This is a genomic window from Pueribacillus sp. YX66 (assembly GCF_041725775.1).
Classification (GTDB): Bacteria; Bacillota; Bacilli; order Bacillales; family UBA6769; genus Pueribacillus.
In genome coordinates, this window is the sequence record NZ_JBEUEL010000005.1 from 1 (window position 1) to 57,671 (window position 57,671).

The 57,671-nt window shown below is 36.9% G+C and carries 56 protein-coding genes, 1 pseudogene and 2 riboswitches (1 of these 59 running past the window's edge); of the genes and pseudogenes, 49 read left to right on the top strand and 8 right to left on the bottom strand.

Going from position 1 to position 57,671, the window contains the following annotated elements; translation table 11 throughout:
- The 25 genes and pseudogenes from ABU914_RS03350 to ABU914_RS03470 all read left to right on the top strand — a co-directional run.
- A pseudogene (locus tag ABU914_RS03350) lies at positions 1–536 on the top strand (group II intron maturase-specific domain-containing protein); the annotation flags it as partial.
- Positions 537–714: 178 nt separating this feature from the next.
- Positions 715–2,445: a class I adenylate-forming enzyme family protein gene (locus ABU914_RS03355; protein ID WP_379668345.1), complete on the top strand. Its 1,731-nt coding sequence runs from the start codon at positions 715–717 to the stop codon at positions 2,443–2,445.
- Between the two features lie 15 nt (positions 2,446–2,460).
- Positions 2,461–3,603, top strand: coding sequence for an acyl-CoA dehydrogenase family protein (locus ABU914_RS03360; protein ID WP_379668465.1), 1,143 nt, complete (start codon positions 2,461–2,463; stop codon positions 3,601–3,603).
- A gap of 521 nt (positions 3,604–4,124) precedes the next feature.
- Positions 4,125–4,355 carry a YqzK family protein gene (locus ABU914_RS03365; RefSeq protein WP_379668346.1) on the top strand — a complete coding sequence of 77 codons (231 nt, stop codon included), beginning with the start codon at positions 4,125–4,127 and terminating at the stop codon, positions 4,353–4,355.
- A 273-nt stretch (positions 4,356–4,628) separates the two neighbouring features.
- On the top strand, positions 4,629–5,519 hold the full coding sequence (xerD, locus tag ABU914_RS03370; RefSeq protein WP_379668347.1) for a site-specific tyrosine recombinase XerD: 891 nt from the start codon (positions 4,629–4,631) through the stop codon (positions 5,517–5,519).
- 24 nt (positions 5,520–5,543) lie between these two features.
- Positions 5,544–6,725 (top strand): phosphopentomutase, encoded by a 1,182-nt coding sequence (gene deoB / locus ABU914_RS03375; protein WP_379668348.1) that lies wholly within the window; start codon positions 5,544–5,546, stop codon positions 6,723–6,725.
- A 15-nt stretch (positions 6,726–6,740) separates the two neighbouring features.
- Entirely contained in the window at positions 6,741–7,565 is an 825-nt protein-coding gene (locus ABU914_RS03380) for a purine-nucleoside phosphorylase (RefSeq protein ID WP_379668349.1), read from the top strand.
- Entirely contained in the window at positions 7,558–8,385 is an 828-nt protein-coding gene (locus ABU914_RS03385) for a purine-nucleoside phosphorylase (protein WP_379668350.1), read from the top strand. The genes ABU914_RS03380 and ABU914_RS03385 overlap by 8 nt, the downstream gene beginning before the upstream one ends.
- A 25-nt stretch (positions 8,386–8,410) precedes the next feature.
- Entirely contained in the window at positions 8,411–9,706 is a 1,296-nt protein-coding gene (locus ABU914_RS03390; protein WP_379668466.1) for a pyrimidine-nucleoside phosphorylase, read from the top strand.
- Positions 9,707–9,820: 114 nt separating this feature from the next.
- On the top strand, positions 9,821–11,404 hold the full coding sequence (locus tag ABU914_RS03395) for a spore germination protein (RefSeq protein WP_379668351.1): 1,584 nt from the start codon (positions 9,821–9,823) through the stop codon (positions 11,402–11,404).
- Positions 11,401–12,579, top strand: a complete 1,179-nt coding sequence (locus ABU914_RS03400; protein ID WP_379668352.1) for a Ger(x)C family spore germination protein — start codon at positions 11,401–11,403, stop codon at positions 12,577–12,579. The genes ABU914_RS03395 and ABU914_RS03400 overlap by 4 nt, the downstream gene beginning before the upstream one ends.
- Positions 12,580–12,606: 27 nt before the next feature.
- The gene (locus tag ABU914_RS03405) at positions 12,607–13,683 is read left to right on the top strand and encodes a GerAB/ArcD/ProY family transporter (RefSeq protein WP_379668353.1); all 1,077 of its coding nucleotides are present in this window, start codon (positions 12,607–12,609) and stop codon (positions 13,681–13,683) included.
- 13 nt (positions 13,684–13,696) lie between these two features.
- A complete protein-coding gene (locus ABU914_RS03410; protein ID WP_379668354.1) occupies positions 13,697–15,073 on the top strand; it encodes an FMN-binding glutamate synthase family protein in 1,377 nt (458 codons plus the stop codon).
- 271 nt (positions 15,074–15,344) lie between these two features.
- On the top strand, positions 15,345–16,499 hold the full coding sequence (locus ABU914_RS03415; protein ID WP_379668355.1) for a D-alanyl-D-alanine carboxypeptidase family protein: 1,155 nt from the start codon (positions 15,345–15,347) through the stop codon (positions 16,497–16,499).
- A gap of 177 nt (positions 16,500–16,676) precedes the next feature.
- Positions 16,677–17,027, top strand: coding sequence for an anti-sigma F factor antagonist (gene spoIIAA, locus ABU914_RS03420; protein ID WP_379668356.1), 351 nt, complete (start codon positions 16,677–16,679; stop codon positions 17,025–17,027).
- Positions 17,028–17,030: 3 nt separating this feature from the next.
- A complete protein-coding gene (spoIIAB, locus tag ABU914_RS03425; RefSeq protein ID WP_379668357.1) occupies positions 17,031–17,471 on the top strand; it encodes an anti-sigma F factor in 441 nt (146 codons plus the stop codon).
- A gap of 12 nt (positions 17,472–17,483) precedes the next feature.
- Positions 17,484–18,245 (top strand): RNA polymerase sporulation sigma factor SigF, encoded by a 762-nt coding sequence (sigF, locus tag ABU914_RS03430; protein WP_379668358.1) that lies wholly within the window; start codon positions 17,484–17,486, stop codon positions 18,243–18,245.
- Between the two features lie 150 nt (positions 18,246–18,395).
- Complete coding sequence (locus ABU914_RS03435; protein WP_379668359.1) at positions 18,396–19,007, top strand: stage V sporulation protein AA; 612 nt, start codon at positions 18,396–18,398, stop codon at positions 19,005–19,007.
- Positions 19,007–19,438: a stage V sporulation protein AB gene (locus ABU914_RS03440; protein ID WP_379668360.1), complete on the top strand. Its 432-nt coding sequence runs from the start codon at positions 19,007–19,009 to the stop codon at positions 19,436–19,438. The genes ABU914_RS03435 and ABU914_RS03440 overlap by 1 nt, the downstream gene beginning before the upstream one ends.
- Before the next feature lie 16 nt (positions 19,439–19,454).
- A complete protein-coding gene (locus tag ABU914_RS03445; protein ID WP_379668361.1) occupies positions 19,455–20,894 on the top strand; it encodes a spore germination protein in 1,440 nt (479 codons plus the stop codon).
- Positions 20,895–21,087: 193 nt separating this feature from the next.
- Positions 21,088–21,963: a R2-like ligand-binding oxidase gene (locus ABU914_RS03450; protein WP_379668362.1), complete on the top strand. Its 876-nt coding sequence runs from the start codon at positions 21,088–21,090 to the stop codon at positions 21,961–21,963.
- A 114-nt stretch (positions 21,964–22,077) separates the two neighbouring features.
- On the top strand, positions 22,078–23,400 hold the full coding sequence (gene lysA, locus ABU914_RS03455; protein ID WP_379668363.1) for a diaminopimelate decarboxylase: 1,323 nt from the start codon (positions 22,078–22,080) through the stop codon (positions 23,398–23,400).
- Between the two features lie 25 nt (positions 23,401–23,425).
- Positions 23,426–23,863 carry a peptidylprolyl isomerase gene (locus ABU914_RS03460; protein ID WP_379668364.1) on the top strand — a complete coding sequence of 146 codons (438 nt, stop codon included), beginning with the start codon at positions 23,426–23,428 and terminating at the stop codon, positions 23,861–23,863.
- Positions 23,864–23,985: 122 nt separating this feature from the next.
- The gene (locus ABU914_RS03465) at positions 23,986–24,861 is read left to right on the top strand and encodes a YIEGIA family protein (protein ID WP_379668365.1); all 876 of its coding nucleotides are present in this window, start codon (positions 23,986–23,988) and stop codon (positions 24,859–24,861) included.
- Between the two features lie 14 nt (positions 24,862–24,875).
- The gene (locus ABU914_RS03470; RefSeq protein WP_379668366.1) at positions 24,876–25,067 is read left to right on the top strand and encodes a capping complex subunit for YIEGIA; all 192 of its coding nucleotides are present in this window, start codon (positions 24,876–24,878) and stop codon (positions 25,065–25,067) included.
- A 108-nt stretch (positions 25,068–25,175) separates the two neighbouring features.
- On the opposite strand, the gene ABU914_RS03475 is transcribed toward ABU914_RS03470, so the two are convergent.
- Both ABU914_RS03475 and ABU914_RS03480 read right to left on the bottom strand, forming a co-directional pair.
- Complete coding sequence (locus ABU914_RS03475; protein ID WP_379668367.1) at positions 25,176–26,573, bottom strand: immunoglobulin-like domain-containing protein; 1,398 nt, start codon at positions 26,571–26,573, stop codon at positions 25,176–25,178.
- 123 nt (positions 26,574–26,696) lie between these two features.
- The gene (locus ABU914_RS03480) at positions 26,697–27,317 is read right to left on the bottom strand and encodes a DUF6801 domain-containing protein (RefSeq protein WP_379668368.1); all 621 of its coding nucleotides are present in this window, start codon (positions 27,315–27,317) and stop codon (positions 26,697–26,699) included.
- A 724-nt stretch (positions 27,318–28,041) separates the two neighbouring features.
- Positions 28,042–28,179: riboswitch (FMN riboswitch) on the top strand.
- Positions 28,180–28,283: 104 nt separating this feature from the next.
- Here ABU914_RS03480 and ribD point away from each other — a divergent pair.
- The 5 genes from ribD (at position 28,284) to ABU914_RS03505 (ending at position 32,363) form a co-directional block, all read left to right on the top strand.
- Entirely contained in the window at positions 28,284–29,369 is a 1,086-nt protein-coding gene (ribD, locus tag ABU914_RS03485) for a bifunctional diaminohydroxyphosphoribosylaminopyrimidine deaminase/5-amino-6-(5-phosphoribosylamino)uracil reductase RibD (protein WP_379668369.1), read from the top strand.
- 12 nt (positions 29,370–29,381) lie between these two features.
- Positions 29,382–30,029, top strand: coding sequence for a riboflavin synthase (ribE, locus tag ABU914_RS03490; RefSeq protein WP_379668370.1), 648 nt, complete (start codon positions 29,382–29,384; stop codon positions 30,027–30,029).
- Between the two features lie 14 nt (positions 30,030–30,043).
- Positions 30,044–31,240, top strand: coding sequence for a bifunctional 3,4-dihydroxy-2-butanone-4-phosphate synthase/GTP cyclohydrolase II (locus tag ABU914_RS03495; RefSeq protein WP_379668371.1), 1,197 nt, complete (start codon positions 30,044–30,046; stop codon positions 31,238–31,240).
- A 90-nt stretch (positions 31,241–31,330) separates the two neighbouring features.
- A complete protein-coding gene (gene ribH, locus ABU914_RS03500) occupies positions 31,331–31,801 on the top strand; it encodes a 6,7-dimethyl-8-ribityllumazine synthase (protein ID WP_379668372.1) in 471 nt (156 codons plus the stop codon).
- A gap of 190 nt (positions 31,802–31,991) precedes the next feature.
- Positions 31,992–32,363, top strand: a complete 372-nt coding sequence (locus ABU914_RS03505) for a GNAT family N-acetyltransferase (RefSeq protein WP_379668373.1) — start codon at positions 31,992–31,994, stop codon at positions 32,361–32,363.
- A gap of 13 nt (positions 32,364–32,376) precedes the next feature.
- Here ABU914_RS03505 and ABU914_RS03510 read toward each other — a convergent pair whose 3' ends face one another.
- Positions 32,377–32,892 (bottom strand): DUF309 domain-containing protein, encoded by a 516-nt coding sequence (locus tag ABU914_RS03510; RefSeq protein WP_379668374.1) that lies wholly within the window; start codon positions 32,890–32,892, stop codon positions 32,377–32,379.
- A gap of 115 nt (positions 32,893–33,007) precedes the next feature.
- Here ABU914_RS03510 and ABU914_RS03515 point away from each other — a divergent pair, with 115 nt between their 5' ends.
- The 9 genes from ABU914_RS03515 to ABU914_RS03555 all read left to right on the top strand — a co-directional run bounded on the left by ABU914_RS03515 (position 33,008) and on the right by ABU914_RS03555 (position 41,292).
- Positions 33,008–34,114 (top strand): type III polyketide synthase, encoded by a 1,107-nt coding sequence (locus ABU914_RS03515; protein ID WP_379668375.1) that lies wholly within the window; start codon positions 33,008–33,010, stop codon positions 34,112–34,114.
- Positions 34,114–34,635, top strand: a complete 522-nt coding sequence (locus ABU914_RS03520) for an isoprenylcysteine carboxyl methyltransferase family protein (RefSeq protein WP_379668376.1) — start codon at positions 34,114–34,116, stop codon at positions 34,633–34,635. The genes ABU914_RS03515 and ABU914_RS03520 overlap by 1 nt, the downstream gene beginning before the upstream one ends.
- Positions 34,636–34,713: 78 nt before the next feature.
- Positions 34,714–35,874 carry a D-alanyl-D-alanine carboxypeptidase family protein gene (locus ABU914_RS03525; RefSeq protein ID WP_379668377.1) on the top strand — a complete coding sequence of 387 codons (1,161 nt, stop codon included), beginning with the start codon at positions 34,714–34,716 and terminating at the stop codon, positions 35,872–35,874.
- Complete coding sequence (locus ABU914_RS03530; protein ID WP_379668378.1) at positions 35,867–36,460, top strand: nucleoside recognition domain-containing protein; 594 nt, start codon at positions 35,867–35,869, stop codon at positions 36,458–36,460. Before ABU914_RS03525 ends, ABU914_RS03530 begins: the two co-directional genes overlap by 8 nt.
- 50 nt (positions 36,461–36,510) lie before the next feature.
- Positions 36,511–36,984: a spore maturation protein gene (locus tag ABU914_RS03535; RefSeq protein ID WP_379668467.1), complete on the top strand. Its 474-nt coding sequence runs from the start codon at positions 36,511–36,513 to the stop codon at positions 36,982–36,984.
- A 52-nt stretch (positions 36,985–37,036) separates the two neighbouring features.
- Positions 37,037–37,762: a pseudouridine synthase gene (locus ABU914_RS03540; RefSeq protein ID WP_379668379.1), complete on the top strand. Its 726-nt coding sequence runs from the start codon at positions 37,037–37,039 to the stop codon at positions 37,760–37,762.
- Between the two features lie 172 nt (positions 37,763–37,934).
- Positions 37,935–38,651 carry a response regulator transcription factor gene (locus tag ABU914_RS03545; RefSeq protein ID WP_379668380.1) on the top strand — a complete coding sequence of 239 codons (717 nt, stop codon included), beginning with the start codon at positions 37,935–37,937 and terminating at the stop codon, positions 38,649–38,651.
- Complete coding sequence (locus ABU914_RS03550; RefSeq protein ID WP_379668381.1) at positions 38,651–40,435, top strand: ATP-binding protein; 1,785 nt, start codon at positions 38,651–38,653, stop codon at positions 40,433–40,435. The genes ABU914_RS03545 and ABU914_RS03550 overlap by 1 nt, the downstream gene beginning before the upstream one ends.
- A 143-nt stretch (positions 40,436–40,578) precedes the next feature.
- Positions 40,579–41,292: a peptidoglycan DD-metalloendopeptidase family protein gene (locus ABU914_RS03555; protein ID WP_379668382.1), complete on the top strand. Its 714-nt coding sequence runs from the start codon at positions 40,579–40,581 to the stop codon at positions 41,290–41,292.
- A 39-nt stretch (positions 41,293–41,331) separates the two neighbouring features.
- Here ABU914_RS03555 and serA read toward each other — a convergent pair whose 3' ends face one another.
- From serA to ABU914_RS03570, 3 genes are all read right to left on the bottom strand, one after another.
- Positions 41,332–42,900, bottom strand: coding sequence for a phosphoglycerate dehydrogenase (serA, locus tag ABU914_RS03560; RefSeq protein ID WP_379668383.1), 1,569 nt, complete (start codon positions 42,898–42,900; stop codon positions 41,332–41,334).
- Positions 42,901–42,921: 21 nt separating this feature from the next.
- Positions 42,922–43,419, bottom strand: a complete 498-nt coding sequence (locus ABU914_RS03565) for an inorganic diphosphatase (RefSeq protein WP_379668384.1) — start codon at positions 43,417–43,419, stop codon at positions 42,922–42,924.
- 174 nt (positions 43,420–43,593) lie between these two features.
- Positions 43,594–43,842, bottom strand: a complete 249-nt coding sequence (locus ABU914_RS03570; RefSeq protein WP_379668385.1) for a ferredoxin — start codon at positions 43,840–43,842, stop codon at positions 43,594–43,596.
- Positions 43,843–44,042: 200 nt separating this feature from the next.
- Between ABU914_RS03570 and ABU914_RS03575 the strand changes: the two genes are divergently transcribed.
- Positions 44,043–44,216, top strand: coding sequence for a hypothetical protein (locus ABU914_RS03575; protein ID WP_379668386.1), 174 nt, complete (start codon positions 44,043–44,045; stop codon positions 44,214–44,216).
- A 209-nt stretch (positions 44,217–44,425) separates the two neighbouring features.
- Here the strand turns inward: ABU914_RS03575 and ABU914_RS03580 are convergent, their stop codons facing one another.
- On the bottom strand, positions 44,426–44,656 hold the full coding sequence (locus tag ABU914_RS03580) for a hypothetical protein (protein ID WP_379668387.1): 231 nt from the start codon (positions 44,654–44,656) through the stop codon (positions 44,426–44,428).
- A gap of 221 nt (positions 44,657–44,877) precedes the next feature.
- Here ABU914_RS03580 and ABU914_RS03585 point away from each other — a divergent pair, with 221 nt between their 5' ends.
- Entirely contained in the window at positions 44,878–45,465 is a 588-nt protein-coding gene (locus ABU914_RS03585; RefSeq protein WP_379668388.1) for a genetic competence negative regulator, read from the top strand.
- 36 nt (positions 45,466–45,501) lie between these two features.
- On the opposite strand, the gene ABU914_RS03590 is transcribed toward ABU914_RS03585, so the two are convergent.
- Positions 45,502–46,470, bottom strand: a complete 969-nt coding sequence (locus ABU914_RS03590) for an asparaginase (RefSeq protein WP_379668389.1) — start codon at positions 46,468–46,470, stop codon at positions 45,502–45,504.
- Positions 46,471–46,557: 87 nt separating this feature from the next.
- A riboswitch (SAM riboswitch) is annotated at positions 46,558–46,664 on the top strand.
- 77 nt (positions 46,665–46,741) lie between these two features.
- On the opposite strand from ABU914_RS03590, the gene ABU914_RS03595 reads away from it, so the two are divergent.
- From ABU914_RS03595 to ABU914_RS03630, 8 genes are all read left to right on the top strand, one after another.
- On the top strand, positions 46,742–47,842 hold the full coding sequence (locus tag ABU914_RS03595) for a methionine biosynthesis PLP-dependent protein (protein ID WP_379668390.1): 1,101 nt from the start codon (positions 46,742–46,744) through the stop codon (positions 47,840–47,842).
- 15 nt (positions 47,843–47,857) lie between these two features.
- Positions 47,858–49,702, top strand: a complete 1,845-nt coding sequence (locus ABU914_RS03600; protein WP_379668391.1) for a bifunctional homocysteine S-methyltransferase/methylenetetrahydrofolate reductase — start codon at positions 47,858–47,860, stop codon at positions 49,700–49,702.
- Positions 49,703–49,720: 18 nt separating this feature from the next.
- Entirely contained in the window at positions 49,721–53,143 is a 3,423-nt protein-coding gene (gene metH / locus ABU914_RS03605) for a methionine synthase (protein ID WP_379668392.1), read from the top strand.
- A gap of 172 nt (positions 53,144–53,315) precedes the next feature.
- Complete coding sequence (gene sleB, locus ABU914_RS03610) at positions 53,316–54,227, top strand: spore cortex-lytic enzyme (protein ID WP_379668393.1); 912 nt, start codon at positions 53,316–53,318, stop codon at positions 54,225–54,227.
- Between the two features lie 16 nt (positions 54,228–54,243).
- On the top strand, positions 54,244–55,584 hold the full coding sequence (gene ypeB, locus ABU914_RS03615; RefSeq protein WP_379668394.1) for a germination protein YpeB: 1,341 nt from the start codon (positions 54,244–54,246) through the stop codon (positions 55,582–55,584).
- A gap of 90 nt (positions 55,585–55,674) precedes the next feature.
- Positions 55,675–56,328 (top strand): flagellar brake protein, encoded by a 654-nt coding sequence (locus tag ABU914_RS03620; protein ID WP_379668395.1) that lies wholly within the window; start codon positions 55,675–55,677, stop codon positions 56,326–56,328.
- A gap of 206 nt (positions 56,329–56,534) precedes the next feature.
- Entirely contained in the window at positions 56,535–57,194 is a 660-nt protein-coding gene (gene cmk / locus ABU914_RS03625) for a (d)CMP kinase (RefSeq protein WP_379668396.1), read from the top strand.
- 2 nt (positions 57,195–57,196) lie between these two features.
- Positions 57,197–57,671: the 5' portion of a lysophospholipid acyltransferase family protein gene (locus tag ABU914_RS03630; protein WP_379668397.1), read on the top strand. Its footprint extends 116 nt past the window's final position; only the first 475 of its 591 coding nucleotides appear in the window; it begins with the start codon at positions 57,197–57,199; the stop codon falls past the right edge of the window.

The following is a 57,671-nucleotide window of genomic DNA, read 5'->3' on the forward strand; positions in this document are numbered from 1 at the left end:
AATTTATTGAAAACAAATTAAAACTAAAAGTAAACGAACTGAAGAGTGCGGTAGACCGCCCGTGGAAACGCAAATTCCTGGGCTTTTCTTTCACATCCCATAGAGAGAATCCAAGGATACGAATCCACAAAGAAAGCATCAAACGTTTCAAACAGCGAGTCCGTGAGCTAACATCAAGGAAACAATCCATAAGCATGGGATATAGAATTGAACGACTGAATCGATATTTAGTAGGGTGGCTAGGATATTATCAACTAGCAGAAACACCGACAATTTTCCGAGATATGGATAGCTGGATAAGGCGCAGATTGCGAATGATAAGATGGAAAGAATGGAAGAAGATAAAAACGAAACAGACAAATCTCGTCAAATTAGGTGTAGACAGAGAAAAAGCGTGGGAATGAACAAATAGCCGCAAGGCTTACTGGCGAATTGCTAACAGTCCTATCCTGCACAGAGCTCTTGATAACAAAAACTGGCGAGGACTAGGTCTGAAAAGTCTTTTGAACAGATATCAAACAATGCGTTGGACTTAATGAAACCTCCGTATACGAGAACCGTACGTACGGTGGTGTGAGAGGGGAAGGTTAATCACCTTCCTCTACTCAATTTCCTTAACTATTATCTGATTATTCATAATCTTATTGACTATCAGAAATGAATACGCTACCATGAATTACATAAGCAATCAAATTCGTGAGAGGAGGAAGTAATATGAAAGAAAAATGGCATAAATTTTGGCCGAAAGGAATGCCGACAAGTATTGATTACCCTGTATTACCAGTAGGAGAGATCATAAGAGGAAGTGCCAATCGATTTGGTGAACATACTGCCATTATTTACAAAGACAAGCAGTATTCTTACAGAGAACTTTACGAAGATGCATTAAGGTTTGCAAATTCTCTTCGTAATAGCGGGTTCGGAAAAGGCGATGTCATCGCGATTCATATGCCGAATTGTCCGCAGTATGTTATCGCTTATTATGGAATCTTATTAAGCGGTGCAACTTTTTCTCCCACAAACCCACTTCTTCCACCTAAAGACCTCGCTTATCAATTAAACGATTGTGGTGCAAAAGCTGTTGTGACATGGGATTTAGCTGCACCCGTTATTCAAGCAGTCTATACGAACACGAATATTCAGCTTGCAATTGTTACCGGAGATAAAGAAGTTCTCGAAGACCAGTTTATAGATACATCCAAATTTAATAACAACTGGGTCAGTTTCCGCGAATTCGTAATGAAAGGTGAAGCGAAAGAGTTAGATGTTTCGATTGATCCGAAAAAAGATTTAGCTCATCTCGCTTATACTGGTGGCACAACAGGTCCATCCAAAGGGGTTATGTTGCCACATTACAATGTGGTAACGAATACGATTCAGTTTAATTGCTGGGGAAACGCTCATTTACCCAAAGTTACAAACGATGGACTTATCATTGAACCCGTTGATGAAAAATTGACTGGTGGAATTGAAGAATATCTTTCAAAAACTGGTGAAGACAAACTTGTCAACTTAACTCCATGGTTCCATGCGATGGGAACGGTTGGCTATTTAAATAATCCATTTCTCGGCGGAGCAACCCTAATTCTTCATCAACGATTTGACCCAGAGTTGTATTTACAAGATGCTGAAAAATATAAAGTGACAAACATCGGTGGAGCACCACCCATTTTCGTTGCATTAGTTCGCCATCCAGATTTTATGAAACGTGATTTATCTTCTGTGAAAAAGATAAATTCAGGAGCAGCACCATTACCCGTCGAACTTATTAATGCCCTTCAAAAAAGATTCCCAAATGCAATTATTAACGAAGCCTATGGTTTAACAGAAATAACGATGGGGGCTCTCGCAAATCCAAGCTTTAAATCAGGAACTCGTAAAGTAGGAACTGTTGGGATCCCAGTCTTTGATACAGAAGTAAAAATTAGTCCAATTGACGGGGGTGATGAAGCATTACCAGCAGGTGTTGAAGGTGAAATTTGCTTAAAGGGACCACAAGTGATGTTAGGCTATTATAACAAACCGGAAGAAACAAAAGCTGTTTTACAAGATGGCTGGCTTAGAACAGGGGATATTGGCGTAATGGATGAAGACGGATTCGTTTCAATTGTCGATCGAAAAAAAGATATGCTCATCTATAAAGGATATAACGTTTATCCTCGTGAACTTGAAGAGATATTATTTACCCATCCATCAGTAGCTAACGCAGCGGTCATCGGGAAGCCAGACCCTGAGGTAGGTGAAATACCGAAAGCTTACGTCACGCTAAAAGAAAATGAATCAGTTTTGGAAGAAGAACTGATGAAATTTGTTAATGAACAAGTTGTTCCTTATAAAAAGATCCGTGAATTAGAGTATATTGATGAAATACCTGTAAGTGCTGCAGGAAAAGTGTTAAAACGTGTTCTTCGCGATCGGGAAGTTACACAAAAACAACAACAATAGACATTTAGGAGGAGTATCGTGGCTATTAAATATACAGAACAGCATCAAATGTTTCGACAATCGTTAAGGAAATTTTATGAAAAAGAAGTCGTACCTTACTATAAAAAATGGGAAGAAGAAATGAACGTGCCACGTTCCGTTTGGAAAAAATTCGGTTCACAAGGGTTTCTTTGTCCATGGATTCCTGAAAAATACGGAGGTTCTGGATTAGGCTTTGAATATTCAGTTATCGCCATCGAAGAAATGGCTCGAGCAGATGTCGGTATCCCATTTGGGCTCCATTCAGACGTTGTCGTACCCTATATACACTTAATTGGTAATGAAGAGCAAAAACAAAAATGGTTGCCTGGCTGTGCATCTGGAGATATTTTAACTGCTGTTGCTATGACCGAACCTAGTACAGGCTCTGACTTAGCAGCTATTCAAACGACAGCTGTGAAAGACGGAAGCGATTACATCATTAATGGACAAAAAGTATTTATTACAAATGGTTTGAATGCTGATATCGTCATCGTTGCTTGTAAAACAGGTAATGATGAAAAGCGACATCGGAACTTAAGCTTAATCGTCGTTGATGCCGATACACCAGGTTTTGAAAAATCAGCTCCACTGAAAAAAATGGGACGTCACCTTGATGGCACAGTTGAATTATTTTTTGAAGACTGTCGCGTTCCACAAGAAAACTTATTAGGTGAGGAAGGAAAAGGGTTCTATTACCTAATGCAAAACTTACAGCAAGAGCGTATTGTTGCAGCATTAGGCTCTTTGCTTGCTGCAGAAAAAATGTATAACGAAGCCCTTACGTACGCAAAAGAAAGAAAAGCATTTGGTAGACGAATTAGCTCTTTTCAAGCAAATAGCTTTAAGCTCGTTGAAATGGCAACAGAAATAGAAATCGCACGTACGTTCATCGAAAGTTTAATTAACGATCATCTTGACGGAAAACAAATTTCAGTCTCAAAAGTGTCAATGGCAAAATGGTGGACATCTGAAATGGCAAACCGAGTCGCCTATCACTCTCTTCAACTGTTCGGCGGCTATGGTTATATGGAAGAATATCCAATTTCTAAACATTACCGCAATGTTAGAGTGGATACGATTTTCGCGGGTTCTACTGAAATTATGAAAACAATTATTGCTAAGGAGCTAGGATTATAAGGAAACATGACCGGTTTTAATGTACCGGTCATGTTTTTATTTGATGGAAAGAAATCTATAAGGTAATGTTAAAATGTAGAGGTATATTTTTCCGCATTTTTGCCATATCTTTTTACTATAAGGCTGCTTTCTAAAAGATTGTTATTTTTAACACAATATCGATAAACTGCACAGTAGTGCAATGTTTTTGAAGCGTAGGGCGATTGACGAATGTATATACAAGTAATCACACAAGAGAAGGTAAGTTTAAACTAGTGAAATCGACCGAGCGCAGGCAGAATGCAGACTCCAGCAGGAACAGCATGAGTCCGAAGATCCCGCAGCGAGGTACGAGTGAGGTCCGTGACAACCGTCACGTCCTGTGACGTCACCGACACTTGTACTGCCTGTACGGCGGACGCTGAGATCGTGCCTGCGGAAAGCGAAGCATTCTGCCAGCGGTATGGAACAGTTTCGTTCAACTGAAACAAATCTTACGAAAAAAGCCGACAATCAAGTCAGATTGACTGGAGTGAAAAGGTATGGGTATATTTCGTATATTTTTACATACAATTAAAATTTTTATCATTTTTATGATTTGCACATTATTTTTTTATTTCGGATTAATGTGGATTAACGAAGAATATGAAAACTATAATCGATATGATCAACCGAAAGGAAATGCAATTAAAGTAAACACGCCGAATGAATCGAATGACACCTCATCGACGTTAGTAGATAGAATTAAACTATTTCTAAAGTTTTCACAGTAAATGGTAATGTCAAAAGATTTATGAAAACTCTCCGAAAATTGAAGGCTTGACATTGAGCCTCCACGAGCATGACTCTTTACGCAAAGACGCAGCAATCCTTGTTGCGCAAGGCTTTATAGCCTATCATTCTTGTCACTCAATGTAAAGCCTCAGTATCTCCTCTCATAAAGGGGGGGAGAACACTTTTTACCCTTAAGTTCATTAATACCAAGGGTTTTACATTTTTTCATTAAAAACTTTTTACAGTACGCAGTAAATAAAAAGGGGAAAAATATGAAAGATGAGATTCAAGATTTTCTACATTACTTAATTGTAGAGAAAAAACTTGCAAAAAATACAATTTCTGCTTATAAACAAGATTTATCGGCCTATATCCGCTTTTTAAACTCAAAACATTCGCTTCAATCTTTACAAAGTGTACAACGTTCCCATATTGTTGATTATTTAAACGATCTCCAAACACAAAAAAGGGCGGTTACATCGATTGCAAGAACCGTTTCCGCGATTAGATCTTTTCATCAATTTTTATATCGCGACGAAAGGATTACACATGATGTAACGGTACATATTGATTCCCCGAAGCTCACCAGACAGTTACCAAGAGTGCTTTCGCAGTCAGAAGTTGAACGCTTATTAGCTCAACCTGATGAAAGCACACCGTATGGGCTTCGAAATAAGGCAATGTTAGAACTGTTATATGCAACAGGAATTCGGGTATCAGAGCTTACACAATTAAGCTTAAATGATCTTCATTTATCAATCGGGTTTTTAAAAACGATAGGTAAAGGAAATAAAGAAAGACTGATTCCGATCGGTTCGCTCGCAAAACAAGCGTTAATAAATTATCTTAATCGAGGGCGTCCCGAAATGGTAAAATGTACTGAAGAGCAAGCATTGTTTTTAAATCGACTAGGCGGAAGATTAACGAGACAAGGCTTTTGGAAAATCGTTAAACAGTTAGCAGTTGATGCAAAAATTAACAAAGAATTAACTCCGCATACATTAAGGCACTCTTTCGCCACCCATTTATTGGAAAATGGGGCTAATTTACGTTCCGTTCAAGAAATGTTAGGCCATACTGACATTTCAACAACACAAATTTACACACATGTAACGAATAAACGATTAAAGGATGTTTATAAACTTTATCACCCTCGTGCTTAAATTTTTCTTTTTGGTGGTGTCGATATGAGAGAAAGAGATTTTAAAAGAATCTTTTTGATCGTGCTTGATTCAGTTGGAATCGGAGAGGCACCTGATGCTCATCTTTTTGGCGATACAGGCTCTGATACGTTAGGTCACATTGGTCAATATGTGAATGGACTCTATATGCCAAACTTAGCTAAATTTGGCTTAAGTAACATAAAACCGATTAAAGGAGTTTCAAAGGTAGACCATCCACTCGCTTATTACGGGAAAATGGCAGAAGCTTCTCAGAGTAAAGATACGCTAACAGGACATTGGGAATTAATGGGGATTGTCTTAAAAGAAAAGTTTCGGACATTCCCGAATGGATTTGATGAATCGTTAATTAAAAAACTCGAATTGCGAACAGGTAGGAAAATCATTGGAAACAAAGTGGCATCAGGCACAGAGATAATTCAGGAACTTGGCGAAAAGCATATAAGAACAGGCAGTCTTATCGTCTACACTTCAGCTGACTCCGTTCTACAAATTGCAGCTCATGAAGATGTCGTACCACTCGAAGAGCTTTATCACATTTGTAAAATCGCTAGGGAATTGACGAAAGAACGCAATTATTTAATCGGTCGAGTCATTGCTCGTCCGTTTACCGGTACGAAAGGAAACTTTATACGTACAGCAAACAGGCATGATTATGCGTTAAAACCGTTCGAACGGACAGTGATGGATGATCTAAAAGATGCGAATTTCGATGTCATTGCAATCGGGAAAATTTATGACATTTTTGATGGAGAAGGAATTACGCATCATATGCGTACGACATCGAATGAAGACGGAGTGAATACATTATTATATAACTTGGACACGAACTTTACCGGTCTTTCGTTTGTAAATTTAGTTGACTTTGATTCTTTGTACGGGCATCGACGCGATCCAGTTGGTTATGCGGAAGCACTAGAATCATTTGATAAACGGCTTCCTGAGATCGTAAATAAGCTAAACGATAATGATTTACTCATCATTACCGCTGACCATGGAAATGATCCGACCTTTCACGGCACAGATCATACGCGAGAATATGTCCCATTATTCGTTTACCACAACAATATCATAGAAGGAAGGTCATTAGGGATTAGAAAAACATTTGCTGATGTCGGTGCAACAATTGCTCATAACTTTGACATCGCTCTCCCAATACATGGCGATAGCTTTCTTCATGAGATTTAATAAGGAGTAGTAGTAATGGACAATCATGCGGTCGAAGCTTGTAACTATATTGAATCGTTAGTAAACGTTTCACCATCGATTGGGCTTATTCTTGGTTCAGGGTTAGGGGAGCTCGTAAATGAACTTAAAAATCCAGTTTTTATTCGTTATGAGACAATTCCTCATTTTCCTCTGTCAACTGTATCAGGCCATGAAGGTCAACTAGCTATTGGAAAGTTGCTTGATACTCATGTCGTGATGCTTCAAGGACGATTTCATTTTTATGAAGGGTATTCTTTACAAGACGTAGTTTTTCCGATCAAGGTTTTGAAACGATTAGGAGTGAAACAACTTATATTGACTAATGCTGCCGGTGGAATAAACCGTTCGTTCTCTGCAGGTGATTTAATGCTCATTACCGATCACATTCAACTGTTCTATGATAAACAAAACGTTCCATCGAGTAAGTTACAACATTTTCAGCCACAGATGATTTATTCTAAAGCTCTTTTGAACAAAGCAGAAAACGTGGCTCGTCGCACACAAATACCACTAAAAAAAGGGATCTATGCAGCAATGTCAGGTCCTTCATATGAAACCCCTGCGGAAATTTATATGCTTCAAAAACTTGGTGCCGATGCAGTCGGTATGTCAACAGCTCCTGAAGCACGATTTGCTTTTGAAAGTAACATTGATGTACTCGGTATATCATGTATTTCAAATATGGCCGCAGGAATTTTAGACGAACCATTAAGCCATGAAGAAGTAATCGAAACGACAGAAAGAGTCAAAGCGAGCTTTAAAAAATTTATGAAAGAATTAGTAAAAGAAATTGCGAGGAAGGATGTTAATCATGGGTGAATTGCTTAAAAAAGTACAGGAAGCAACCCAGTATATCAAGAAACAGGCGTCGATTGTCCCGACAATCGGAATTGTACTCGGCTCGGGTTTAGGCGAGTTAGCTAACGAAATTGAACAACAAGTAGCGATCGATTATTCTAATATTCCGCATTTTCCGAAGTCAACCGTGGAAGGACATGCGGGCAAGCTTGTCATTGGTAAATTAAATCATCAAAACATTATCATCTTGCAAGGTCGCTTTCATTATTATGAAGGATATTCGATGGCAGAAGTTACATTTCCAATTCGTGTATTCTATCAATTAGGCGTTTCAAAACTTCTCGTTACAAATGCATGTGGTGGTTTAAACAGAGCCTTTCAGCCAGGTGATCTCATGCTAATCACCGATCATATCAATTTGACAGGAGATAATCCATTAATTGGACCAAATGAGGAAGTATTCGGTCCTCGCTTTCCAGATATGAGCCGTGCATACGATCCTGAACTGCAAAACGACGTTCTGCATCTCGCACAAAAATTGAACATCCCAATTCAAAAAGGAGTTTATGCCGGAATAAGTGGACCTTCCTATATGACAAAAGCAGAATTGAAAATGCTTCGTTACATTGGTGCCGATACAGTGGGGATGTCAACAGTCCCTGAAGTTATCGTCGCTAATCATATGCAAATGAAAGTCATAGGACTTTCCTGTATAACTGATATGGCGATTGCAGAAGAGCTTGAACCATTAACACATGAACAAGTGGTTTCAGTTGCAAATCAAGCAAAACCACTTTTTAAGAAGCTCGTGAAAGAAATCATCATAACATTGGGAGAGTAATCAGGGGGAAAGTGATTTGTTTAGAATGGTCGATTTAATCGAAAAAAAGCGGGATAATAAAGAACATTCATATGAAGAAATTCAATTTATTATCAATCAGTACATGCAAAATAAGATTCCAGATTACCAAATATCTGCATGGGCAATGGCTATTTATTTTAATAGTATGTCAGAGCTTGAATTAACATATTTAACAGAAGCTCTTGTCGCGTCAGGAGAACAGCTTGATCTATCTGATATTAATGGAATAAAAGTTGATAAGCATAGTACTGGTGGTGTCGGAGATACGACGACATTAATCGTAGCGCCTCTCGTTGCTTCTTTAGGTGTCCCCGTTGCAAAAATGTCGGGTAGAGGGCTTGGGTATACAGGTGGAACAGTGGATAAATTAAATTCTATTCCAGGATTTAACACAGACTTGTCAATGTCAAATTTTATACATCTAGTTAATCAACAAAAGCTCGCTATCATCGGTCAAACGAAAAATTTAACCCCTGCTGACAAAAAACTTTATAGTCTACGAGATGTAACAGCAACGGTTGACTCCATTCCGTTAATAGCTAGTTCAATTATGAGTAAAAAAATTGCAGCTGGAGCAGATTGCCTTATTCTCGATGTAAAATTAGGTTCAGGAGCATTTATGAAAACGCTAGATTCCGCTGAAAATCTAGCATCTACTATGGTTAAAATCGGAAAAAATCATAACAAAAAAACAATGGCGATCATTTCAAATATGGATGAACCACTCGGATACATGATAGGAAATGCGTTGGAAGTTAAAGAAGCCATTGAAACATTAAAAGGGAACGGCCCAAAAGATTTAGAGGAATTATCATTAGTTCTTGCAAGTTATATGGTTTATTTTGCAAATAAAGCAACATCAGTTAAACAAGCGCAAGTGATGCTACGTGAAACGATTTCATCTGGCAAAGCGATTGAAACGTTTAAAACATTCATTGCGTCACAAGGTGGTAATTCAACTGTAGTTGATAATGTTAGCCTATTGCCAAAAGCACGTTATCAAATTCCGGTTTACTCTAAAGAGGAAGGTTTTGTAAGTGCGATTTCTGCCCACCAAATTGGAACGATAGCGATGTTGCTCGGAGCAGGTCGTACGACAAAAACATCTGTCATCGATCCCGCGGTCGGAATCGAATTACGAAAAAAAGTTGGTGAGCATGTAAAGAAAAATGAACCACTCGCATTTCTCCACATTAATGACAATAAACCATCAAATATCATCTCGCAAGTTGAATCTTCATTTACAATATCCACAGAAAAACAAGAACCAAATCGATTAATCTACAAAACCATATTTTAGAAGCTAGCCGAATCCATAACGGCTAGCTTTTTAGTCTTTTTCCTCATTTCACACATATTTCTTTAAAATAATCAAAAACTAATTTTAAGAAACGAAGAGGGAGACTTAGAACAATTGAAACGTACGTCTAATTACAAAAATCTACTTAAGAAAATGAAAGGAATAAATCAGAAACAACAAAGTGCTGAAAACATAACTTCAAATTTAACTGAACCTTCATTTTCAACTGTTCTAACGGAAAATGAAAGAACAATCAAAAGCATACTAGGCTCAGGGCAAGATGTTATGATGAGTAAATTTAAGATAAAAATCAAGAACGGTGACATGATAGATGTCATGCTTGTAGCGATAGACGGAATCGTTGATGAGAACGCAAAACGGAATAACGTAATTAAGCCATTAATTTCACAAATCTTTGAAGAAAAACCAAATGATAAACTTGAACAGCTTCAAATGAGACTATCAACAAAAAAAACAATAGGAGTAAAAAATGTAATAAAAGCTATTGACCACGTATTAAAAGCAAATGTCCTTTTGTTAGTTAATGGATACAAGACAGGATTGTTAATTTCGATAGAAGGTTTTGAAAGACGTGCGATTGAAGAACCAGATACAGAGAGAGTTGTCCGTGGCGCCAAAGAAGGATTTGTCGAATCTACAGGAGTAAATTTATCTTTACTTCGACGTCGGATTTCTCACCCATCCTTACGATTTGAAACGATTGAGGTAGGAGAATATTCAAAAACGGGTGTGACCGTTTGCTACATAAAAGACATCGCGAAAGACGAATTAATTGAACGGATTAAAACTCGACTTAATCAAATTAAAATCGATGATATCCATGGCTCAGGAGACATAGAACAACTAATTGAAGATCATCCTTATACGATCTTTCCAACGGTCGGATATACGGAACGACCTGATAAGGCTGCAGCTTTAATGATGGAAGGAAGAATAGTCATATTGGTTGATGGCAATCCTATAAGCTTATTTGCTCCGTTTTTCTTCGCTGAAAATTTCAAAAGTACTGAAGATTACGGTGCCCGACCGTATTACAGTTCATTTATTCGATTTATTCGTTTTTTTTCTTTTATCGTTACAATTACACTGCCATCATTGTATATTTCAGCGCTTAATTTTAACAAAGCATTAATTCCTTCAGATATGATTGTACCCATTATTCAAGCACGTGAAACGGTACCCTTTCCACTGGCTATGGAAGTGATTTTGATGATTTTAATGTTCGAGATCGTTCGTGAAGCAGGTGTACGTTTACCACAACAATTCGGTACAGCTATAAGTATTGTTGGTCCTTTAATCCTTGGAGACGTTTCAGTATCAGCTGGACTCGTTGGAGCACCGACCGTTGTAATTGTCTCCCTCTCTTTTATTGCTGCTTTTGTTATTACTCCAATAGCAGAAACGGCAGCGTTGCTGCGAATAGGGTTATTTATCGCAAGCAGTTTATTTGGCACATACGGATTGTTTGTTTCGCTGCTTGGGTTAATTATCCATATGGTGTCATTAACTTCTCTCGGCATACCATATATGTCACCATTTGCACCGTTTTATTTTCGTGATTGGAAAGACTCTATTGTAAGATTTCCGACTCGGTTATTAAAATATCGACCGAAAAGCGTGCCACATAAACGTTCAAGAAGAATTATGTCATTACCGAAAACGGGTGATGAACAATGACTCGTAAATGCTTGCTTATCACTTCTGCACTTTTACTTTTAACGGGCTGTTGGAATAACCAAGAGATCGATAATGAAGCACTCGTTCATGGAGTAGGAATGAATAAATCAGGTGATGAGTTTATATTTAATGTTGAGATAATTAAACCAGGGACCCATTTTGGACAATCCCCCTCAGAAGAACAAGGGGCAGGGGAGCATATTATTCTTGACATTGAATCTGATTCATTGTTAAACGGTGCGCGTGAATTAATCCGTAAAGCGAAAAGGCGTCTCTACTTTGGACATACCCGTGTTTGGATTATTGGAGAGAAAATGGCAAAGGAAAATTCTCTTCGGACTTTGGATGTCATTCGCCGTGATCAAATGAACCGAATTAATAGTTATGTATTTATTACAAAAAACGATCCGCATGAAATTTTGAACACTCCAACTCTTTACGAGAATCTTTCCGCTATTGAAGTTGTTTCAGCTCTTGAACAAACAAAATTTATTTCTGAATATACTCCGATCAAGTTATATGAGCTTTTTCGTTTAGCCGAAGGACCATTAAAAAATGCATATGTTCCGATGATTAAAGTGACAGAAGATGCAGGACAAATGATTACAGAGTTAGACGGAACCGCTGTCATTAAAAATGAGAAAATGGTCGGTCGATTGACTCCAGATGAATCAATGGGATTAACGTGGCTTTTAAACCAAGTTGAAGGTGGAAGTATTACTGTTGGATTAGACAGAAATGAAAAAGTTGCGTTAGAAATTACAAAATCGAAAACGAAGATTGAGCCGCATTTAAATGGGGAAAACTTAAATGTTGGTGTTACTGTAAACATTGAAGGGACATTAGGGGACAACATAACTCCACACGATCCAACTGAACATTGGTTTAAAGAAATTGAAGAGAAAATATCGAATAAGGTAGAACATGATATACGGTCAACTTTAAATAAATTACAAGATGATCTCAAAACGGACATAACCGGTATAGGGATAAAAACGTATCGAAAATATCCGAAAGAATGGCAAAACATTCACTCTCAATGGAATGAAGTATTCTCAAATGCTTCGATTTCGCTAAATGTGAACGTTAATTTTGACCATCAAGGATTAATTCAGAAAAGCATCAAAAATAGGGAGAAAAAGCCGAATAACGTACCGTTTCCATTTATTAAATAAATGTACTATAGAGGAAGGAGAGATGACATGTTAACAAAATGGGAAACATTATTTATTATAATTATGACAATTCCAATTATGGGACATGTTATCATCCTTCCGTTAATGATTGATGTTACAGGCAGAGATTCGTGGATTTCAGTTCTTTTATCTCTTCCCGCTGCATTTGCATTTGCATATGCGATTTACAAATTGAGACTAAATTATCCGAAGCAATCAGCAAGTGAAATCGCTTTGAACATTTTAGGCAAATCAATTGGGAAAATTTTTGTTATGCTTTTTATCGTTTATTTTTTATTTTTAACAGTACTATCGCTTTCAGCGTTAGTTGATCTCATTTACATCGTTTTTTTGCCTGAAACACCACGTATCGCACTTATCATCTGGTTTATGCTCTTTTTTATTTATGCAGCTATAAAAGGTATTAAAAGAATTGCACTTACCGCAGGTGTTCTCACGTTTATTAGCCTGATTACTGGCCATACCGTTACACTAATGGATTCAGCAAAAAAAGATTGGGGAGAGCTCACGCCAATACTAGAGTTCGGTTGGAGCCCTGTGTTTTTGGGTACGCTAATTCTTATCAGTATATGGGTTGAATTATTCATCCTCTTATTTATTCCGCTCAAAAATATTAAAGAAAAACGAACATTTTTAATTTGGAGCATTGCTATTTTGTTAAATGCGCTTACGATGAATTCGACAACGACCGGAGTCATCACAATTTTTGGACTTGAACAAGCAGATAATTTTCTATATCCAGCAACAGAGATTGTAAGAATCATTCAATTAGGTTTTATTGACCGATTTGATACATATGCCATGATCTTAATGACATTCGGTACATATATACGATGCAGTCTTTTTTTTCGATTTACATATGATCTTGGTGTAGCACCATTTGTTTCAAAATGGGTGAAACGAATAGTGGGAGCCATTTTAATTTTAATCGTATTTTTTGGAACCCTTTACATTTCTAAAGAACACTATCGTCTCGAAGAAACGGTTAACGTTTACACTTATTTAATTCTTCTCTATCCAGTTCCATTTCTATTGCTATTCATTTCGTGGATAAAACAAAAAGCACATCGTAATCAAAACTAAAGGTGGAATAAAAGTGCTGACAATCTTACTAATCGCTTTTACACCGTTTATCGTTACATTGTTATTACTTATAGTTAGTTGGAAGTGGGTAACGAAGCAATTATTTGTTTCAATGATGAAAATTTTGTTTAGTGATGACTATGAGGAAAACTTGTTTGAAACTATCCCAAATATTATTCGGTTTGGCGTCGTAAAGTTCGTAGAAAACCAACTTCGTGCAGAACATGGTAAATTACTCTTTCGTTCAATTGGATCCTCAAAACAATGGCCAGGCTTGGACAATATTACTTTTATACCCGCACAAACAACGCCTTTCCCCATTGATAAGGATGAACAAGTTGACTTATCAACAAAAATTGGTCCGAAAGCGAAAAAACCAATGCATATTGAAATCCCAATTATGATCGGTGCGATGGCATATGGATTAGCTCTAAGTAAAAAAGCAAAACTATCAATGGCTCATTCGTCTGCCAAGCTAAAAACAGCTGTTAACTTAGGTGAGGGTGGACTTTTATTAGAAGAAAAAGAGGCGACGTATAAATATATTTTACAATTTTCAAAAACATCATGGGGAAAAGATGAATCTTTCATTCGCGATGCTGATATGATCGAAATTAAACTAGGTCAAGGCGGATTAGCGGGCTTAGGCGATCGAATTCCAGCCTCAGCGATTCCAAACGATGTAAAAAAAATAATTGGAATCCAAAATAATGAAGATGCTGTCATTCATGAACATTTTTTTGAAAATCAAACTCTTTTTGATTTGAAAGAGTTAACATCCTCTCTTCGTGAGGCTACGAATGGCGTTCCAATTGGTTATAAAATTGCTGCAGGTGGAAAAATCGAAGAAGATTTGGAGAGATTAATTGAAATAGGTTCTGATTTTATAGTCATTGACGGTGGGCAAGGTGGAACACATGGAGCTCCTCCGATCTTACAAGACGATTTTGGCATTCCAACCCTTCATGCCATTGTAAGAGCTGATGCATATTTACGAGAAAGAAAACTTAAAGAAGACATAAGTCTCATTGTATCAGGAGGTTTATACGTACCCGGAGATTTTTTAAAAGTGTTAGCACTTGGTGCCGATGCTATTTATATTGGTTCATCGATGGTATATGCAATCAATCATAATCAATTTTTAAAAGCTTTACCTTGGGAGCCACCATCGCAAACAATATGGAGTACAGGTTCAAAACAAAATGAATTTAACATTGAAGAAGGAAGTACATATGGATTTAACTATTTAAATTCATGTATTGAAGAGATGAAAGTAGGGTTACGTGCAATGGGGAAAACATCATTAAAACAACTAACAGCAAATGATTTAGTCTCGTATGATGAAACGACTGCAAAAATGGCGAAAATTGCGTATTCGTTCAAGAAGTGAATATCTATAAGTAAAGCCGACTTTTATAAAGTCGGCTATTTTTGACAGAAAATGAATAGTCTGAAAAATATTGGAAATAATGAGCGTATAAAGTAAGACTCATCAACAGAACAGCATCGAATGACATACGATGAGCATTTCTATTAACGTAGCTAATCGGTAGCAACACTTATATCTGTCTTCCGCCAACTAATTGCAATTCATCTATATCTTGAAATGGGGATTCAAGACGGTGAGCACGTGAAAAATTGTTAAATATGGAGGGGTTTTTTTGAAAAAACTACTTATTGCTTTAAGCGCAATCACGCTTACATTATTTTGGTTTTCATCATTAGCATTTGCAAAAAGCGTAGATTTAAAAATTGAATCACCTTCAGCCATTTTAATGGAGAGAGACACAGGAAAAATTTTATATAACAAAGAGAGTGATAAACAACTTCCACCCGCTAGCATGACAAAAATAATGACGATGATTTTAATCATGGAGCAAATTGATAAAGGGACATTAACATTAAATGAAAAAGTTCGTGCGAGCGAAAGAGCATCGTCAATGGGTGGTTCGCAAATTTTTCTTGAAGAAGGAGAGGAAATGACTGTTGAGGAGTTATTGAAAGCTGTTGCAATTGCCTCTGCAAATGATGCATCGGTTGCGCTAGCTGAGCATATTGCAGGAACAGAAGAAGAATTTGTAAAACGAATGAATGATAAAGTGAATGATCTCGGCTTAAAAAATACACATTTTACTAATTCGACAGGTCTTCCTGCGAAAAATCACTATTCTTCAGCTTATGATATGGCGATGATGGCAAAAGAACTTTTAAAGTACGAAGAAATTACGAACTATACAAGCATTTATGAAGATTATTTACGAGAAAATACTGACAAAAAATTTTGGCTCGTTAATACGAATCGGTTAGTGAAATTTTATGATGGGGTTGATGGATTAAAAACAGGCTTTACGAATGAAGCAAAATATTGTTTAACCGCTACAGCGAAAAAAAACAATCTCCGTATGATCTCAGTCGTTATGGGAGCGCAAAATACGAAAGAACGCAACCGTGATATTACAAAAATGTTTGATTATGCTTTTAGCCAATTCGAAATCGACAATCTATATGCACGCGGTGAAATGATAGAAGAACTGAAAATTAGTAAAGGATCAAAAAGAAAAGTGAAAGTAATTACAGATGATGTCGTTTCCATACTTCATGAAAAAGGTGAAGACATTGATAATATAACTGAATCTGTCAAGCTAAAAAAAGATTTAAAAGCACCGATTAAAAAAGGCGAACCGATCGGTACGCTAATTTTAAAGAAAAATGGGGACGTGCTATCAGAAACTACATTAGTATCAGCAGATGATATCGTCAAAGCATCATGGTGGATGTTATTTAAACGTACACTTCAACAATTAACGTTTCGGTAAACAGGACTTATTAAATTTTCAAACGCCTGTTTAAACGATAAGAAAATATGTTCTCATTGACATGTGATAAACTTGTGCCGAATTCAATCGTTTTTCCACTAGTTTTGTTATGTAGAAGGAATTTTCTATTAAAAGTAGAAAGACTCACTAGACGATTGCACAAGGAGGAATCGAAAAGTGAGTCTAAACATCAAATTGGAAAGAAAACAAACTGTATTGCTCGTTCGATTGGAAGGTGAACTCGATCACCACACATCTGAAGAATTACGTAACAAAGTTGAATATGAATTAGAAGAAAATGGTGTTCAACATATTATTTTAAATTTAGAAGCTCTTTCTTTTATGGATAGTTCAGGAATTGGAGTCATTTTAGGCAGATATAAACAAGTGAAAGAAAGACAAGGTGAAATCATCGTTTGCTCCATATCCCCGCAAGTAAAACGTTTGTTTGATATGAGTGGCTTATTTAAAGTGATTCGATTAGAGGAAAATGAAACAAATGCATTACAAACGTTGGGGGTGGCGTAAACAATGAATAAAATGAAGCTTCAGTTTTCTGCTTTAAGTCAAAATGAATCTTTTGCAAGAGTGACAGTCGCTGCATTCATTACTCAATTAGATCCTACGATGGACGAAATGACAGAAATTAAAACGGTCGTTTCTGAAGCGGTAACAAATGCGATAATCCACGGTTACGAGAACGATGAAAATGGTGAAGTTTACATTGAAGTAACGCTCGAAAAAGATGATACGGTACATATTACTATAAAAGATGAAGGCGTAGGAATTAAAAATCTTTCCGAAGCACGGCAACCACTATACACTTCTAAACCCGAATTAGAACGTTCCGGTATGGGATTTACAATTATGGAAAACTTTATGGATGTTGTCGACATTGAAACGGATGTCAATAAAGGTACGACGATCCGCCTTACGAAATATTTATCAAAAAACAAAGCGCTATTTAATTAAGGAGTACGACTTATGGATGTCGAAGTGAAAAAGGATTTTCAAGAATCGTACTTAACAGACAGTGAAATTAAAGACTTAATTAAGAGAAGTCAAGACGGTGACACATCTGCACGAGACATTATCGTCCAAAAAAATATGCGTCTCGTTTGGTCAGTTGTTCAACGGTTTTTAAATCGTGGCTATGAACCTGATGATCTTTTTCAAATCGGATCAATTGGGTTATTAAAATCTGTAGATAAATTTGATCTTTCATACGATGTAAAATTTTCTACATATGCTGTTCCGATGATTATCGGTGAAATTCAACGTTTCATTCGTGATGATGGAACAGTGAAAGTGAGTCGCTCTTTAAAAGAAACTGGAAACAAAATTCGACGTGCAAGAGATGAACTGTCGAAACAAAAAGGTCGTGTACCAACAGTTCATGAAATTGCTAATTACTTAGAAATTTCGCCTGAGGAAGTTACGTTAGCGCAAGAAGCATCACGTTCTCCAGCATCGATTCATGAAACCGTATATGAAAATGACGGTGACCCGATCACGTTACTTGATCAAATCGTCGATCATACGACAGATGCAAAATGGTTTGACAAAATTGCATTGCGCGAAGCGATTGAACATCTAGAAGAGCGAGAACAGCTTATTGTCTACTTACGTTATTATAAAGACCAAACACAATCTGAAGTAGCAGAAAGACTTGGTATTTCCCAAGTCCAAGTTTCAAGACTTGAAAAGAAAATTTTAGTTGAAATTCGCAATCAGATGGGAGACTGACTCTCATCTGATTTTTAACGTTGAGCGAGCTTCCATAGCAATGATTTATTCAGCTTCAGATAATATTTTCCAATAATTCCCATCCCCTTTTTAAGCATATCCGTGTTTCATTTTCCCCATAATAAAGATGGTGGGAAAGGATTGATATTAATGGATACGCCTACGATTTATGTGAAAATGAAACATCAGCTTGAAGTTAATTTATCCGATAAAATATCAATTCAAGATACAACTTTCTTAGCTGGGAATAAAGAAATATGTGAAAAATTAGGTCCATTAATTGTACATGAAGTGAAGGAAAAAGATCATAACGTTATCATAATTGATCTATTACATGTCATCGATACGATATACGAATATGATCCAATTATTGAAATTGAATCGGTTGGCCTAACGCAAACTGTCGTCCGGGTGAGAGAGCAAAAAAAGAACCGTTCTTTCATCCTTTTTATATTTGTCTGGCTTTTGTTGTTTTTTGGAAGTGGATTAGCGATCATGTATTTTCATGAAGATGTAAGCATGCGTGAAGTACATCAACATATTTATTTCATGGTGACAGGAAATAAAATCGAATTTCCTTTACTTTTACAAATCCCATACTCCATCGGTTTAGGGGTAGGTATGATTTTATTTTTTAATCATTTATTTAAGAAAAAGCTTAATGAGGAGCCAAGTCCGCTCGATATTGAAATGTTTAACTATGAACAAGATCTCGATCAATATTTAATTGTTCATGAAAATAAAAGCGAGAGAAATGAATAATGGGTTTTACCGTATTATTCGTTATATTTATAGGTCTGGCAAGCGGATTGGCAGTCGGTAGCGGACTCGTTGCTTTTTTAACAATTTTAGGAGTCATTCCTAGGCTCATTCATTTAACAAAAACACGCAATTTCTTGCGCTTTTATGAATGGTCAGTTATTGTTGGAGCGACTTTATTTGGCTGGATAAGTTTAACAGATTTCTCATTTCAATTTACACATCTATTCCTTGTTATCATCGGATCATTGACTGGAATCTTCATAGGCATGTTAGCGGCAGCTTTATTTGAAGTATTAAATGTTATACCGATTTTATCGAAGCGGATTGGTTTTCGCAATAAAATCATTCTGCTGCTTATGGCCATAGCTTTTGGAAAAGTGCTAGGATCGTTATTTCAATGGATTGTATATGATCCATTTCGATTTGGATAAGGGGTGTATTCGTTTCATGAGAGAGATTAGTCGTAACATACAAGAAAACAAACGATATGTTGATGAAAGAATTGGAGTAGGTACTAGCTTTGATGTCGGCTCAAGAACCTTTTCCTATTTTGGTCAAGAAGTATTGCTTTACTTCGTGAATGGTTTATGTGACACAGAAGTCATTGTACAACTATTTGCTACGGTTGATCAGACATTTGAAGAGGACATGGCGATTGAAAAATATATTCGCAACAAACTGCCCCACCAACAAATCGAAACGTCAAATAAACTTGATGAAGCGATCGATGAACTGCTAAGTGGACTCGTCATCATTTTTGTTGAGAATGAAACAGATTGCTTTATTATTGATGTTCGAAAATATCCAGGCAGACAACCCGAAGAGCCAGATACTGAAAAAGTCATCCGCGGTGCACGTGATGGGTTTACTGAAAATATTATTGAAAATACTGCGTTAATCCGAAGAAGACTTCGCGATGAAAAATTGCGAAATGAGATTATTCAAGTCGGAGAGCGCTCAAAAACAGATGTCTGTATTAGTTATTTAGATGATGTTGCCGATCCGGGTCTTATTAAATTAATTAAAAAAGAATTGAGTAACATTGTAACTGATGGAATCCCTATGGCTGATCGAGCCGTAGAAGAATATATTATGAAACAAGGTTGGAATCCGTTTCCACTCGTTCGTTACACTGAGCGACCGGATGTTGCAGCTGTCCATTTACTTGAAGGTCATGTTCTCATTATCGTAGATACATCCCCAAGTATCATTATTTTACCTACAACCTATTTTCATCATTTACAGCACGCTGAAGAATATCGAGAAACTCCAACAGTTGGAGCTTATTTACGCTGGGTTCGCGTGGGAGGAATTTTAGCCTCTATTTTGTTATTGCCTTTATGGTACTTATACATTATTGAGCCTGATTTAGTTCCGAAAACGATAGACTTTATTGGTCCTAATGAAGATTCAAATATTCCGATCATTTTGCAACTGCTGATTGCTGAACTTGGAATTGACCTTTTAAGAATGGCTTCGATTCATACACCGACACCATTAGCGACGGCAATGGGCTTAATCGCTGCTGTTTTAATCGGTGAAATTGCAATCGAAGTCGGTTTGTTTGTACATGAAGTCATTTTATACGTAGCCGTTGTCGCCATTGGGAACTATGCGACTCCAAGCTACGAATTAAGCGTTGCTAATAAATTAGTGCGTGTACTATTGTTATTGCTCGTTTTAGCATTTAAATTACCTGGTTTAATGATTGGAATTACAATTGTCATTTTATATTTAGTTCATGTGAAAAATTTAAATACTCCTTATTTATGGCCGTTTATTCCATTTCATCCGAAAGCGTTTCTTCATGTGTTAGTCCGCACAGCCCAACCGTTTTCATCGTTTCGCCCAAGTATTGTCAATCCACAAAATCAGAAAAAGAAATAAAACGCCGAATGCAATATAACTATTCGGCGTCACATAAAATAAAAAATATTTAGATTTTTTTAACAATTATATTGACTTTGTTAGGTAAAAAATGTAATCTAATTATAGAATAAACATCATAAGACCGTTCACTTCCCCAATTTAATAGTTAGTTTAAAGTGAAAAAAAGAAAATTTACATTGGAGGAATGAAAATGCGGCATTATGTTTCAACGAGTGAACAAGGAATTAATCGTAACTCTATGCCGTTTCGATTATTCGAAAAGGCAAAAAGACTAGGAACGTGGGATCCGAGAGATATTGACTTCAGCCAAGACAAAGAAGATTGGGAATCGTTAACTGAACTTCAACGTGATCAAACACTTCAACTCATTGCTTTTTTTTATAGTGCTGAAGAAGCGGTGACCCATGACATTTTACCGCTTATTTACGCCATTTCAAAAACGGGTCACCTTGAAGAAGAAATGTTTTTAACAACCTTTGTCTTTGAGGAAGCGAAACACGTCGACTTTTTTAACTTACTATTAAGTCATATCGGTGTTAAAAAAGATCTAAATTCTTATCACACTCCCATATATCGAAAGTTATTCGATGAAATTTTGCCTGAAACGATGGAGCGTTTAATCGACGATCAATCTCCAAAGGCTATTGCAGATGCATGTATCGTTTATAATATGTTTGCAGAAGGGGTATTGGCAGAAACAGGATATTGGGCATTTTATGAGAGTTTGAAGAAGATTAATAAAATGCCAGGATTGCTCGAAGGCATTTCTAACATTAAGCGTGATGAATCAAGACATATTGGGTTTGGAACATATTTATTACAACGTATAATTTCTGAAGATTCGGATATGCTTGATTATATTTTAAATAAACTTCAAAGCCTAATGCCAATCGCGATTGAAATGAACAATACGTTGCGACCTGATGATGTGAGCGCATTTGGAATTAAAAAAGAAGATGGTGCTGCATATATGATGCGTCAACTCAATGCAAGACTTGAAGTTTTAAAAAGAGCGAAAGGAAAAACAATCGAAGAAATTTACAATACAGAAGTCTTATTTGAGTAAACTAAAACTAACGTAAAAGATTACAGACCGAATTTGAATTCGGTCTTTTTTTATGTTAAATTTAACTGATGAATGTTTTGTAATGCACGATGTAGATTATTAGGAGAGTAGACAATGAAATTACATGGTACGAGTCATATAGATAGCAAGGGGCACTTAAATATTGGTGGGGTCAATACTGTTGATTTAGTTAAGCGGTTTGGAACACCGTTATTTGTATATGATGTAGCACTCATTCGTCAAAAAACGAATGAATTAAAAAAAGCCTTTAATGATCTAGATGTAAAGTATGAAATTGCATATGCAAGTAAAGCTTTTTCTTGCATAGCAATTGTACAACTGATGCATGAAGAAGGATTAAGTTTGGATGTTGTTTCCGGAGGAGAACTTTACACTGCACTTGCTGCCGGTTTCCCGGCGGAACGCATTCATTTTAACGGAAATAACAAAAGTTTAGCTGAAATTGAAATGGCTGTCGAAGCAAAAATTGGCTGTTTTGTTGTCGATAACTTTTATGAATTAAGCCTTATTGAACGAGTTGCGAAAAAATATAACACAATTGTGTCTGTATTAATTCGGACAACTCCTGGAATAGAAGCGGAAACGCATGATTATATTTTAACAGGTCAAGAAGACTCAAAGTTTGGATTTGATCTGAAAAGCGGGCAAGCTGAACGAGCAATTAAACAAATACAACATCATCCACACTTTAATTTATTAGGTTTGCATAGCCATATCGGATCGCAAATTTTTGAAACGACAGGATTTGTTTTAGCTGCAAAAACATTATATTCCTATATTGAAAAGTGGCATAAGAAGTTTGGTTTTGTACCTAAAGTTTTAAATTTAGGCGGTGGGTTTGGTATTCGGTATACGAAAGAAGATAAACCGATCCCATTAAAAAATTACGTTCATGACATCGTGCATACTGTTCGGGAAGAGTCTAAACGTTTGCAAACAGATATGCCTGAAATTTGGATTGAACCAGGCCGTTCACTAGTCGGAGATGCTGGAACAACTTTGTATACTGTAGGCTCAGAAAAAGAAATTCCATCGATTCGACATTACATTGCCGTTGACGGTGGAATGACGGACAATTTGCGTCCTGCGCTCTATGAGGCAAAATACGAAGCGATACTTGCTAATCGAGCGAGTGAGACTCAAAATGGTATATATTCCATCGCTGGAAAATGCTGTGAATCTGGTGATATGCTCATATGGGATATCCCTTTGCCTAAACCAAGCGAGGAAGATATATTAGCTGTTTTTAGTACAGGGGCATACGGATATGCAATGAGTAACAATTATAATCGCATTCCCCGACCAGCTGTCGTTTTCGTAGAAAATGGAGAAGCACAGCTTGTCATTAAAAGAGAGTCCTATGAAGATCTTCTTTCTCAAGATTTACCGTTTAAAAGTGTGTTAACAAATTCTTAATATAATATGGGTGGAGGAAACGATAATGAAAAAAGGTAAAATTACATTTGAAAACGGAGAGGAAATAATCATTGAACTTTTTCCTAATGAAGCACCAAATACAGTAGCAAACTTTGAAAAACTGGCGAATTCAGGCTTTTATAATGGAGTAACATTTCATCGTGTAATTCCAGGATTCGTAGCTCAAGGAGGAGATCCGACAGGGACTGGCGCGGGTGGTCCAGGCTACACGATCAAATGTGAGACAGAAGGAAATCCTCATAAGCACGTAGCAGGCTCATTGTCAATGGCTCATGCTGGAAAAGATACAGGCGGAAGTCAATTTTTTATCGTTCATGAACCACAGCCTCATTTAGACGGGGTTCATACGGTGTTTGGGCAAGTCATTGACGGAATGGATATAGTCCTTCGGATTCAGCAAGGAGATGTCATGAAAGAAGTTACTGTATGGGACGAAGATTAAATTAATGAAGCAAACATTTAACCGAAAGCCTTTCAAAATAGGTTTTCGGTTATTTTTTGTTATATTCTCCATTGTAATGGTTACTCTACTGTTATAAGCACCACGGACAAATGGAGGAAATGATGTCTACATATATACTGCCTGTCATCATAGGGATTTTTTTTGGAACAATTTCAAGATTTATTTTGCTACGCACTGACTTTCGCCAATATCCAACTTACCCACAAGGTCGAATTATTCATCTTTCTTTTGGCTTTATAGCCGCTTTTATCGGGGCCGTTTTTGTCCCTTCTATTTTGGAACCAGATTGGACGGCAGTAACTTTTTTAGGTTTAGCGGCGACCCAATTCCGTGAAGTTCGTAATATGGAACGTGAAACTTTACAAAAAGTCGATGATTTTGAACTAGTTAGAAGAGGATCGCCTTTTATTGAAGGGATGGCTCAAGCATTTGAAAGCAGAAATTATCTTGTGATGTTTACATCGCTCGTTAGCACTTTATTAGCTGTTTATCATACATTACTAGGTATCGCTGCTGGATTTATTATGCTCATCATCGTTAAAAGAAATATGTCTGGAAAAGTATTAAAAGCAATCGCAAGTATACAAGAAGGTGAAATTCGTTTCGACGGTCCAAATTTATATGTAAGCGATATTCACATAAAAAACGTTGGGTTAGAAGAAAGTAAGCAGCTTATATTAGAACGAGCTGTCGGTGTGATCGTAATCCCCAAAAATGAAAATAGCGCAGTTACAATATCTAATCTTGGACAGCGGCAAGCGATGCTCCATCAAGTAGCGAACGTGTTAGGCGCGTATTTAGATGAGGGTGAACCCGACATCATCCCGTTGTCAAAAAGAAAAATGGAAGATGGAAGACTCGGTTTATTTCTTATGCCGGAGGAACGTGATTTTAAACAGATTAAAACGGTGTTAGAACAAGTTCCTGTCTTGGACAGTGCAATTCGTTTGCCGAATGAAGCAAATAAAGGAAAATAAGGAGATCATCTTTAATGAGTCAAAACAATGCGAAGATTATTGCCATAGTGACGACGAAAGCCGAAAACGTTAAAGGCGGAGGTATGCCTATTTTTATAAGACAAACTAAAGAAGAACTGCAAGATACAAGCAAAAATTTGGAAAAAATCCTCGATGCGGCAGCTCATGAGCTTGATGAATCAACAATGTTGATTGTCGCGCGCTAATTGTTGCATTTTTTAAAACTTATTGGTGTTTGGCTTATTCTTAATTATAAAAATATAGTAAAGGAGCTTAGGTGACTAAGCTCCTTTACCTGTGAATTACAAATTTTTTTATTCGATGGCTTTTCTGCGTCTTAAGAATAAGACTCCGCCAGCTGTTGCAAGTAATGAACCGATAAGAATCAGAGTAGGCAGGCTTGTCGCTGTTTTTGGCAGTTTTCCGCCTTGTGCAGATTTGCCTTTGCCGTCTTTGTCACTGCCAGTTGATGTTTTTATCGTACCTTTTCCGCCGCCATCATCACCAGAACCGCTACTTCCGACAGATCCAGCATCACCTTTCGGTCCTTTTGGACCTTGTGGTCCAGCAGGTCCTTGCAAGTTCGCGATTTTTTTCCAGCCATCAGCGGTTTTTTCATACACATCACCCGTTTTCGTGTCGAGATATAAGTCTCCGATGTCACCTGCATCCGCTTTTGGTGCGCCTGAACCAGTAAGAATCGCAGAACCTTGTTTACCGTCATCCCCTTTTAAGTTGCCAGTTTTTGTCCATGTGTTCGGATCACGCTTGTACACATCGCCAGTTGTCAGATCGAGGTATGAATCACCGTTGAATCCAAGTTCATCACTTGGCGGTCCTTCTCCTGTATACCAATTGCCAAATGGCTCAACAACGTTTACGGTACGTTCAACAGTTGAAACATTTCCAACACTGTCGCTGTCGCTTACGGTATACGTTACGGTATATGTTCCGATAGTATTTGTATCGACGTCACCTGAAATTTTGATATTATCAGACACATCCCCGTCAAAGTTATCGTTAGCTGTTGCGCCGGGTTCGTTGTAAGGATCGCCCTGCTTAACGGTTATTGGGTTGTCACCGTTTAAGGTGATGACAGGGGCTTCACTATCGATTGGGATGCTTGTAATTATATTAGCCTCATCCTCTTTAGGTGTACAAACTAAACCTAAAGGGACAGGATTATCAGTATTTGCAAACATAACAACATTCATTCTAATTTCGCTTAACTTTAATATAACTTCACCTTCTTCACCTGAAGAAAATGAACCAATAGTTGTGCCAACTTCATCTGGTATAGAGATCGTGAGAAATTCCTCGGACGTAGGAACATCTATTTGATGATCAGAAAACACTCTTTGATTACCTTCATTATTTTCGGATTCTATAGTTAAATTAATTGAGTCAATTGCTGTACCTGGTGCAAATCTAAAATTCTCTAAAGGTAATGTCAATGTAGCAAGAGCATTCTCTAACTGAAATTCTTTACTTGGTCCGATTATATTGGGAACAGTGGCCTTAAAAGTCATTGGGTTATCCCAAGGTAATATTTGAGACCCACCACCAGGTACCTGCATTCCACATTCACCTTGAATTGAAATTTCAGCATTGTTTGAAGTATTAGATGCGTTAACGAAACTTACACCTAAAACAAAAAGTGTGACAAATGGAACAATAAACATTATAAATACTGTATTCTTTAATAATTTCATTATAACTTCCTTCTCCCCCTAGTTATTGGATTAACTGATGAAAATACTACACACGTACCACGTGAGGTACGTGTGTAGTATTGATAAGTTAGAAATATTGATCAGGAAGACTAATTAATCTTTTTAATCTTCAACTATCGGAACTGTTGTTAAAACTGTATCTTCTCCTACTAACGGGCTACATGATGCATTAATAGGAATTATTCCACCTAAAAAGCTCTCTGGGTGAACTGTTGTATCAATGTCTCCGGCAGTGATAGTTAAATTTCCACTTTGTCCAGCTGTGAATGGTCCAGCATCAATTCCTACATTGCCTGGAACAGTAAACGTCATTGAACCAGAACTTGGAACAGTCGTTTTAGGAATTTGAATTGGAGTTGATGCGACATTGATAGTAGAAGCTTCGTTTTGAGAACTGATATTAAATTTCGTTACTTCCCCAGTAATAGAGTCAGCATAATAAGGAAACCCTCGTAAAACATTTACAGCAGGATTTTCTGGTAATGTTACAGTGGCAGTTGAATTTAGAAACATTACTTGTCCACCAGGCTCTACTGAGTCAGGTACAGTTGCTTTAATCGTTACTGGCATTTGAAAATCTACTACAGAGTCACACCAATATTGAATAGTCTTTTCTTCCTCATGGTATCCGTCCTCTGCTGCACTTGCACCAGTGACGCTCCCCATTAAAAACATTGGGATAGCTAGCGTCATAAATCCAACTTTACGTAATAATGCCTTCATCAAAATCACTCCTTATTTTTTAATAATTTCCAGAGACTTGAGAAACGCGACGACGATTTCACCTCCTAGTCCTCCTAGTAGCCAATTCTCTAGATCAGAACATTCAGATTCTTTTAGGTTGCTCTGTATTCTAGTGATGGATAAAGCTTTTGGATTTGATTTCAATCTTGGAGGATAGATGTAGTCTTTTATTGGATGTTCTGAATCTTAAAAATAGTGTAATAGGTTTTCTATATATTTCCAACCCTACAAATGTATGTTTTTAACAAAGAATGTAAAATTTGTACGTGTTTATACCCCCTTCATTTGTCGGTTTTTAAGAAAATTCATTCCAAATACTAAGAAACTACTATCAGTGATTGAAAGTATTTCTGATTGAGGTGATATTGGCAAGTCACTATTACTTAGAGATAATGATGGATACGAAATAAATATAAAAGTTCAAAAAGCATCTTGTGTTCTTTTTGCGTACTAAATGCGTACGAAAATTACAAAAATCATGATAAATTAATAGTAGAAGACAAACATATGAATATCTGGAAAACCCGCCTATTCATGTTGTAAGGATCGGGCATTTATATAAAATATTTATGAGCGCATTTTTCAATTGGCTGAATGGAGAACAAGTAGCTTAACTCCTTGCTTTATTTTTTTGTTAAGTATAAAATACGATCAATAAGAAAATAATTTTAGAGGAAACTAAAGTAAATAGCATATTTTATAATCGTTCCTTCGGGGTCGGGTGAAATTCCCTACCGGCGGTAATGAGACGCATGTCTCTCAGCCCGTGACCCGCGCCTGCGCGGTGGATCTGGTGAAATTCCGGAGCCGACAGTGAAAGTCTGGATGGGAGAAGGAATACTACATATAGGCGAATTGTGCCCTTTTTTAAAGGGTTATTTCCTAATGTAAAAACCCCGAACGAATGGTCGAGGGTTTTTTTGTTGTTCAAAAGGGGGTACAGATTTGAAGGAAATTGACTATATGCAACTTGCGATTCAGTTAGCAAAAACAACTAAAGGACAGACATCACCGAATCCTGCTGTTGGAGCGGTCGTTGTAAAAAACGGAGAAGTAGCAGGGTTAGGCTCTCACCTCAAAGCAGGTGAGCCTCATGCTGAAGTATATGCTTTGAACATGGCTGGCTCAAAAGCGGAAGGAGCAACTTTGTACGTCACGCTAGAGCCGTGTAGTCATTATGGAAAAACCCCCCCATGTGCTGAATTAATCATAAATTCCGGAGTGAAACGTGTCATTATCGCGATGAAAGATCCGAATCCGAATGTTGCTGGAAAAGGAGTTGAAATGCTCGAAAAAGCAGGCATCGATGTCAACGTTGGAATATGTCAAGAAGAAGCGAAAAAGATAAATGATGATTTTCAACATTATGTTGTTTCAAAAACTCCTTTCGTCACATTAAAAACGGCGATGACGATCGACGGCAAAATTGCAACATCGACTGGAGAAAGCAAATGGATTACAGGGGAAAAGGCCCGCGCAGACGTACATCGCTATCGTCACGAACATGATGCGATTTTAGTTGGTATTGGTACTGTTCTTAAAGATAACCCTAAGCTGACAACGAGACTTCCAGAGGGTGGGAAAAATCCGATTCGAATTATATTAGATCGGCAATTAAAAACACCGTTAGATTCATTTGTTGTTACGGACAAATCAGCTCCAACGTGGATTGTAATTGATAAAAATGTTGAAATTGAACGGAAAGGTCGTTACAACTTCCCGCACGTGAAATTAATTGAAATGAGCGATCCGCATCAGCTTTCCAAATTAATGTTGAAATTAGGGCAACTTGGAATAACGTCACTTTTCGTAGAAGGTGGTGCACATATCAATAATAGCTTTCTAACTGCCAAGATCGTAAATCAATTCATTTTTTATATCGCTCCAACAGTCATTGGGGGAAGTGACGCCCCGACTAGTTTCGAAGGAATGGGGATCAAGCATTTGAAAGATGCAATGAAATTAAATATCGAGTCCGTCGAACAAATTGGAAACGATTTGAAAATAATTGCAAAGCGAAAAAATATGTAAGGAGATGCATGAATGTTTACAGGCATAATTGAAGAAGTCGGAACGATTGCAAACATCAAACAAAGTTCAAACTCGAGCGTACTAAACATTGCCGCAAAAAAAATTTTATCTGACGTTGCGTTAGGCGATAGTATATCCGTCAATGGAATCTGTTTAACGGTCACTTCATTTTCTTCTACTTGTTTTACTGTTGACGTTATGCCTGAAACAGTAAAAAGTACGAGTCTACGTTCTTTAAAAATAGGTTCTTCCGTCAATCTCGAAAGAGCGGTTGCAGCGAATGGACGATTTGGAGGTCATTTCGTTACTGGACACGTCGATGGTATTGGGAAAATAATCGCGAAACGACCGGTCGAAAATGCAGTATACTATGACATTTCGGCCCCAAAAGAGTTACTAAACTATATCATTTTAAAAGGATCCATTGCTATCGATGGGACAAGTCTCACTGTTTTTGGTGTATCTGAACAAAGCTTTACGATTTCATTAATCCCACACACGCTTTCTGAAACGATATTAGGCGTAAAAGAAGTCGGTGATGTCGTCAATATCGAATGTGACATGCTTGGAAAATATGTTGAACGTTTCATAGGACAACAAGAAAATGAAAACAAAAGTCAATTAACGAAAGCCATTTTAGACGAAAATGGATTCACATAAGGAGTGTGACAACAATGTTCGATTCAATCGAGGAAGCCATTACAGATTTGCAAAATGGAAAGATTGTTATCGTCGTCGATGACGAAGAAAGAGAAAACGAAGGTGATTTTATTGCACTTGCAGAAAAAGTTACTCCTGATACAGTGAATTTTATGATTAAATATGGACGCGGACTCGTCTGCACACCGATTACAGAAGATTTAGCTGAAAAGCTCGACCTGATGCCAATGGTTGAGCATAATACAGACCCTCACGGGACAGCGTTTACGATTAGCATTGATCATAAATTGACAACAACAGGGATTTCTGCTCATGAAAGAGCAATGACGATCAAAGAAATGCTTAACCCAAACGCGAAAGCATCTGATTTTAAACGCCCAGGACATATTTTTCCTTTAGTTGCAAAAAACGGAGGTGTTTTGCGGCGAGCAGGTCATACAGAAGCTGCAGTCGATTTAGCTCGATTAGCTGGGGCTAAACCTGCTGGTGTGATTTGTGAGATTATAAAAGAAGACGGGACGATGGCAAGGGTTGACGATTTAAGAGTCATCGCAGATGAATTTGATTTAAAGTTTATTACGATCAAAGATTTAATTCAGTATCGCAGTCACAATGAAAAGCTCGTTAAAAAAGAAATTGAAATTAAATTACCGACAGAATTTGGTGAATTTAAAGCCATTGGGTATTCGAATGCGCTTGATAATAAAGAACACCTCGCACTAGTAAAAGGCGATATTACACGTGATGAACCAATCTTAGTGCGTGTCCACTCTGAATGTTTAACAGGTGATGTGTTTGGCTCGAATCGATGTGATTGTGGTCCTCAGCTGCATGCTGCTTTGCATCAAATTGAAGAGGCTGGTACAGGTGTACTCCTATACATGCGCCAAGAAGGACGCGGGATTGGTTTAATGAATAAATTGAGAGCCTATAAATTGCAGGAAGAAGGCTATGACACAGTGGAAGCCAATGAGCAACTTGGCTTTGCTCCTGATTTACGAGATTACGGAATCGGGGCACAAATTCTTAAAGATCTCGGTGTGACAAAAATGAGACTCCTCACGAATAACCCGCGAAAGATTGCAGGATTAACCGGATACGGCTTAGAAGTCGTTGAGCGAGTTCCGATTCAAATGCCGATGAAATCCGAAAATAAAAGATATTTAGAAACGAAACATAGTAAGCTTGGGCATTTACTGCAAATCGATTAAACTGTAAGAGGATGTTCAAAAAAGTCCAGAAAATCCACTGCGTCTGATTATGCCCCTTTTTGAACACGTACTGTAAAGGAGACGATGAAAATGCAAAAAACATACGAAGGAAATTTAGTCGGAACAAATTTAAAAATTGGTATTGTTGTCGGACGTTTTAATGATTTTATTACGAACAAGTTGCTCGATGGTGCTGAGGATGCATTGCGCCGACACGGTGTGTATGAAGAGAATATCGAAGTAGCTTGGGTTCCAGGTGCTTTTGAAATTCCGTTAGTTGCAAAAAAAATGGCGCATTCCAACAAGTATGATGCTGTCATTACGCTTGGAACCGTCATTCGTGGCTCTACTCCCCATTTTGACTACGTATGCAATGAAGTTGCGAAAGGCGTTTCCCACGCTTCATTATCAAGTGATATTCCTGTTATTTTTGGGGTTTTGACGACAGATACAATTGAACAAGCAGTTGAACGTGCGGGCACGAAAGCTGGAAATAAAGGCTGGGACGCTGGTATTTCTGCAATCGAAATGGCGAATTTAATGAAGGACTTTTCTGAATAACGTCGCAAGTTTACCCTTGATCGTGTATACTATGAATGGTAAAAGCACAAGCGCAAAGAGATGCCGACTTGCACAGGATGTGCTGACTTCTGCGTTGTGCACACGACGTGCACGCTTTTAGCAGAAGATCATTAGATTCTTTCGGTACATGAGCAAGGTTTTTTTAACATCCACTTAAAGAGGGATCAGTATGCTTATACGTTACAAACGTGCCTTTGAAAAAATTGCGATGGGATTAATGTCATTTATGCCCCAAGAAAAAGATTTGAAAAAGTTACAAGAAACGATCAAACTTTATGAATCGAATGACGATTGGCAACTTTATTTATGGAAACAGGATGACGATATTGTTGGAATAATCGGGGTTTCTGTTGAAGATGATGAAACTGCGATTTTGCAACATGTAACTGTAAACCCATCGCACCGAAATCAAGGGTTGGGTAAAACGATGCTAACAGCGTTAAACAAGTTAATTGGAGAAAAATTTGAAATTTTACCGAACAAACATACACGAACATTTTATGAAAAATGCTTTGCAGATGATGAAGAAGAGAAGCTGTAAATTTTATTTAATTTCAGCTTCTTTTCTTTTTTTGCTTCTCTCTTTCAGCTATCATGATACTTCGGTCTCTCAATCTATGTTTGTTTACAACATATTCATTACTTAAATCACTTTCACTTCCCCACGTACAATTCAAGCGTTCGCACTCTTCTTTACAAACCTCAATTAGCAATTCAGAAACGATAGGTAAATCAATATCCTTGAAACTTTTTCGATTGATAAGGTCGGTATATCGTATTTTTAAAAGTGTATGAAGCCGTTCATAATGTAGAGCTAACGATTCAATCGCTGCTTTTTCACGTTGTAAATTTTCGATTGCTTTTTTAATGAGCGTTGTCGCTCCCTTGAAATTTCCTCTTCGATGATGATATAAAGAAACAGCAATTTGGATTAAACCAACCCAATACTTTTTCCTCTCTTCTTTTCTGTCTTTCTTCCACTGTTCTTCGAGTACTTCATGACATTCAAAATAATCTCTTAACCCATGAAAATAAACTAAATAATCAATGTATGCTTTCGGATATTCCATACTTCTCATTCCTCAAATCATTTTTATTGTATTGTACCATCAATGCGTTGTCGGAATGAAATGACGTGTTTTCGCTCAAACTAACGACAAGTAGATCGTAAAGGGGTTTTAAACATTGTCATACATTCTTTCAATAGGTACGAAAACACCTCCTTATTATTATTCTCAAGAAAAAGCAAAGGAATTTGTTCACGAACTTTTTCGTTCTAAATATAAAAAGATTGATCGACTGTTAAACGTATTTCAAAACGGTCAAATTAACGGGCGATATTTCTCCGCTCCATTAGAATGGTTTAAAGAAACGCATTCGTTTTCAGAGAAAAATGAACGGTATGTTGAACTTGCAACAACCCTCGGAATTGAAGCGATAAAAAAAACAATTGAAAACGACATGTTTTTAACACAATCGGTTCACTACGATGACATAGATGCAATCTTTTTCATATCTAGCACAGGCCTATCCACACCAAGCATAGAAGCAAAAATAATGAACAAGCTACCTTTTCATGAGCATACAAAGCGGATTCCAATCTGGGGCCTAGGCTGTGCAGGAGGAGCATCTGGAATCGCGCGTGCTAATGAGTATTGTAAAGCTTTTCCAGAAACAAATGTTTTAGTTTTATGTGTTGAGCTTTGTAGTTTAACGCTTCAAAAGGACGACATAACGAAAAGTAATATTATTGGAACTTCATTGTTTGCAGATGGTGTTGCGTGCAGCTTAGTCTGTGGTCGTGAATCAAAGCTTCTTCAGTACAGCAAAATTGAATCATTACCGATGATTATTGACAATGAATCTACGTTAATGGCTCACTCTGAAGATGTCATGGGCTGGGAAGTAAAAAATACAGGGTTGCACGTCATTTTTTCAAAAGATATTCCAACGATTATTAAAAACTGGCTAAAACCAAACGTTGAAAAATTTCTAAAACGACATCAATTAACGGTAGAAGATGTTAGCCAATTTATTGCTCATCCGGGTGGAAAAAAAGTGCTAGACGCATATGAAACAGCGTTAAACCTTTCAAGCGAACATCTCGCTCATTCAACAAAAGTTTTAAACGAATTTGGCAATATGTCTTCTGTTACTGTTTTATTTGTCATGGCTGAAATTTTAAATTTGAACATTCAGCATGGTGAATTTGGTCTATTGTTTGCACTCGGTCCAGGTTTTTCATCTGAATGTGTGCTGCTTAAATGGCACAACGTTAAGGGGGAAATATAATGTTTTTTGTGATTGTAATTACGTTTGTGATGGTGCAACGAATCGTCGAATTAATCGTAGCGAAGAGAAATGAACGGTGGGCCCGACAAAATGGTGCGATCGAGTATGGGGCGAATCATTACAAATATATCGTTAGTTTACATACGTTATTTTTTATATCGCTAATCATTGAATATACGTTACATCCAACGCTAATTAATGGATGGTATTTTTTCTTTACGTTGTTTATATTGGCACAAGGGCTGCGAATTTGGAGCTTATTCTCGCTCGGAAAATATTGGAATACGAAAATTTTAATCATTCCCCATTCGGCTAAAGTATCTAAGGGACCTTATCGTTTTATGAAACATCCAAATTATATTGTCGTCGCAATTGAACTATTTACATTGCCAATGATATTTGGAGCATATGTGACTGCCATACTGTTTTCGTTATTAAACTTCATCCTTATTTATTTCGTCCGAATTCCTAACGAAGAAGTTGCTTTACAATCATTGCAAGTGTCATCAAGACAAAAATAGAAATTTAGACATGCTCATAACATGAACCGTCTCGCATAAACATAGTTAACAAAAAGGCTTGTTTAAAGGCGGGATGTTATGAAATTAACCGATATATCCGTTGCTTTACTAATCAGTTTACTATTATTTCTTTTTTTTCCAACACTGACCGATGCAAATGATATTGACGTTTCAGCAAAAAGTGCAATCTTAATCGAACAAGATTCAGGGCGAATTATATATGAAAAAGATGCAAACACAAAAAGCAGAATTGCGAGTATCACAAAGATTATGACCGCAATCATTGCGATTGAATCAGGGAAATTAAACGAAAAAGTTAAAATTCATGAACATTTCACTAATATCGAGGGGTCAAGTATCTATCTCGAAGAAGGTGAACTCATTACACTTGAAGATTTAGTTTATGGATTAATGCTCCGTTCTGGTAATGATGCTGCTATTGCTATAGCAAATTACGTCGGTGGAAGTGTTGATGGTTTCGTTTATTTGATGAATGAAAAAGCAGAAGAATTAGGAATGTCCAATACGATGTTCGCAAACCCTCATGGTTTAGACGATAGTGAGCACCATTATTCGACAGCGTATGATATGGCAATACTAACGAAATATGCGATGAACAATGAAACGTTCAATAAAATATTTGGAGCAAAAAACTATAAATCATATACATTCAATGAGGAAGAAAAAGTACGTTATTGGAAAAATAAAAACAAGCTATTAACAGGGTTATATGAATATTCTACTGGCGGGAAAACAGGGTATACAAAAAGAGCAAAACGGACTCTCGTGTCAAGTGCACACAAAAATAATATGACGTTAATTGCTGTCACATTAAATGCGCCTAATGACTGGAATGACCATATTCATATGTTTGAGTACGCATTTCAAAATTATGAGAAGGTAAAACTAATCAATCCCGGTAAATATAAACAAATTAAGGACCGTTTTTATAAAAACAAACTAACGATAAAACATCCTGTATACTATCCTCTCACACTAGAAGAACAGGAACATTTGAGCTCTTCATTGTACTTATATAAACCACCTAAAGAGGATGAGTGGGCAGAAAACGGCGTACCGGAGCCTGTCGGGCGGATAAACATCATGCTTGATGAGGAAGAAATTGCTTCCGTACCACTTTTTTTTGATGGAAACCCAATAAACAATCATAATGATGGCCTTTTAAATAAAATAAAAAGCTTATTCTTTTTTGTTTCAAAGGTTGATCCATATGATTAATATCATATGGATGCTCTTGTTCATCATTGGGTTTCTTTATGCCGCTTTTAATGGAACAATGGAAGAGGTCAACAAAGCCATTTTTGACGGTGGAAAAGAAGCTGTAGCCGTTTCAATTGGACTCATTAGTGTACTCGTATTTTGGCTCGGCATTATGAGAATAGGAGAAGAGGCTGGTTTACTAAAGAAATTAGCAATTTTATTTCAACCATTGGCAAAAAGATTATTTCCAGATGTTCCAAATCAACACCCCGCTATGGGTTATATTGTTTCCAATATGGCGGCAAATATATTTGGACTCGGAAATGCTGCAACGCCAATGGGAATAAAAGCAATGGAACAATTAAAACGATTAAATGGTGGTAAAGAGTCAGCTAGTCGCTCAATGATTACATTTCTCGCACTCAACACTTCAAGTTTAACACTCATTCCAACTACAGTTATTGCAATTCGGATGCAATATGATTCGCAATCACCGACAGAGATTGTAGGTACTACCATTGCTGCAACACTTTTATCAACGACTGCAGCAATTTTAATCGATCGATATTTCTACTATCGACGAAAAAGGAGGGGCAAAGAGTGATTGCGTTAATTTCAATTTGGCTCATTCCTTTATTTATCGTGTTTATTTTAATGTATGGCACATATAAAAAAATTCCTACCTATGAAACCTTTGTGGACGGTGGAAAAGAAGGCTTAAAAATTGCGATTCAGCTCATTCCATTTCTCGTAGGGATGTTAGTCGCTATCAGTGTGTTTCGAGCTTCAGGAGCAATGGATGCGATTATTCAATTCATTCAGCCCGTCCTCTCAATATTTGGTGTCCCTGCTGATATCATGCCGCTAGCACTTATGCGTCCAATATCGGGTACAGGCGCACTTGCAATCACAACTGATTTAATCGCGACTCATGGACCTGATTCATTTATTGGTCGACTTGCATCAACGATGCAAGGAAGTACTGATACGACGTTGTATATATTAACTGTATACTTCGGATCAGTAGGTATTAAAAAAATGGGAGATGCGTTAAAAGTCGGTTTATTAGCAGATGCCGTCGGAATAATCGCTTCAATTATCATCGTTTCACTCGTATTTTCGATTTAACAACTTGAGGAATAAAAAAGACAAGCGTATGATGTTAACTGAGGTGAAATAGATGGAGCGTCTTCAAAAAATCATTGCACAAGCAGGGATAACTTCAAGAAGAAAAGCAGAAGATTTAATTCGTAAAGGAAAAGTAAAAGTAAATGGAAAAGTTATAACCGAATTAGGTACAAAAGTAAGCATAAAAGATGCAATAGATGTCAACGGCATTCGTGTTGAACGAGAAGAACCTGTTTATTTTTTACTATATAAACCTAAATCCGTCATCTCAAGTGTAAAAGATGACAGAGGTAGAAAAGTAGTCACTGATTTTATACCAACAGAAAAACGAATTTTCCCAATTGGCCGACTCGACTATGATACATCGGGTGTTCTTTTGTTAACGAACGATGGAAACTTTGCCCACCAGCTTATGCATCCGAAATTTGAAATTGAAAAAACATACATCGCAAAAGTTAAAGGAATCATTGAAAATGAAGCAATAAATCGATTAAAAAAAGGAATACATTTAGAAGATGGAAAAACAACACCAGCAAAAGTAAGGATCATTTCACAAAATCGTAAAAATCAAACTTCAATTGTTGAATTGAAAATTCATGAAGGTAAAAATCGACAAGTAAAGCGAATGCTAGAAGCTGTTGGATATCCAATTTTGAAATTAAAACGGGAGCAGTTTGCATTTTTGGATTGTGATGGAATGACCCCTGGTGAATACCGTGAATTAAGCCCTAAAGAAGTAAAGCAGTTAATTGCTCTCGCAATGAAAAAAACGAGATAAAATCCTTTTCGTACATTAGGATTTTATCTTTTTCTTTTATATATCACGAAGTGATGAAATTCGTGCAGCTTCTTGTAAAATTTTGTTGATTTTATGTTACATTTCTTTATATTTTTACTCAAATAAGCTATATTTAAACTAAGAGTGAATAAATATTCAGGAGGAAATTCCATTGGAAAAAGAAGCGAAATTGTTAGTCGTCGATGATGAAGAAAGAATTCGCAGGCTACTAAAAATGTATTTGGAACGTGAAAATTACGAAATTGTAGAAGCTGAAGATGGAGAAGAAGCACTTGAGAAAGCGTTAAGTGAAGATTTCGATCTAATTTTATTAGATTTAATGCTACCTGGTATAGATGGAATCGAAGTTTGTCAACAGCTTCGTGAAAAAAAAGCAACTCCTGTCATTATGTTGACAGCAAAAGGTGAAGAAACAAATCGCGTACAAGGGTTTGAAGTTGGTGCAGATGACTATATCGTTAAACCGTTCAGCCCAAGAGAAGTCGTTTTAAGAGTAAAAGCATTATTAAGACGAGCCTCGACTACAAAATTTTTACAAACGGATACGATGATGAAAAATGTTCTCGTTTTCCCACATTTAACAATTGATCACGATGCTCACCGCGTGACGACAGATAATCAAGAAATTAATCTCACCCCTAAAGAGTATGAGTTGCTTTACTATTTAGCAAAGTCACCTGACAAAGTTTTTACACGTGAGGAATTATTAAAAGACGTATGGAATTACGAATTTTTCGGTGATTTGCGAACAGTGGATACCCATATAAAAAGATTGAGAGAAAAATTAACAAGTGTGTCACCTGATGCTGCAAAAATGATCGCAACGGTGTGGGGTGTCGGCTACAAATTTGAGGTAATTAACGACTAATGTTTTGGAATAGCGTCGTTTTTAAGCTTTGGTATACGATTATCTTATTTTTTTCTGTCGTATTATTTATCCTCACGATTTTATTATTAGAGTTTTTTCAAACATTCCATTTAAATAGCGCTGAGGAGCAATTGACGAAATTAGCGGATAAAGTAGCCGTCGTAATGGAAACGTACGAAGATTATCGGATGGCACTTTCAACCGCATGGGAAATCGTTGATGCTTCATCAGCGCGCTTTGTCATTATAGCTAGTAAAGATCAATATTGGTACTCACCAAACCCAGCAAATATCGAAAGTTTGCCAATCAAGCTTTTTTTCGAAAATGAACATTTGTCAAAAGTCATCAATGAACAAGAGAAAGTTGTTATCGAAGGTTACTTTCCTAGCGAAAATGACACAACTGAAACGAACAATGAAGTCATTATTGTTGGCGTTCCCCTTTCAATGCAACCAAATAAAAATGGGGGTGTCTTTCTTTATCAATCTTTGGATGTCGTTCAAAATACGATGGAGCAAGTAAAACGAATTATTTATATTTCTGCAGGAATTGCCATTGTTTTAACGACTGTTTTCGCTTTCTTTTTATCAACACGAATAAACGCCCCGTTAAGAAAAATGAAAGAAGCTGCAACAAATGCTGCAAAAGGAAAGTTCAATACGAATATTCCGATTGTTACAAGAGACGAAATTGGTGAATTAGCTAGTGCATTTAATCAGATGGCGAAAGAAATTCGAACGAATATCGAGGCGTTAAATCAAGAAAAGGAACAGCTTTCCGGTATATTAAGCAGTATGGCTGATGGAGTCATTACGTTTGACAGAACGGGACAAATATTGCAAACAAATCCACCAGCAGAGCGATTTTTACAAGCTTGGTATTATGAACAAGGAATGCATGACTTAAATCTTATAAATATTCCAAGTGAAATTAAAAAGTTGTTTCAGAAAGTCGTTTCATTAGAAAAAGAACAACTTGCCGAAGTATCGATGCAAGGAAGAACGTGGGTTGTCGTTATGACACCATTATATAGCCGTTCTTATGTTCGCGGCGCTGTCGCAGTATTACGTGATATGACTGAAGAACGGCGAATGGATAAACTACGCGAAGATTTTATCGCAAACGTATCCCATGAATTGCGTACTCCAATCGCTCTACTACAAGGTTACAGTGAGGCAATCGTAGACAATGTAGCAGGGAGCGAGGAAGAAAATCGAGAACTCGGTAAAATTATTTATGAAGAATCTTTACGAATGGGAAGACTTGTAAACGAATTGCTCGATCTTGCGAGAATGGAAACGGGAAATATTCAACTAATGCTAAATGAAGTTGAAATCATGGCATTTTCGGAAAGGGTAACACGAAAGTTTCAGGCGATGGCTAAAGAACAAGGAATTTCTCTCACGTTACAATTAGGAGAAGACAATAAAATATATATGCGTATCGATTCAGATCGGATTGAGCAAGTGTTAACAAACTTAATTGATAATGCGATTCGACATACAAATGAAGGCGGCAAAGTAGTTGTACGCGTTGAAGCCGTTTCTACTGGTATAAAATATGAAATCGAAGATAGTGGTTCAGGAATTCCTGAAGAAGATTTACCTTTCGTATTTGAACGGTTTTATAAAGCTGATAAAGCTCGTACACGAGGTCGTTCTGGAACAGGGTTAGGACTAGCAATTGCTAAAAACATCGTAGAATCTCACGGTGGACAAATATATGTTCATAGTATAATAAACAAAGGGACAACGTTTTCTTTTTTCTTGCCTTTTCACACGTGAAAGCCATCCATAGTGGATGGCTTTCTTTCAATAGTAGAATAATTGTAATCGAAATGTAACGTAGTGAAAAGTTATAAAATGATTATTGTCTCCATACGCTAATAGCAAATAGTTCGACAAGCTATTAGAGGGGGCACTGTATCATGAATGAGTTTATTAAACGTGTATTTCTCGCCATGGCAATGGCTGTTTGCATATCTCTATTATTCGTTGGAGTAAAAGTGACGAATGCTCAATCAAACAATAATTGGTATTGGCCAACTGAAGGAGTATTAACAGATACATTTGGCACCCGGGGTGGAACACATTACGGAATAGACATCGCCGCGGAAATTGGAACACCTGTTTACGCTTCTGAAAGTGGTAAAGTTGTGAAGTCATATTTTTCACATTCTTACGGTAATGTTATCTTCATTCAACATAAAAATGAAATGGAAACGGTGTACGCTCATTTACATAAACGTTTAGTAGCTGAAGGAGATACCGTAAAAAAAGGTGACCAAATTGGAGAAGTAGGTAACACAGGTCGTTCATCTGGAAGTCATTTACACTTTGAAGTCCATGATGGTCCGTGGGATATTCATAAATCTACTGCAATTAATCCGCTTCTCGTTTTAAGTACTCAAGATGATAGTAAACTAGCGAATGAAGAAAAAGAAATCACTGTCTCGAAAGCGAATAGTAAATATGAATATATTAAACGTGAGACTATTACAGTACAAGAAGGAGATACATTGTGGGATCTATCGCAGAAATATGATATCGAAGTGAAAGATATTATGAAATGGAACAATTTAGACTCGTCTCTTATCCTTATCGGGCAGGAGCTCGTCATTCACAAGTTTGAAAAAATGTGAAAGAGCCAATCTGTCACAGATGGCTCTTCCGACTTAACTTCAATCAATTCTTTTTATTGATGTAATCTCTTCAATTTTGGAAAGTGTTTCAAATGCTTCATTTGATACAGGGTCATCAAATGATAACATCATAATGGCTTCTCCGCCAACTTCTTTTCGACCAACTTGCATTTCAGCGATATTCGTATTATGGTTACCTAAAATTTGTCCTACTTGACCAATGACGCCTGGCTTATCAATATGTTGAATGTAAATGAGATGTCCATGCGGATAAAAATCTATATTAAAGCCATTTAAGTTGACGATCCTTGGCCCATATTCTTTTACGTATGTTGCTTGCATTGTAAAGTTATTATTTTCACCAGTGACATTCACGTTAATTAAATTGGAATATCCTTTCGATTTTTTTGAATGTTTTTCACCGTATTCGATACCACGTTCCTTGGCAACTGTTGGGGAGTTTACTTCGTTTACAGGTGTGTCTACTCGGTGAGCGAGAAATCCTGCTAGTAAGCTCCGTGTAATAACACTCGTTTCTAACTGCGTAATTTCTCCAGCGTACGTGACTTCAATTGCTTGAACAGGTACATTCATACACTGAGAAAGAATTGAACCCATCGTTTTCGTTAATTGATAGTAAGGTTGAACTTTTTGGAACAATTCATTTGAGATTGTCGGTAAATTGATCGAATTTTTAATCGGATTTCCATTAAGAAATTCAAGCACTTCTTCAGAAACTTGAGAAGCTACGTTCAATTGTGCTTCTTTTGTAGAAGCCGCAATATGTGGTGTAGCAATGAAATTGTTTAATTGAAGAAGAGGATGGTCACCTGGAGGTTCATTTTCAAAGACGTCGAATGCCGCCCCAGCAACATGACCAGTTTCTAAATATTTAACAAGTGCTTGTTCATCAATAATTCCACCACGCGCACAATTAATTAGAAGAACACCTTCTTTAGTTTTCCCTAAATTGTGTTCACCAATTAACCCTTTTGTTTCTTTCGTTAATGGGGTATGCACAGTTATAATATCCGCGTTTTCTAAGACTTCATCTAATGTATTTGCTGTAACACCAAGTTCTTTTGCACGCTCATCTGTTAAAAATGGGTCGTATACGAACAGATTCATACCGAATGCACGAGCCCTTACCGCTAATTCTGAACCAATTCTTCCAAAACCAATAATGCCTAAACTTTTCTTATATAATTCTGTTCCTAAAAATGCTTTCCGATCCCATTTTCCATCTTTAAGCGATTGATTAGCTTGTGGAATCATACGAGCAAGTGATGCAATCATTGCAAACGTATGTTCACAAGTGGAAATCGTGTTTCCATCTGGGGCATTTATAACAACGATTCCTCGTTTTGTTGCAGCGCTTATATCGATGTTATCAACACCTACACCTGCTCTCGCAACTATTTTTAGATTTTCCATCTTATCCATGAGTTCCTCGGTCACTTTTGTACCGCTGCGAACTAAGAGAGCGTCGTACTTTTGTAAATCTTCTACCTCGTCAACATGACGCTGTACGCACGTAATTTGTTTGCTTTCTAATAATGGTCGTAGACCCTCTTCACTCATTGAATCTGAAACTAGAATGTGAAACAAAATATCTCCACTCCTCTACGCTTAATTTTCTTCTTTAAATCGTGCGATACATTCATCAATCAGCTTTGCAGCTTTGTCAGCGTCTTCCCATCCTTCAATGATCGTTTCTTTGTTCTCTAGATCTTTGTACACTCGGAAAAAGTGAGCAATTTCTTTAAGAACATGTTCTGGCATGTCTTCTAATTGGGTTACATGATCAAAACGTGGGTCATTGACAGGAACAGCGAGAAGCTTTTCATCTCTCCCTTTGTCATCACTCATATTTAGAAATCCAATCACTCGGGCATCAATAACACACCCCGGAAATGTTGGAAATGTCGTATAAACTAAAATATCGAGCGGATCACCATCAAGAGCTAACGTGTTTTCCAAATAACCGTATTCAGTTGGATAATGCATTGGTGAATATAGAACACGATCAAGTTTAAATTTGCCACTATCAGGGTCAAATTCGTATTTGTTTTGACTTCCAGTTGGGATTTCAATCACTGCTTCAACAATCTTATTTTTAAAACCCATGACTTAAAAATCCTCCTCATTCTCTAAATACCAGTTTTAAATTACCGCTATATTATAGCAATTTCTTCATAGGAAGAAAAGGAACGTTTCAATTAAGAAGGTTAATATTTGTTTAAAATGACGCATAAAGTGGTTATAAGTAAAAAAGAAATCCCTTAAGGAATTTCTAACAATTTATTCATATTTAAATGGATTGCCATCAAAAGCATGTTCAGCCATTTTAATTGAATCTGTCGGGCATCCTTCTAACGCATCATCAAGATCATCATATAATTCTTTAGGTATTGCAACGATTCCTTCGTTATTATCTACTATAACATAGGCAATGCCATCGTCATCATAGTCAAATATATCTGGAGCTGCAGCGCCACAAGCGCCGCACGCAATACATGTATCTTGATCAACAATTGTAAATTTTGCCAATCACCAAACCTCCTCGCAGTTTGCTGATAGGTTAAGAATATCATAAATAAGAATAAGAGTAATCATTTTAATTTACTTTCATAACTTTAATCTAAAAAACAAATGTAACAATCTTACTAGTAATAAGAGAAAAAAAGAGTGAATCAAGGTATATGGGATTATAAAGATTGAAAAGTATAACATTGGGGGAGGGACGTGCTTTGGAAGACCAAACGGACAAACTATCTATTGGACAAGGGTTACCTCCAAGAAGTGAATTTCACCAAAATAGGAAAAAGGAACGTAAAAATACGCATCTCTATTTAACGAAATTAATGTTTTATTTATTTTTATTCTTTATCGGTTTTGTATTCATATATTATCTGTCTTTTTAAGAGACTGTTCAACCAACCCGAGATGGCAAAGCTATAGTCTCTTCATCAACTTACTCTTCCCACCTTAAATATACTGATAAGGGGCGACCTTTTAACATTACTTAAAAATAGCCCTCTACCATTTTGCGTCGTGGTATCACAGTCGCAGTGTGTTATGTACGAACAGGTCATTAAAAAGCTCCAGCAAAAATAATACCGGAGCTTTGAACTTAAGTATAAAATAGAATTTTATTTTTAGTTAGTCCGAAGAAAACGTACTCATAGTTGGAGTAAATTGACTGGTTAATCATAACACCGTGATTTGTTAATGCCTCGATACGGCCAAAAGCGATCGTTTTTTGCTGTTTAGGGCAATAAATTTCAATTGGCAAACCAAGTTTGCGGTTATATTCTAAATCATCATAAGTTAGGGAAGTTTTATTTGTTCTTTTTGTATACACTATTTTCAGCTCCAATCTTTATGTTAAATGAGCGCACAATGCATTCTTATCGTTTATTGTAACAACCATTTACAGAATATTCAAGCAATAAATTAATGTATGAGGCTTGTCTCATCATATATTCTCGGTTAGAATATGGCTAACACTAAGATTAAGCACCATTTTGAAATCACAACATATGGTGAAATTAAGAGTGTGAGTTGGGAGGTAAGGGGAATAACATGAGACTGGAACGTTTAACTTATAATAAGATTAAGATTTTTCTAACATACGATGATTTAAAAGAAAGAGGAATTACGAAAGAGGAATTGTGGCAAGATGGACCAAAAGTTCATCAGTTATTTAAAGAAATGATGCTCGAAGCAGATGATGAACTGGGCTTCAAAGCTGATGGCCCGATTGCAGTCGAAGTTTTTTCACTCCCTGCTCAAGGCATGGTCGTAATTGTAACAAAAGAATCAGACGGTTATTTAGATGACGACCAATATGACGATGACTATATCGAAATGCAAGTTACATTAGGTGAAAGCGATGAAATTTTTTATGAATTCGCTACATTTGAGGATGTGATCTCACTTGCAAAAAGAATGCATCCATTGGGAATAACTGATGGTTCTTTATATAGCTTTAATGATCGTTTTTATATGAAGTTTGACGATGACGATATCCATCTTGATTTTGATCTGTTCATCGCACTATTAGCGGAATTTGGGAATTCATCTACAATAACGAGTCACCGCGTAATCGAATATGGAAAAATTTTAATGAAAGAGGAAACGATAAAACGATTGTATACAACGTTTAAATAAAATTCTCACAAGCCCTGTGTTTAAAACGGGGCTTTTCTAGTCAAAAATGAATTGTAATTCATTCATATTGTTTGTTTTATGTAGTGCAAACAAAAGTTTTAATCGTGCTTTTTGTCCCGTTAATCCTTTTGAAAAAATTACACCTAAATCTTGAAGATGTTTTCCTCCACCGTCATAACTATATGATGGTTGAACAACACCGTCTAAACTTCTTGACACGATAACGACGGGGATGTTGTTTGCAATTAGTCGCTTAATCGTTGGAACAACAACTAGAGGGACATTTCCTTGTCCGAACGCTTCAATAACTAGTCCGTCTAGTTTCATCGCTTCAATCGCTTCCATTACAACATTGTCAATGCCACTATATAATTTTAATAAATATACTCTTTTATCAATTTGCTGAACAGGAAGATGTGCTTCTGATTTTTGATTATGAAAAAGAATAACTTTTTGCTTTGTAACAATACCAATCGGTCCAACTAAAGGACTTGCGAACGAAGCTACACTACTTGTATGTACTTTCGTTACGTATTTAGCAGCATGAATCTCATCATTTATAACGACAACAACTCCTAAATGTTTAGCTTTATTGCTAGTTGCAACACGTACGGCACTCAATACATTGTTCGGTCCATCAGCACCAAGTTCATCACTTGATTTCATCGCGCCCGTTAATACAATGGGCTGTTTACACGGGGATAACAATTCGAGCATGTAAGCTGTTTCTTCTAATGTATCTGTTCCATGTGTAATGACGATCCCATCAAACTTTTCTTGTGACATACGTTTCTGAATGTGGTTTGATAACTTTAAAACTGTTTCTGGTCCAATATGAGGAGATGGTAAATTTGAAAACTGATCAGTTGTAATTAAAGCTAGTGATTTTAAATTTGCTTGAAACGAAACTAAAGGATGTTTCTCACTTAGCTGAATTCCACCTTCTTGTTCATTTTCCGCCATTGCGATCGTTCCGCCAGTATGAATGAGTAAAATTTTTTTCATCTCGAGCATCTCCTTAAACACGTAAAAATTTAATCCCTTGCATTTCACTCTACTTTGTTATATATTAAAGTTAACTTAATAAACGTATTCTTATCAAGAGAGGTGGAGGGACTGGCCCTACGAAACCTCAGCAACCGCCAACTTTGGCAAGGTGCTAATTCCAGCAAGCTTCTTAGTGACTTGGAAGATAAGAAGGAGAAACCAAATATCGTACATGAATCTTCTTCTTAATTTGAAGAAGATTTTTTTATTTTATTAGGAGGTTATCCCAATGTCAAAAAATATAAATACACAACTCGCTCAATTAGGCAATCGGAGTGAAAATTTAACCGGAACAGTAAGCACCCCTATTTATTTATCGACAGCTTTCAGGCATGGTGGGCTAGGTCAATCGACGGGCTTTGATTATACGCGAACTGGTAATCCGACGCGCCTAATTCTTGAAGAAGGAATCGCCCAATTAGAAGAAGGTGATCGAGGGTTTGCATGTAGTTCTGGTATGGCGGCTATTCAAATCGTACTATCCTTATTTAAGCAAGGTGATCACATTCTCGTTTCTGATGATTTATACGGCGGAACGTTCCGGCTTTTTGAACAAGGATGGAAGAAGTGGGGGATAGATTTTACATATATCCATGGCGGCGTCGACGAATTTGCAAAAGAAATTCGAGCAAATACGGTAGCAGTATTTATTGAAACACCGACAAATCCACTTATGTTTGAATATAACATTTCGGAAATTGCTCAATTGACGGAGGATAAAGACTTACTCTTTATTGTTGATAATACATTTTATACACCTATTATTCAAAAGCCACTACGAAAAGGTGCTGATGTCGTCATTCATAGTGCAACGAAATATTTAGGCGGGCACAACGATGTGCTAGCTGGATTAATTGTAGCAAAAGGAGAGCAGCTTTGCTCTGACATTGCAAAATTTCATAACGCGATCGGTGCTACATTAAGCGCGTTTGATTCATGGTTACTTATCCGTGGGATGAAAACGTTAGGACTAAGAATGGAAAAGCATGAAGAGAACGCAAAAAAAATTGTTGCATTTTTAAGCGAACACCCTTTTGTCACCGACGTTATCTATCCTGGGCGAGGTGGAATGCTTTCTTTCCGTCTCAAAGATGAAACCATGGTGAATCCATTTCTTGCATCTTTATCACTTATTTCTTTTGCTGAAAGTCTTGGAGGTGTAGAAAGCTTTATAACGTATCCAGCTACACAAACACATAGTGAAATTCCTGAAGACATAAGAATTAAAATCGGTGTATGTAATCGTTTATTACGTTTTTCGGTTGGAATTGAGGATTTTAAAGATTTAAAGAGCGATATTCAGCAAGCTTTACATCAAGCGAGTAAATAAAAAGGAGAAAAAATCATGTCACTTTTAAAACATTTAGAAACAAAAATCTTAATTGGTGATGGCGCGATGGGAACATTGTTATATTCATATGGAGTTGACCACTGCTTTGAACATTTAAACATAACGAATGAACAAGACATTTACAACATCCATAAAGCATATGTCAATGCAGGAGCGAACGTCATTCAAACAAACACGTACGCAGCAAATCGCATTAAACTTTCGCGTTATGGCTATGAAAACCTCGTTAAAGAAATTAATGAAAAGGCAGTACACATTGCACGAAAAGCAGCAAATGAAGATACATTTATTGTCGGAACCGTTGGAGGTATAACAGGGATAAAAAAAGATGTTTTTTCATCTGAAGACATTCCTTTCGCTTTCGAGGAACAACTCAATGCTCTTTTAACCCAAAATCTCGATGGAATACTATTTGAAACATTTTATGATCTGGATGAGCTAATTTTTGTCATAAAGTTAGCAAAAGAAAAAGCGCCTAATTTACCGATTATTGCACAATTAACATTACAAGATGTCGGTATTCTTCAATACGGAACAGATTTAAATCAAGCATTTAAAAAGCTTGGAGAAGCTGGAGCAAATGTCGTTGGACTGAATTGTCGCTTTGGCCCTCACCATATTACAAAGTCATTAGAATTAGTCGAGCTTCCAGAACACATGTATTTATCTGCCTATCCGAATGCAAGCCTGCCAGATCTTGTTGACGAACGATTTGTTTATAAATCGAATCCAAGTTATTTTGAAGAAGCAGCTCGTCAATTACGAAATCAAGGAGTCCGTTTAATTGGTGGTTGTTGCGGAACAACTCCAGAACATATCGGAGCTATTAAAAATGGATTAAGCGGGCTACAGCCAGTGAATGAAAAAAAAGTTAAACAAATGATAGAAGTCATTCCTAACGAAAAAGAAATATTGGAACCTACTCTACATGAAATTGTGAGAAAACGTAGTTCCGTCATCGTCGAGCTTGATCCGCCGAGACAGCTTACGACTGATAAATTTATGGCTGGCGCTCAACAATTGCATCATGAAGGCGTTGATGCGATTACGATGGCTGATAATTCACTTGCTCAACCAAGAATAAGCAACGTTGCGATGGGTGTGAAAATTAAACAAGAAATAGGTGCTAGGCCTCTAGTTCATATTACTTGTCGCGACCGTAATCTTATTGGATTGCAATCTCATTTACTCGGGTTATCGACCCTTGGAATTGATCAGTTGCTTGCCGTAACAGGGGATCCTACGAAACTTGGTGGATTTCCTGGCGCAACATCCGTTTACGATTTATCATCGTATAATTTAATTGAATTAATTAATCAAATGAATGAAGGTATCTCATTCTCTGGACAATCATTAGGACAAAAAACGAATTTCTCTATTGCAGCAGCGTTTAACCCAAATGTTCGCCACGTTGATAAATCTGTCAAAAGAATGGAGAAAAAAATTGCCTGTGGAGCAGATTATTTTATGACTCAGCCGCTCTTTAGTGAGGAAAAAGTTGTCGAAGTTTATGAAGCAACAAAGCATCTCGACGTGCCTATTTATATTGGTATTATGCCGTTGACAAGCTCTAAAAATGCCGAGTTTTTACACCATGAAGTACCAGGAATACAACTTTCTGATTATGCAAGAACAGTAATGTCTCGCTGTGGTGAAGATAAACAAAAGGCAACGCAAGCTTCACTAGACTTGTCGAAGTCTTTAATTGATACTGCGCTTGAATATTTTAATGGTATTTATTTAATCACTCCATTTTTACGTTACGATTTAACAGTAACTTTAACAAAATATATAAATAAAAAATCGAAAAACAAACAACGACAGCCAATCGTTGATTGAAAAAGAAGGAGAGTCTCCATGACATTTTCACTAATAGAAAAACAATTACAAAATAAAATTCTAATTTTAGACGGGGCAATGGGTACGATGCTTCAAAACGCTAATTTAACCGCCGATGACTTTGGAGGTGAAGAATTAGAGGGATGTAATGAAAATCTAGTTCTCACCTCTCCGAACGTTATTAAAAAAATACACGATGACTACTTACGTGCAGGAGCAGATATAATATCAACAAATACATTCGGAGCGACAAGCATCGTATTAGATGACTATAATATTGGTCATCAAGCGTTTTTAATCAATGAAGTCGCTGCAAAATTAGCTAAAGAAGTAGCAACGAAATGGAGTATCGAGGAGTGGCCACGTTTCGTTGCGGGAGCGATGGGACCAACAACAAAAGCACTTTCTGTTACAGGTGGTACGACATTCGAAGCATTAACGAATGCATATGAGGAACAAGCAATGGGCTTAATTCAAGGTGGTGTAGATTTACTTTTACTTGAGACAAGCCAAGATGTGAGAAATGTGAAAGCTGCGTATTTAGGGATTGAAAACGCATTTAGGAAAACAAGGAAAAAACTACCGTTAATCATTTCGGGAACGATTGAACCGATGGGGACGACATTGGCCGGTCAAAGCATTGAATCTTTTTATATTTCAATCGAGCATATGAAACCGTTAGCTGTTGGACTTAACTGTGCAACAGGTCCAGAATTTATGCGTGACCACCTTCGGTCTCTAAGTGATTTAAGCGAAACAAATGTAAGCTGCTACCCGAATGCAGGTCTTCCTGACGAGGAAGGGCGTTACCATGAATCACCAACTTCACTCGCATTGAAATTAGAAGGATTCGCCCAAGAAGGTTGGTTAAACCTTGTTGGCGGATGCTGTGGTACGACTCCTGCTCACATTCAAGTTCTATCAGAAAAATTAGCTAAATATAAACCAAGAAAACTTGAAAAAAAACCGAGTCATCGTGTCTCAGGCATTGAGCCAATCGTATATGATGACACCATGCGTCCTTTATTTGTCGGGGAGAGAACAAACGTCATCGGCTCACGTAAATTTAAACGTTTAATTACAGAAAGTAAGTATGAAGAAGCGTCCGAAATTGCAAGAGCACAAGTAAAAAAAGGAGCTCATGTCATAGACATTTGTTTAGCTAATCCTGACCGAGATGAACTTGAAGACATGGAAGCTTTTTTAAATGAAGTTATAAATAAAGTAAAAGTCCCGCTTATGATTGATTCAACAGATGAACGTGTTATCGAAAAAGCGTTAACGTATTCACAAGGTAAAGCAATTATTAACTCGATTAACTTAGAAGATGGGGAAGAACGGTTCGAAAAGATTATACCATTAGTTAAGAAATTTGGTGCATCAGTCGTCGTCGGAACCATTGATGAAACTGGAATGGCAGTGACTGCAAAACGTAAACTAGAAATTGCAAAACGTTCTTACGATTTACTCGTTAATAAATACGGTTTAAATCCCTATGACATTATTTTTGATCCGTTAGTATTTCCAGTCGGTACAGGTGATAAACAATATATTGGTGCAGCGAAAGAAACTGTTGAAGGAATTCGGTTAATTAAGGAAACACTACCACAATGTTTAACGATACTAGGTGTCAGTAATGTTTCCTTTGGCATACCGCCTGCCGGACGCGAAGTACTTAATGCAGTTTATTTGTATCATTGTACGAAGGCGGGTCTAGACTATGCAATCGTAAATACGGAAAAACTTGAACGGTACGCTTCAATACCTGAAAATGAAAAACAAATGGCAAACGAGCTTTTATTTAATACTTCGACTGAAACGCTTGATACGTTCGTTGCCTTTTACCGGGAAAAAAAGGTTGAGAAAAAAGTTCAATCAACAAATCTGCCGTTAGAAGAGCGAATTGCGAACTATGTGATCGAGGGTTCTAAGGATGGATTAATCGAAGACTTAGAAAAAGCGTTACGGAAATACGAGAAGCCGTTAGACATAATTAATGGGCCACTTATGGCTGGAATGGAAGAAGTCGGAAGATTGTTTAACTTAAATGAACTCATCGTCGCTGAAGTACTGCAAAGTGCTGAAGTAATGAAAGCATCCGTTGCATATTTAGAACAATTTATGGAAGCAACCGATGATCGTGGAAAAGGAAAAATTTTATTAGCAACAGTAAAAGGTGACGTCCATGACATCGGTAAAAATCTCGTTGATATTATATTAAGTAACAACGGATTTGATATCGTTAATCTCGGAATTAAAGTGTCACCACCTGAACTCATCGAAGCATACAAACTTGAAAATCCAGATGCAATCGGTTTATCTGGCTTACTTGTTAAATCAGCACAACAAATGGTTTTAACGGTAAAGGATTTAAAAGAAGCTAATATTTCTATACCCGTTCTTGTCGGAGGTGCAGCGTTAAGTCGTAGATTTACAAAAACAAAAATTGCTCCCGAATATGATGGTTTAGTCCTGTTTGCTAAAGATGCGATGGACGGTTTAGATTTAGCAAATAAATTAGTTGAACCCGAGGAGCACAAAAAATTACTTGAAGAGATGAGAAAAGAAAAGGAAAGTCAAGAACCATTTGATGTTAAAGAACAAAAAGTTGAAGTGATTAATCATCGTTCTAGTGTAAAAAAAGTTAGTGTTTATGTCCCGGAAGATACTGAGAAACATATTATTCGCAACTTTCCACTTCAGCAATTAAAACCATATGTCAATATGCAAATGCTTCTCGGTAGACATCTTGGTGTGAAAGGTAAAGTAAGTCGACTTATAGAAGAAAAAGACGAAAAGACATTGCAACTTATGAAGCTTGTCGATGAGCTATTCATTGAAGGAGAGAAAAAGCAACTTATTACTGCAAATGCAATGTACCAGTTTTTTCCGGCTAAATCAGAAAAAAATAATATTTATATTTATGATCCAACTGATCACTCTCGTTTAATTGAAACCTTTACATTTCCACGTCAAAACAAACCCCCTTATCTTTGTTTAGCAGACTTTTTGCGAGATGATGTAATGGACTATGTAGGTTTTTTAGCTGTGACTGCTGGCAACGGGATAAGACAGTATAGCGAAGAATTAAAAAGAGATGGTCAATTTTTAAAAAGTCATGCCATTCAATCACTCGCATTAGAATTAGCGGAAGGACTGGCGGAACGAACACATGAATTAATGAGAGATCAATGGGGAATCCCTGATCCGACGTCAATGACAATGCAAGAGCGTTTTTCAGCTAAATATCAAGGGGTTCGAGTATCATACGGTTATCCAGCCTGTCCCAATCTTGAAGACCAAGCAAAACTATTTAATCTCATACACCCAGAAGAAATTGGCATTGAGTTAACTGAAGGTTATATGATGGAACCCGAAGCATCTGTGACTGCGATGGTCTTTGCTCATCCAGAAGGACGTTACTTTAATGTACAAATATAAAGAGCTACAAATTTGAATTTGTAGCTCTTTTTTATGTAAATATGGACATAATAAATGTTGTGTTTTTTTACAAAGATTTGATGCAAGTTAAGAGACGACATGACTTTTGAATAATTTTTGATCCTAGACGAAAAATACAAATAGTCTTTCACAACAAGGAGGAATTTTTTATATGAATAAGTTTCAAGGTATTGTCAAGATTCTCCTCGCTTGTTTTTTAGTAACAGCATCTTTTTGTATTGAAGCAAATCGCTCACAGGCGTTTACGAATCAAGTTATTCAAAAAGGTGCTGTCGGGGACGATGTTATCGAATTACAAGCGAGATTACAGTACATTGGTTTTTACAACGGAGACATTGATGGTGTTTTCGGATGGAGAACGTATTGGGCAGTTCGAAATTATCAATATGAGTTCGGGCTAGATGTTGATGGACTTGTCGGCCCAAAAATGAAAAGCATGCTAGAAAAATCAACCGAATATGATGAGCAATACGTGAAAAATCATTTGAATAAAGGAAATAAGCCAAAACATTATGGCGGTCAACCAAGAGATGAAACTCAAGTAAAGAAAAAACAGCATCAACAAGCAAAACAACAAGGTCAGCAAGGCACACAAAGTCAACAAAAACAGCAAAGTCAACAAAATCAACAAAATCAACAAAGACAGCAAAAACAACAAGGACAACAAGAACCGAATGTACAACAAGCTGTCAATACTCCAAAAGGGTTTTCTGAGAATGACATTAAATTAATGGCAAACGCTGTTCATGGAGAAGCAAGAGGGGAACCGTATGTGGGACAAGTAGCAGTAGCTGCAGTCATTTTAAACAGATTGAACAGCGCATCTTTTCCGAATGACATTGCAGGTGTAATTTTTGAACCGCGTGCATTTACGGCTGTTGCAGACGGACAAATTTGGCTAGAACCTAATGAAACTTCTAGAAAAGCTGTGCTTGATGCAATTAATGGATGGGATCCAACCGGTGGAGCAACATACTACTTTAATCCTGATACAGCAACATCTGGTTGGATTTGGACAAGACCTCAAGTCATACAAATTGGGAAACATATATTCGCACACTAAATTGGGAGGTGTTATTTTGATACGTTCATTTTTAATTGGATTATTGACCGTTGCAGTCGTAGCGACTGGTTATTGGGGCTATACCGAACATCAAGAAAAAAATTCAATTTTAATTAAAGCTGAAAACAACTATCAGCGCGCCTTTCATCAATTAACATATCGAATTGATCAACTCAGTGATGAAATTGGTTCTGCACTTGCAATGAACTCTCGAAAAAGCTTATCTCCTTCATTAGCTGAAGTTTGGAGAATCACATCAGATGCTCGCGGTGATGTTGGACAGCTGCCATTATCATTATTGCCATTTAACAAAACAGAAGAATTCTTATCTAACATTGGTGATTTTTCATATCGGGTTGCTGTAAGAGATCTAGACAAGGAACCATTAACGGAAAAAGAAATAGATACGTTGCGAAATTTGCATAAAAAATCAGGTGAGATTAAACAAGAATTAAGAAAGGTTCAATCTCTCGCTTTAGACAATAATTTACGTTGGATGGATGTCGAACTTGCTTTAGCATCAGAGAAAGAACCAATGGATAACACGATTGTTGATGGTTTTAAGACTGTTGAAAAAAATATTGAAGATGCTTCTGAAGTTGATTGGGGTACGACAGGAGAACTTCAACTTCAAGACAAAACAAATTTAAATAAAGAGTTATCAGGGAAAAAGATCTCACCGAACGAAGCAAAAAACATCGCTTTGAATTTTATTGGTGAAAAGTCTCCTTCAAATGTAAAGGTTGATGAAACATATGAAGATTCAAAGTATGCTGCTTATAACGTAATCATTGAACATTCAAATGATGAAACGACTCATATTGATATATCGAAAAAAGGCGGACACCCAATTTGGATGCTAAGTAATCGTGATGTTAAAAACAACAAAATTAGTCTAAACGATGCTTCCATTCGGGCTGAAAAGTTTTTAACAAAACAAGGCTTTAAAAACATGACACTTGCGGATAGTAATCAGTTCGACAATATTGGTATTCTCACATTTGTCCATTATGAAGATGACATTATTGTCTACCCCGATTCTGTTACAGTGAAAGTTGCTCTTGATGATGGTTCAATCATTGGATATGAAGGAATTAATTATTTAACATCTCATAAAGAAAGGACCTTTCCGAATAAGAAAATTACGATGAAAGAAGCGAAAAAACAAGTGAATCCGAATGTTGATATCCATGAAGAACAAGTAGCAATTATTAAAAATGAATTCGGAAAAGAAGTCCTCTGTTATGAATTCATCGGCACGATTGACAACGATACGTACCGTATGTACATCAACGCTACGAACGGAGAAGAAGAAAAGGTTGAAAAATTAAAAGATCCTGAACCCTTATACTCTTAATCCACCCCCTTAAGGTCCTAGTACCTTAAGGGTATTTTTATGTTTTCATTTTTGCAAATATAAGTTACTATTGACATAGGGGTGATACTAATGCTTTCAATCGGTGATACTTTGCTATTAGAAACGGTTTCAGACGATGGAAAAAAGCAAGTGTTCCGTTCTAAAGTTCTGGATATTAAAGACAAATCTTTTTTAATCGGACCACCTATCAAAGAAGCCTCAAATCGGACCGAACCAATAATCCTTGAACATACTCTTTTTAGCGCTCAATTCGTTGCAAAAAATCAAAAAGTATTTCAATTTAATACGAAAGTACTAAAAAAGAACTTAGAGAAAATTACAACATTTGAAATGGAACTTCCTAAGGAAGAGGGTTTTGTTCCAATCCAAAGACGTTCCTTCATAAGAATTAATACACAATTAAAAGTTAAAGTGTTTTCTTTAAACAATGAATTTTCTCCTTTTGATACATATACGACAAATATTTCAGCCGGCGGGCTTAAGCTTGTTTTACCTGACGAAATTCTACTTGAAAAAGCTCAAACGCTCATTTGTTCATTCGTATTACCATTACAAGACGACAGTGTCTATGTGCGACAACTGTGCAAAGTCGTACGAATTACAGATCATATTTCTAAACGATATGCATCTTTGAAGTTTGAACAAATAAATGAAACTGACCGACAATCTATAATTCGCTATTGTTTTGAGCGCCAACTCGCTTTAAGAAAAAAAGGGTTCTAATTCAAGATAAAAATGTGTTATGATCGATTCAAAAGGTTTTCCTTTGAAGTAATCTGCTTTTAATAAGCAAAATAGTATGATCTTTTAAGGCAGGTAGTCCCTGCCTTTTTCAATGTCCGAGACTTATTAGGTTGTTAACCGTGTTAAGCTAAAAGCATACAGGTGTGTCACAAATGCTGAAATGATTTTAGGAGGTTTCACGGAACATGCAAATTGCAATTGATGGACCTGCAGGGGCAGGAAAAAGCACCGTTGCCAAAAAGGTCGCAAAAGCACTTCACTATTTATATATTGATACTGGCGCTATGTTTCGTTCCCTTACTTACGAAGCGATTCGTTCAAATATTGACTTATCAAATGGCACAAAACTACGCAAACTATTAGAGAGTATCAACATAAAGTTCCTGCAAAGCGATCTAGGTCAGCAAGTATACATTAACGATGAAGACGTTACAGAACAAATTCGTTCACAAGCTGTCACGAACCATGTTTCGATCGTGGCAACACATAAAGAAGTCCGTGATGAAATGTTAATCCGTCAACAACATTTAGCAAAAAATGGCAGTGTTGTTATGGATGGACGTGATATTGGAACTTGTGTCTTAAAGGATGCTGAATTAAAAATATTTTTAACTGCATCAGTTGAAGAAAGAGCACAACGACGATACGATGAACTAAAACAAAAAGGGATTCAAACTAATTTAGAGCAATTAAAAAAAGAAATCGAAGAAAGGGATAAACGAGATTCAGAAAGAGAAATTGCACCTTTAAAAAAAGCTCAAGATGCAGTTGAAATTGATACCACTAATTTAACAATAGATGAAGTCGTTCAAAAAATATTAACTCTCGTGGAAGAGAGGATTTAATTATGTATTTATATCATCTCGGAAAAGTAATTTTATTCGTCGTTTTTAAAATCGTATTTCGATTAGAAGTAATCGGTAAAGAAAACATCCCGAAACAGCAAGGTGTTTTACTTTGCAGTAATCATATTAGTAATTTCGATCCGCCTATTCTTGGTGTTGCATCGCCTCGCATCGTTCGATTTATGGCAAAACAAGAATTATTTCATAATCCTTTCCTAAATTGGTTATTGATAAGAATTGGGGGGTTCCCTGTTAAAAGAGGATTAGGAGACAAGCAAGCATTACGAACAGGACTCGAACTTCTTAATAATGGCGAGGTTATGGGAATATTTCCCGAAGGAACGAGAAGCAAAACAGGAAAATTAGGAAAAGGCTTAGCAGGAGCAGGATTTTTCGCATTACGCTCAAACGCTGTCGTCATCCCATGTGCGATCGTTGGTACGTATAAACCTTTTAAAAAAATAAAGGTCATTTTTG

What these genes read in the sequence shown, in the direction of transcription:
- ABU914_RS03535 (WP_379668467.1), top strand. Translation starts at nt 36,511, where the DNA reads ATGTATGGCACATATAAAAAAATTCCTACCTATGAAACCTTTGTGGAC.
- ribE (WP_379668370.1), top strand. Translation starts at nt 29,382, where the DNA reads ATGTTTACAGGCATAATTGAAGAAGTCGGAACGATTGCAAACATCAAA.
- ABU914_RS03365 (WP_379668346.1), top strand. Translation starts at nt 4,125, where the DNA reads ATGGGTATATTTCGTATATTTTTACATACAATTAAAATTTTTATCATT.
- ABU914_RS03585 (WP_379668388.1), top strand. Translation starts at nt 44,878, where the DNA reads ATGAGACTGGAACGTTTAACTTATAATAAGATTAAGATTTTTCTAACA.
- ABU914_RS03475 (WP_379668367.1), bottom strand. Translation starts at nt 26,573, where the DNA reads ATGAAATTATTAAAGAATACAGTATTTATAATGTTTATTGTTCCATTT.
- ABU914_RS03380 (WP_379668349.1), top strand. Translation starts at nt 6,741, where the DNA reads ATGGACAATCATGCGGTCGAAGCTTGTAACTATATTGAATCGTTAGTA.
- ABU914_RS03435 (WP_379668359.1), top strand. Translation starts at nt 18,396, where the DNA reads ATGGATACGCCTACGATTTATGTGAAAATGAAACATCAGCTTGAAGTT.
- ABU914_RS03445 (WP_379668361.1), top strand. Translation starts at nt 19,455, where the DNA reads ATGAGAGAGATTAGTCGTAACATACAAGAAAACAAACGATATGTTGAT.
- ABU914_RS03525 (WP_379668377.1), top strand. Translation starts at nt 34,714, where the DNA reads ATGAAATTAACCGATATATCCGTTGCTTTACTAATCAGTTTACTATTA.
- lysA (WP_379668363.1), top strand. Translation starts at nt 22,078, where the DNA reads ATGAAATTACATGGTACGAGTCATATAGATAGCAAGGGGCACTTAAAT.
- ABU914_RS03555 (WP_379668382.1), top strand. Translation starts at nt 40,579, where the DNA reads ATGAATGAGTTTATTAAACGTGTATTTCTCGCCATGGCAATGGCTGTT.
- ABU914_RS03385 (WP_379668350.1), top strand. Translation starts at nt 7,558, where the DNA reads ATGGGTGAATTGCTTAAAAAAGTACAGGAAGCAACCCAGTATATCAAG.
- ABU914_RS03550 (WP_379668381.1), top strand. Translation starts at nt 38,651, where the DNA reads ATGTTTTGGAATAGCGTCGTTTTTAAGCTTTGGTATACGATTATCTTA.
- ABU914_RS03520 (WP_379668376.1), top strand. Translation starts at nt 34,114, where the DNA reads ATGTTTTTTGTGATTGTAATTACGTTTGTGATGGTGCAACGAATCGTC.
- ABU914_RS03405 (WP_379668353.1), top strand. Translation starts at nt 12,607, where the DNA reads ATGTTAACAAAATGGGAAACATTATTTATTATAATTATGACAATTCCA.
- ABU914_RS03565 (WP_379668384.1), bottom strand. Translation starts at nt 43,419, where the DNA reads ATGGGTTTTAAAAATAAGATTGTTGAAGCAGTGATTGAAATCCCAACT.
- ABU914_RS03530 (WP_379668378.1), top strand. Translation starts at nt 35,867, where the DNA reads ATGATTAATATCATATGGATGCTCTTGTTCATCATTGGGTTTCTTTAT.
- ABU914_RS03355 (WP_379668345.1), top strand. Translation starts at nt 715, where the DNA reads ATGAAAGAAAAATGGCATAAATTTTGGCCGAAAGGAATGCCGACAAGT.
- deoB (WP_379668348.1), top strand. Translation starts at nt 5,544, where the DNA reads ATGAGAGAAAGAGATTTTAAAAGAATCTTTTTGATCGTGCTTGATTCA.
- ABU914_RS03595 (WP_379668390.1), top strand. Translation starts at nt 46,742, where the DNA reads ATGTCAAAAAATATAAATACACAACTCGCTCAATTAGGCAATCGGAGT.
- ABU914_RS03620 (WP_379668395.1), top strand. Translation starts at nt 55,675, where the DNA reads ATGCTTTCAATCGGTGATACTTTGCTATTAGAAACGGTTTCAGACGAT.
- ABU914_RS03470 (WP_379668366.1), top strand. Translation starts at nt 24,876, where the DNA reads ATGAGTCAAAACAATGCGAAGATTATTGCCATAGTGACGACGAAAGCC.
- ABU914_RS03440 (WP_379668360.1), top strand. Translation starts at nt 19,007, where the DNA reads ATGGGTTTTACCGTATTATTCGTTATATTTATAGGTCTGGCAAGCGGA.
- ABU914_RS03510 (WP_379668374.1), bottom strand. Translation starts at nt 32,892, where the DNA reads ATGGAATATCCGAAAGCATACATTGATTATTTAGTTTATTTTCATGGG.
- ABU914_RS03505 (WP_379668373.1), top strand. Translation starts at nt 31,992, where the DNA reads ATGCTTATACGTTACAAACGTGCCTTTGAAAAAATTGCGATGGGATTA.
- ABU914_RS03450 (WP_379668362.1), top strand. Translation starts at nt 21,088, where the DNA reads ATGCGGCATTATGTTTCAACGAGTGAACAAGGAATTAATCGTAACTCT.
- ABU914_RS03400 (WP_379668352.1), top strand. Translation starts at nt 11,401, where the DNA reads ATGACTCGTAAATGCTTGCTTATCACTTCTGCACTTTTACTTTTAACG.
- spoIIAB (WP_379668357.1), top strand. Translation starts at nt 17,031, where the DNA reads ATGAATAAAATGAAGCTTCAGTTTTCTGCTTTAAGTCAAAATGAATCT.
- ABU914_RS03600 (WP_379668391.1), top strand. Translation starts at nt 47,858, where the DNA reads ATGTCACTTTTAAAACATTTAGAAACAAAAATCTTAATTGGTGATGGC.
- ABU914_RS03460 (WP_379668364.1), top strand. Translation starts at nt 23,426, where the DNA reads ATGAAAAAAGGTAAAATTACATTTGAAAACGGAGAGGAAATAATCATT.
- ABU914_RS03590 (WP_379668389.1), bottom strand. Translation starts at nt 46,470, where the DNA reads ATGAAAAAAATTTTACTCATTCATACTGGCGGAACGATCGCAATGGCG.
- xerD (WP_379668347.1), top strand. Translation starts at nt 4,629, where the DNA reads ATGAAAGATGAGATTCAAGATTTTCTACATTACTTAATTGTAGAGAAA.
- sleB (WP_379668393.1), top strand. Translation starts at nt 53,316, where the DNA reads ATGAATAAGTTTCAAGGTATTGTCAAGATTCTCCTCGCTTGTTTTTTA.
- ABU914_RS03540 (WP_379668379.1), top strand. Translation starts at nt 37,037, where the DNA reads ATGGAGCGTCTTCAAAAAATCATTGCACAAGCAGGGATAACTTCAAGA.
- ribH (WP_379668372.1), top strand. Translation starts at nt 31,331, where the DNA reads ATGCAAAAAACATACGAAGGAAATTTAGTCGGAACAAATTTAAAAATT.
- sigF (WP_379668358.1), top strand. Translation starts at nt 17,484, where the DNA reads ATGGATGTCGAAGTGAAAAAGGATTTTCAAGAATCGTACTTAACAGAC.
- ABU914_RS03480 (WP_379668368.1), bottom strand. Translation starts at nt 27,317, where the DNA reads ATGAAGGCATTATTACGTAAAGTTGGATTTATGACGCTAGCTATCCCA.
- cmk (WP_379668396.1), top strand. Translation starts at nt 56,535, where the DNA reads ATGCAAATTGCAATTGATGGACCTGCAGGGGCAGGAAAAAGCACCGTT.
- ABU914_RS03390 (WP_379668466.1), top strand. Translation starts at nt 8,411, where the DNA reads ATGGTCGATTTAATCGAAAAAAAGCGGGATAATAAAGAACATTCATAT.
- metH (WP_379668392.1), top strand. Translation starts at nt 49,721, where the DNA reads ATGACATTTTCACTAATAGAAAAACAATTACAAAATAAAATTCTAATT.
- ABU914_RS03465 (WP_379668365.1), top strand. Translation starts at nt 23,986, where the DNA reads ATGTCTACATATATACTGCCTGTCATCATAGGGATTTTTTTTGGAACA.
- ABU914_RS03495 (WP_379668371.1), top strand. Translation starts at nt 30,044, where the DNA reads ATGTTCGATTCAATCGAGGAAGCCATTACAGATTTGCAAAATGGAAAG.